The organism is Larkinella sp. C7, assembly GCF_006149005.1.
In the GTDB taxonomy this organism is placed as follows: Bacteria; Bacteroidota; Bacteroidia; order Cytophagales; family Spirosomataceae; genus Larkinella.
The window spans coordinates 346,028-403,698 of sequence record NZ_VBSL01000005.1 but is presented as its reverse complement, the minus strand read 5'-3'; the positions used below and the strand labels follow the sequence as shown (position 1 = coordinate 403,698).

At 52.4% G+C, this 57,671-nt stretch carries 45 protein-coding genes (2 of these 45 running past the window's edge); 18 read left to right on the top strand and 27 right to left on the bottom strand.

Going from position 1 to position 57,671, the window contains the following annotated elements; genetic code table 11:
- The 5 genes from FH871_RS15265 to FH871_RS15245 all read right to left on the bottom strand — a co-directional run.
- Nucleotides 1-1,913 carry the 5' portion of a PVC-type heme-binding CxxCH protein gene (locus tag FH871_RS15265; RefSeq protein ID WP_138992280.1) on the bottom strand. The gene continues 1,141 nt to the left of window position 1, outside the view, so 1,913 of the gene's 3,054 nt are visible here — the first part of the coding sequence; it begins with the start codon at nucleotides 1,911-1,913; its stop codon lies beyond the left edge, outside the window.
- Nucleotides 1,914-1,917: 4 nt separating this feature from the next.
- Nucleotides 1,918-3,564 carry a RagB/SusD family nutrient uptake outer membrane protein gene (locus tag FH871_RS15260; RefSeq protein ID WP_138992279.1) on the bottom strand — a complete coding sequence of 549 codons (1,647 nt, stop codon included), beginning with the start codon at nucleotides 3,562-3,564 and terminating at the stop codon, nucleotides 1,918-1,920.
- Between the two features lie 21 nt (nucleotides 3,565-3,585).
- A complete protein-coding gene (locus FH871_RS15255; protein WP_171062854.1) occupies nucleotides 3,586-7,035 on the bottom strand; it encodes a TonB-dependent receptor in 3,450 nt (1,149 codons plus the stop codon).
- A gap of 56 nt (nucleotides 7,036-7,091) precedes the next feature.
- Entirely contained in the window at nucleotides 7,092-8,096 is a 1,005-nt protein-coding gene (locus tag FH871_RS15250; RefSeq protein WP_138992277.1) for a FecR family protein, read from the bottom strand.
- 68 nt (nucleotides 8,097-8,164) lie between these two features.
- A complete protein-coding gene (locus FH871_RS15245; RefSeq protein WP_138992276.1) occupies nucleotides 8,165-8,860 on the bottom strand; it encodes an RNA polymerase sigma-70 factor in 696 nt (231 codons plus the stop codon).
- Nucleotides 8,861-9,064: 204 nt separating this feature from the next.
- Between FH871_RS15245 and FH871_RS15240 the strand changes: the two genes are divergently transcribed.
- From FH871_RS15240 to FH871_RS15200, 9 genes are all read left to right on the top strand, one after another.
- A complete protein-coding gene (locus FH871_RS15240; RefSeq protein WP_138992275.1) occupies nucleotides 9,065-10,558 on the top strand; it encodes an arabinose isomerase in 1,494 nt (497 codons plus the stop codon).
- 276 nt (nucleotides 10,559-10,834) lie between these two features.
- Nucleotides 10,835-11,353 carry an AraC family transcriptional regulator gene (locus FH871_RS15235; RefSeq protein ID WP_229317312.1) on the top strand — a complete coding sequence of 173 codons (519 nt, stop codon included), beginning with the start codon at nucleotides 10,835-10,837 and terminating at the stop codon, nucleotides 11,351-11,353.
- Nucleotides 11,354-11,450: 97 nt separating this feature from the next.
- The gene (locus FH871_RS15230; RefSeq protein ID WP_138992274.1) at nucleotides 11,451-12,677 is read left to right on the top strand and encodes an ice-binding family protein; all 1,227 of its coding nucleotides are present in this window, start codon (nucleotides 11,451-11,453) and stop codon (nucleotides 12,675-12,677) included.
- Between the two features lie 161 nt (nucleotides 12,678-12,838).
- Nucleotides 12,839-14,761 (top strand): nucleoside-diphosphate sugar epimerase/dehydratase, encoded by a 1,923-nt coding sequence (locus FH871_RS15225; protein ID WP_138992273.1) that lies wholly within the window; start codon nucleotides 12,839-12,841, stop codon nucleotides 14,759-14,761.
- A gap of 45 nt (nucleotides 14,762-14,806) precedes the next feature.
- Nucleotides 14,807-15,436, top strand: coding sequence for a response regulator transcription factor (locus FH871_RS15220; protein WP_138992272.1), 630 nt, complete (start codon nucleotides 14,807-14,809; stop codon nucleotides 15,434-15,436).
- A 157-nt stretch (nucleotides 15,437-15,593) separates the two neighbouring features.
- Nucleotides 15,594-16,034 carry a response regulator gene (locus FH871_RS15215; protein ID WP_229317310.1) on the top strand — a complete coding sequence of 147 codons (441 nt, stop codon included), beginning with the start codon at nucleotides 15,594-15,596 and terminating at the stop codon, nucleotides 16,032-16,034.
- Between the two features lie 162 nt (nucleotides 16,035-16,196).
- Nucleotides 16,197-16,877 carry an SGNH/GDSL hydrolase family protein gene (locus FH871_RS15210; RefSeq protein WP_138992271.1) on the top strand — a complete coding sequence of 227 codons (681 nt, stop codon included), beginning with the start codon at nucleotides 16,197-16,199 and terminating at the stop codon, nucleotides 16,875-16,877.
- A gap of 251 nt (nucleotides 16,878-17,128) precedes the next feature.
- Nucleotides 17,129-18,133 carry a porin family protein gene (locus FH871_RS15205; RefSeq protein ID WP_138992270.1) on the top strand — a complete coding sequence of 335 codons (1,005 nt, stop codon included), beginning with the start codon at nucleotides 17,129-17,131 and terminating at the stop codon, nucleotides 18,131-18,133.
- A 117-nt stretch (nucleotides 18,134-18,250) separates the two neighbouring features.
- A complete protein-coding gene (locus FH871_RS15200) occupies nucleotides 18,251-19,486 on the top strand; it encodes a multidrug effflux MFS transporter (RefSeq protein WP_138992269.1) in 1,236 nt (411 codons plus the stop codon).
- Between the two features lie 87 nt (nucleotides 19,487-19,573).
- Here FH871_RS15200 and FH871_RS15195 read toward each other — a convergent pair whose 3' ends face one another.
- On the bottom strand, nucleotides 19,574-20,005 hold the full coding sequence (locus FH871_RS15195; protein ID WP_138992268.1) for a VOC family protein: 432 nt from the start codon (nucleotides 20,003-20,005) through the stop codon (nucleotides 19,574-19,576).
- A 188-nt stretch (nucleotides 20,006-20,193) separates the two neighbouring features.
- On the opposite strand from FH871_RS15195, the gene FH871_RS15190 reads away from it, so the two are divergent.
- From FH871_RS15190 to FH871_RS15180, 3 genes are all read left to right on the top strand, one after another.
- Entirely contained in the window at nucleotides 20,194-20,721 is a 528-nt protein-coding gene (locus FH871_RS15190; RefSeq protein WP_138992267.1) for a YMGG-like glycine zipper-containing protein, read from the top strand.
- A gap of 43 nt (nucleotides 20,722-20,764) precedes the next feature.
- A complete protein-coding gene (locus FH871_RS15185; RefSeq protein ID WP_138992266.1) occupies nucleotides 20,765-21,217 on the top strand; it encodes a DUF4440 domain-containing protein in 453 nt (150 codons plus the stop codon).
- Nucleotides 21,218-21,473: 256 nt separating this feature from the next.
- Nucleotides 21,474-21,869, top strand: coding sequence for a T9SS type A sorting domain-containing protein (locus FH871_RS15180; RefSeq protein WP_138992265.1), 396 nt, complete (start codon nucleotides 21,474-21,476; stop codon nucleotides 21,867-21,869).
- Between the two features lie 215 nt (nucleotides 21,870-22,084).
- On the opposite strand, the gene FH871_RS15175 is transcribed toward FH871_RS15180, so the two are convergent.
- The 4 genes from FH871_RS15175 to FH871_RS15160 form a co-directional block, all read right to left on the bottom strand.
- Complete coding sequence (locus FH871_RS15175) at nucleotides 22,085-22,498, bottom strand: DUF6157 family protein (protein ID WP_138992264.1); 414 nt, start codon at nucleotides 22,496-22,498, stop codon at nucleotides 22,085-22,087.
- A gap of 22 nt (nucleotides 22,499-22,520) precedes the next feature.
- A complete protein-coding gene (locus tag FH871_RS15170) occupies nucleotides 22,521-22,880 on the bottom strand; it encodes an iron chaperone (protein WP_138992263.1) in 360 nt (119 codons plus the stop codon).
- Nucleotides 22,881-22,898: 18 nt separating this feature from the next.
- Nucleotides 22,899-23,402 (bottom strand): hypothetical protein, encoded by a 504-nt coding sequence (locus FH871_RS15165; RefSeq protein ID WP_138992262.1) that lies wholly within the window; start codon nucleotides 23,400-23,402, stop codon nucleotides 22,899-22,901.
- Between the two features lie 140 nt (nucleotides 23,403-23,542).
- On the bottom strand, nucleotides 23,543-25,243 hold the full coding sequence (locus FH871_RS15160) for a hypothetical protein (protein WP_138992261.1): 1,701 nt from the start codon (nucleotides 25,241-25,243) through the stop codon (nucleotides 23,543-23,545).
- Nucleotides 25,244-25,607: 364 nt separating this feature from the next.
- On the opposite strand from FH871_RS15160, the gene FH871_RS15155 reads away from it, so the two are divergent.
- Nucleotides 25,608-27,644 (top strand): M3 family metallopeptidase, encoded by a 2,037-nt coding sequence (locus FH871_RS15155; protein ID WP_171062860.1) that lies wholly within the window; start codon nucleotides 25,608-25,610, stop codon nucleotides 27,642-27,644.
- A 54-nt stretch (nucleotides 27,645-27,698) separates the two neighbouring features.
- Here FH871_RS15155 and FH871_RS15150 read toward each other — a convergent pair whose 3' ends face one another.
- Nucleotides 27,699-27,989: a hypothetical protein gene (locus FH871_RS15150; protein WP_138992260.1), complete on the bottom strand. Its 291-nt coding sequence runs from the start codon at nucleotides 27,987-27,989 to the stop codon at nucleotides 27,699-27,701.
- A 275-nt stretch (nucleotides 27,990-28,264) separates the two neighbouring features.
- On the opposite strand from FH871_RS15150, the gene FH871_RS15145 reads away from it, so the two are divergent.
- A complete protein-coding gene (locus tag FH871_RS15145; protein ID WP_138992259.1) occupies nucleotides 28,265-31,297 on the top strand; it encodes a DUF2723 domain-containing protein in 3,033 nt (1,010 codons plus the stop codon).
- 367 nt (nucleotides 31,298-31,664) lie between these two features.
- On the opposite strand, the gene FH871_RS15140 is transcribed toward FH871_RS15145, so the two are convergent.
- The 4 genes from FH871_RS15140 to FH871_RS15125 form a co-directional block, all read right to left on the bottom strand.
- Complete coding sequence (locus FH871_RS15140; protein WP_138992258.1) at nucleotides 31,665-33,128, bottom strand: tetratricopeptide repeat protein; 1,464 nt, start codon at nucleotides 33,126-33,128, stop codon at nucleotides 31,665-31,667.
- Between the two features lie 11 nt (nucleotides 33,129-33,139).
- Nucleotides 33,140-33,934 carry a hypothetical protein gene (locus FH871_RS15135; protein ID WP_138992257.1) on the bottom strand — a complete coding sequence of 265 codons (795 nt, stop codon included), beginning with the start codon at nucleotides 33,932-33,934 and terminating at the stop codon, nucleotides 33,140-33,142.
- A 600-nt stretch (nucleotides 33,935-34,534) separates the two neighbouring features.
- Nucleotides 34,535-35,677, bottom strand: coding sequence for a molecular chaperone DnaJ (gene dnaJ / locus FH871_RS15130; protein WP_138992256.1), 1,143 nt, complete (start codon nucleotides 35,675-35,677; stop codon nucleotides 34,535-34,537).
- Nucleotides 35,678-35,766: 89 nt separating this feature from the next.
- Entirely contained in the window at nucleotides 35,767-36,366 is a 600-nt protein-coding gene (locus FH871_RS15125; protein WP_138992255.1) for a nucleotide exchange factor GrpE, read from the bottom strand.
- Nucleotides 36,367-36,559: 193 nt separating this feature from the next.
- Between FH871_RS15125 and queG the strand changes: the two genes are divergently transcribed.
- Nucleotides 36,560-37,498, top strand: coding sequence for a tRNA epoxyqueuosine(34) reductase QueG (gene queG / locus FH871_RS15120; protein ID WP_138992254.1), 939 nt, complete (start codon nucleotides 36,560-36,562; stop codon nucleotides 37,496-37,498).
- Nucleotides 37,499-37,672: 174 nt separating this feature from the next.
- Here queG and FH871_RS15115 read toward each other — a convergent pair whose 3' ends face one another.
- The 5 genes from FH871_RS15115 to FH871_RS15095 form a co-directional block, all read right to left on the bottom strand.
- A complete protein-coding gene (locus tag FH871_RS15115; RefSeq protein ID WP_138992253.1) occupies nucleotides 37,673-40,012 on the bottom strand; it encodes a right-handed parallel beta-helix repeat-containing protein in 2,340 nt (779 codons plus the stop codon).
- A gap of 43 nt (nucleotides 40,013-40,055) precedes the next feature.
- Nucleotides 40,056-40,952 carry a sugar phosphate isomerase/epimerase gene (locus tag FH871_RS15110; RefSeq protein ID WP_138992252.1) on the bottom strand — a complete coding sequence of 299 codons (897 nt, stop codon included), beginning with the start codon at nucleotides 40,950-40,952 and terminating at the stop codon, nucleotides 40,056-40,058.
- A 95-nt stretch (nucleotides 40,953-41,047) separates the two neighbouring features.
- Nucleotides 41,048-41,824, bottom strand: a complete 777-nt coding sequence (locus FH871_RS15105; RefSeq protein ID WP_138992251.1) for an SDR family NAD(P)-dependent oxidoreductase — start codon at nucleotides 41,822-41,824, stop codon at nucleotides 41,048-41,050.
- A gap of 91 nt (nucleotides 41,825-41,915) precedes the next feature.
- The gene (locus FH871_RS15100) at nucleotides 41,916-42,941 is read right to left on the bottom strand and encodes a zinc-binding dehydrogenase (protein ID WP_138992250.1); all 1,026 of its coding nucleotides are present in this window, start codon (nucleotides 42,939-42,941) and stop codon (nucleotides 41,916-41,918) included.
- Nucleotides 42,942-43,322: 381 nt separating this feature from the next.
- Nucleotides 43,323-44,027 carry an orotidine 5'-phosphate decarboxylase / HUMPS family protein gene (locus tag FH871_RS15095; protein WP_114407856.1) on the bottom strand — a complete coding sequence of 235 codons (705 nt, stop codon included), beginning with the start codon at nucleotides 44,025-44,027 and terminating at the stop codon, nucleotides 43,323-43,325.
- A 207-nt stretch (nucleotides 44,028-44,234) separates the two neighbouring features.
- Between FH871_RS15095 and FH871_RS15090 the strand changes: the two genes are divergently transcribed.
- On the top strand, nucleotides 44,235-45,053 hold the full coding sequence (locus tag FH871_RS15090; protein WP_138992249.1) for an HpcH/HpaI aldolase/citrate lyase family protein: 819 nt from the start codon (nucleotides 44,235-44,237) through the stop codon (nucleotides 45,051-45,053).
- A gap of 52 nt (nucleotides 45,054-45,105) precedes the next feature.
- Nucleotides 45,106-46,086: a Gfo/Idh/MocA family protein gene (locus FH871_RS15085; protein ID WP_138992466.1), complete on the top strand. Its 981-nt coding sequence runs from the start codon at nucleotides 45,106-45,108 to the stop codon at nucleotides 46,084-46,086.
- On the opposite strand, the gene FH871_RS15080 is transcribed toward FH871_RS15085, so the two are convergent.
- The 7 genes from FH871_RS15080 to FH871_RS15050 all read right to left on the bottom strand — a co-directional run bounded on the left by FH871_RS15080 (nucleotide 46,087) and on the right by FH871_RS15050 (nucleotide 57,226).
- Entirely contained in the window at nucleotides 46,087-47,445 is a 1,359-nt protein-coding gene (locus FH871_RS15080) for an aminotransferase class III-fold pyridoxal phosphate-dependent enzyme (RefSeq protein WP_138992248.1), read from the bottom strand.
- A 32-nt stretch (nucleotides 47,446-47,477) separates the two neighbouring features.
- Nucleotides 47,478-48,950: a CoA-acylating methylmalonate-semialdehyde dehydrogenase gene (locus tag FH871_RS15075; RefSeq protein ID WP_138992247.1), complete on the bottom strand. Its 1,473-nt coding sequence runs from the start codon at nucleotides 48,948-48,950 to the stop codon at nucleotides 47,478-47,480.
- Between the two features lie 193 nt (nucleotides 48,951-49,143).
- Nucleotides 49,144-50,703 carry a calcineurin-like phosphoesterase family protein gene (locus tag FH871_RS15070; protein WP_138992246.1) on the bottom strand — a complete coding sequence of 520 codons (1,560 nt, stop codon included), beginning with the start codon at nucleotides 50,701-50,703 and terminating at the stop codon, nucleotides 49,144-49,146.
- A 52-nt stretch (nucleotides 50,704-50,755) separates the two neighbouring features.
- Nucleotides 50,756-53,185 carry a hypothetical protein gene (locus FH871_RS15065; RefSeq protein WP_229317308.1) on the bottom strand — a complete coding sequence of 810 codons (2,430 nt, stop codon included), beginning with the start codon at nucleotides 53,183-53,185 and terminating at the stop codon, nucleotides 50,756-50,758.
- Nucleotides 53,186-53,235: 50 nt separating this feature from the next.
- Nucleotides 53,236-55,113, bottom strand: a complete 1,878-nt coding sequence (locus FH871_RS15060; protein WP_138992245.1) for a hypothetical protein — start codon at nucleotides 55,111-55,113, stop codon at nucleotides 53,236-53,238.
- Nucleotides 55,114-55,115: 2 nt separating this feature from the next.
- Nucleotides 55,116-56,075: a metallophosphoesterase gene (locus FH871_RS15055; protein ID WP_138992244.1), complete on the bottom strand. Its 960-nt coding sequence runs from the start codon at nucleotides 56,073-56,075 to the stop codon at nucleotides 55,116-55,118.
- 11 nt (nucleotides 56,076-56,086) lie between these two features.
- Nucleotides 56,087-57,226: an acyltransferase family protein gene (locus tag FH871_RS15050; protein WP_138992243.1), complete on the bottom strand. Its 1,140-nt coding sequence runs from the start codon at nucleotides 57,224-57,226 to the stop codon at nucleotides 56,087-56,089.
- An 88-nt stretch (nucleotides 57,227-57,314) separates the two neighbouring features.
- Here FH871_RS15050 and FH871_RS15045 point away from each other — a divergent pair, with 88 nt between their 5' ends.
- A protein-coding gene (locus FH871_RS15045) for a family 20 glycosylhydrolase (RefSeq protein WP_138992242.1) crosses the window boundary here: on the top strand, nucleotides 57,315-57,671 show its start. 2,226 nt of this gene lie beyond the right edge of the window; only the first 357 of its 2,583 coding nucleotides appear in the window; it begins with the start codon at nucleotides 57,315-57,317; its stop codon lies off the right edge, out of view.

Here is a 57,671-nt window from a genome sequence, read left to right as displayed (position 1 = left end):
ATCGTTTTCGGCGGCTGACTCACCCCGGTCATGGCACTGAGCCGCTCGACCAGCGAACCATAAGCCGGTTGGTCGGACTTGTAACGCGTCAGAACCGCATTGAGCAAATCGCCTTTTTGCGACGCCGGTGCGGAAAGGGCCGCGATCTGAACCCACTGGTCGTCGATGTCGGTAAACAGCAGTTTCTGTCGGGCACTGGCTGCTTCGGGCGTTTCAACAAAACCGAGGGTGCAAAGCAACTGAAACCGTACTTTCGGATCGCTGTCGGACGGCATCGCCAGCAACGCCGGAACCAGGGCCGGGGCGGTTTCGAGATGCAATTCAGCCAGTTTGATCGCGTTGGTTCGGACGCCCGGAACCGGGTCTTTCAAAGCCGCCGTAATCAATTCCGGGCGAAGTTTTTTCAGCCCTTCGAGCGTCCAGAGGGCGTGCAGACGACCCAGGGGCGACGACGGATTTTTCGCCATGACTTCCAGTCCGGCCACATCCTGAGGTGTCGCACGGTCCAGCAAAAGCCGCTGGGCATTCCGGCGCCACCAGCCATTCCGATCAGCCAGTTTTTCGATCAACTGCGCATTGGTCGCCTTTCCCAGCAGGTCTTTGTTCAGGACGGCCGGTTGGGTTCCTTTGGGCGTGATGCGGTATATGCGGCCCTGATCTGTTCCATTGTATAAGGCCCCGGATTTGATAACGTCTTCGGCCATCCATTCGGGGTGTTCGACAATTTGCCGGTAATAATCAATGACATACAGCGCGCCATCGGGTCCGACGTACATATTGACGGGTCGAAACCAGGCGTCCGTCGAAGCCAGAAATTCTTTGCCGGTGTGGACGCGGCTGGCCGTAAAACTGGCTCCTTTTTCATGGATTTTATCGAAATGAATCAGATTGCTGACGGGTTCGGCCACAAACGTCACGCTGTCGTACAGGGCCGGAAACGCCCTGCCCAGATACGCCGTTATGCCACAGGCCGACGTGATCACGCCAATATCCGTGAGCAACTGCATTTGCGGATTTTTGGTGATCGGAAACACTTCGGCGGCATTGCCGTGATCCGAAATCGACTGGGTGACGTTGGAAACCAGCAAATCCGGATTGCGCTTCAGATACGGCGTCGTGATGACCTCGTGGTAGGCGTGGTTGGCGTTGCTCACCAGCAGGCGGTTTCCCCAGGCGTCAAAGGTATGGCCAAACTGCGTGTTTCCGGCCACCGGTTCGAGTTCGTAGCGGTCGGGCCGAAACCGGACGCTGCGGCCACTGGCGTTGTCGGGCAGGCGGATGCCGCCGGGCTTTTGGGGAAAGAAGACATCACTTCCCCGGTCGCCAAATTCTTCCTTGTAGACCTGCGCCGTCACTGCCGATTCGTGGGCAAGGTAAATCCAGTTGTCGAGACCCAGGAAGGGCGCGTTGACGTTGTGTTGCGGATTCGAGAGGGCAAAACCGGTCAAAACCGTGTCGCGGACGTCCGATTTTCCATCGCCGTCGGTATCTTCCAGGTAGTAGACATTCGGCGCATCGGTCACCAGCACGCCTTTTTTCCAGCGCATGATCCCGGTGGGCAACACGAGATTCTCGGCAAAAACCGTACTTTGGTCCATGCGCCCGTCGCCGTCGGAATCGGTGAGCAGCTTGATTTTTCCGGTACCGGTTTTGTCGAGCGGATAACCGTGCATTTCCACGACGTAAAACCGTCCATCCTCGTCGATTTCCATCGCGACCGGATCGGCCACCAGCGGTTCGCTGGCGACCAGTTCGATTTGAAAACCGGGTTCGAGTTCAAACGTTTTCAAAGCCTCTTCGGGCGAGGTTCCTGAAGAGGTAGATGACTTCTGACAACCCGGCACCATCACCAGGCTGGCAGCGATCAGACTGTAAAAAAGATACTGCTGTATTGTAGTCAATGAAATTACCATTGGGTCAGTAATTCGGGTTTTGGGTCAGCTTCGTATTCTGGTTCAGCGCCGATTGCGGAATCGGCAGCAAATAGTTTTTATTGGCAAAAAACGTTTTGCCGCCTTCCGGTGCAGGAATGACCGTGTATACCGGTTTTCCGCCCACCAGCTCAATTTTCATGGCGTGCAAGGTTCCGTTCAGGTTCTTTTCCGCCAGCTTCAACCGCATCAGATCGAACCAGCGCCGTTCTTCAAACGCCAGTTCCACCCGGCGTTCCCGCATGATGGCCACCCGCATCTCGGCCTGCGTCAGGCCGGTTTTCAGGTTCGGCAATTCCGACCGCGTCCGCACCTGGTTGATGGCGGCATACACCGACGCGTCCGGCCCAACGGCTTCGTTCTGGGCTTCGGCGTAACTGAGCAGCACCTCCGCATAGCGGTAAATGATAAAACTGCCGCTGTTCAACAGGTGGTTGCCGTTGATGGTGTATTTCGGGTTGAGTCCCTTCCGCAAATAGTAACCGGTATTGGTCGCTTCATTGGTATTACTCAAATCCGTCGCATTCCGACTACCGACACCTTGTTTCATCACCATTTCGGCCCCCACCCAAGTCGATCCGTCGTAGACAATGGACTGATAAAACCGCTTTTCCCGGTTCACATACGGGTTCTGCGGATCGTAGCCCGAAGCCGGATCTGAAATTGGTAAACCGTTGGCCATCGCGTATTCGTCCACCAGTTCCTGCGTCGGGTCGACGCCACCGTAGGCTTTTTGAACCCCGCCAACCATCCAGGGCCCCCAAAGGCCTTCTTTGCCACTGCCCAAGGCCGTTCCACCGAGGTATTGCTTGGCAAAAAGCACTTCCACATTGTTGTTGTTGTCCTCGTAAAATTGCGTTTCGTAATTGGAAAACAGGCTGTGTGAACCCAGATCGATGACACGCTTGTTGGTGGCGGCCGCCAATGCCCAGCGGGCTTTGTCGTTGGCGGTATTTTTCAACGGGCTGGCCCAGAACAGTTCGCACCAGCCTTTCAGCGTCAGCGCCGAGGCTTTGGAAACCCGGCCCGCTTCGGCCTTGAGCGGCAGATCATCGACAATGGCGGCACACTCGTCCACAATGAATTTGTAGGTTTCTTCGTCGGTATTCCGCGCCCGGAAAATGGCGTCGCCCTGCGTGTTCTGGTTCAGCGAATTGGTGATGATCGGAACCCCGCCGTGGGCGGTCCAGAGCAATTGGAAGTAATAGGCGCGCAAAAACCGGGCTTCCGCTAATTTGGGTTTTTTCCAGGTATCCGGAAAGGCCGACGCCGTAACTTTTTCGATAAATAAATTGGCCCGGCGGATGTTGGCATACTGCCCCCACCAGTTGGGCGCGTTGCTGGCTGTATAGACCGACGGCGAGTATAAAACCCGGCTGGGCAGCCCGTTGACGCCGTTCATCGCGTTGTCCGTAAAGTTTTCCCACGGGTCGAAGGTGTTGAACGGGCCCGGAATGCCCGAGTAGACGTTGTTCAGAAACAGATCGGCCGTGGCGGCATCCGTCCAGACGATGTCGTCCGAAATCTGGTCTTTGGGAGCCACGTCCAGAAAATCTTTGCAGGAGAAAACTCCCAGGATCAGGAACAGCAAAGCTACTTTGCCATTCAACTTCATAAGCCTAGACAGGTTCATCGTGGGTGTTTGTTTTCAGGATTAAAAGGTAACATTCAAGCCAACTGACATCACTTTCTGCTGCGGATAACTCCAGGCATTGGCCTGCGTAATTTCCGGGTCAAAATTCCGCAGTTTCGTCCACGTCAGGATGTTCTGCCCCGATACGTAGATCCGCGCATGCTGGATTTTTATTCGCTGCGTGATCACCGACGGAATCGCATACGACAGGGTCGCGCTTTTCAACCGCAGGTAGCTGGCATCGCCGATCCAGAACGACGACACCTGGGTGTTGTTGGTCGTCGGGGCGTTGGTGATGCGCGGGTAGGTAGCATCCGGATTTTCGGGCGTCCAGTAGTCCAGCGTTTCCCGGACCGCGCCCATGCCGTTGCTGAAGGCCCAGGCCGCACTGCCCGAATAATAGAAGTTGGTTTTGGCCGCTCCCTGAAAAAGAATATCGAGCGTAAAACCTTTGTACTGAATGTTCGGCGCAAGGCCGTAGATGATTCGGGGCGTGGCAACGGCGTCCCCGATCCGCGTGAGGTCATCGTCGTTGATTTTGCCGTCGTTGTTCATGTCCTGATACCGAATGTCGCCGGGTTGCACTTTGCCCCAGGGTTGGGTGGCAATACCGGTTTTCAGATTACCAGCCTCGTCGAAATCGGCCACCTGAAAAAGACCCAGTGATTGAAAGCCAAACTGCGTTCCGAGCGGTTTTCCGGTCAACCGGCGGTTGAGGTTGTTGTAAGTTGCCCCGGCTTCAAACACCTGCAACAGCTTATTTTTGGCGTAGGTGAAATTGCCGTTCAGCGAAACGCGCAGGCCGGACGGAAACCGGTGCGACGAGCCAATGGACAGGTCGATGCCCTGGTTTTGCATGATCCCGGCATTCACCTGACTCAGCCCGATGCCGTATTCGGACGGCACAATGACGTCGGGGTTGACCAGCATATTGGAGCGTTTTTCGTAGAAATAATCCATTTCCAGGTTCAGCAGGCCTTTCCAGAGCGTGGCTTCGATCCCGACATCGGTCTTTTTCGCGCGTTCCCAGGTGATGTTCGGGTTCGGTTCATTGCGTTCGCGGAGGGCCTGAACGGCGTTGCCACCAAGCACATAGGCCGGACCCACCACGCTGTAGGTACTCATGTACTGAAAGGCACTACCTGCCAGCGCACCCACTTCGCCGTACGATCCGCGCAGTCTCAGGTTATCAATCCAGCGAACGTTGTTCTTGATGAAATTCTCTTCCGACAACCGCCAGCCGAGCGAAAAGGCCGGGAAGAAACCGTAGCGGTTTTCGGGGGCAAAGTAATAACTGCCATCGTAGCGACCGCTGGCTTCGAAGAGGTATTTATCGGCGTAATCGTACGTGACCCGGTAAACCAGACCCATTTGACGTCCGTAGTTGGAGGTTCCGGTGGTCGTCATGTCGGCTTGACTCGAACTCCCCATGTCCAGTTCGTCGATGCCCAGGTTGTAGTTCCGGCGGGTGGCGCCCAGCAGCATTGCGTCGTTGGCTTTGGCTTCAAAAACCGCCAGGGCACCCACAGTGCTTTTGCCAAACGACCGCACGTAATTCAGGCTGGCCTGGTAAGTCAACTGCTGGGTCTGGTTATAGGTCTGGTTCAGCGACGATTTGGCCTGACCGAAAATACCGTCGGTGATCACTTTTGTCGCCGTATTGATCGTGGCCAGATGAACGGGGGTCGTCCAGATTTTATCCAGGATCATCGTCGGGTCGTAGGCAATCGTACCTTTGGCGACCAGTCCCGGAATGAACGGAATCTCCTGTTCCACCGACAGTTGCGAATACAAAGCAGTCGTGTTGGTTTTCTGGTAGCCGCTGTTGTAAATGCTGCCGGTGACGTAGGTGCCATTCATGCCGTTGCTGAAAAACAGCGGACCGTTCTGCAGGTGAGAATAGGCAATCAGTTCGAAAAGACGCGACGTTCCAATCGAGGGATACTGCGACTTTTGCACCCGACCGTTCAGGTTGAAGGAAATTTTGGTTGTTTTGGTCGCCTGTGCATCCAGGTTGATGGCCAGATTATAGCGTTTGTTACTGGTTGAGGGCCACATCCCGGCCTGGTACTGATACCCCAGGCTGGCGTAGTATTTGATCCGCTCGGCCCCGCCCGACAGTTCGATGTTGTGGGTGGTGATGACGGCGTTGCGATTGACTATTTCCTTGACGTAATTGTCAGCCGGGTATGAATCGTTGTCGGAACCGTCTCTGAATTTCTGTAACGCTTCCGCCGAATACGGTTCTGGCAACCCGGCGTATTTGGCGGCAGCGTTTTTCAGTGAGGCAAAATCGTAGCCGTATAGATAATCGGGCATAACGGTCGGATTCTGAAAGCCGACGTAGGCATTGTACGTCAGCGATGGCGTACCGGTTTTGCCGCGCTTGGTCGTTACCAGCACCACGCCATTGGCGCCTGCCACGCCGTAGGGTGCCACCGCTGCGGCATCTTTCAGGATCGTAAACGTTTCAATCGTGTTGGGATCAAGCTGCTGAAAACTGCGGGGGATATTGTCCACGATCAGCAGCGGCTGGTTGTTGCCCGTGGAGGAAATCCCGCGAATGTAGATATTGGAACCATCGCGACCGGGTTCGCCGGAAGCCTGTTTGACAATGACGCCCGGCAACCGGCCACCCAGACTGTTGCTCAGGTTGGTGACGGGAACAGAGGCAATTTCTTCGCCTTTCATGGCCGAAACAGCCGCCGTCACCGAGGTTTTCTTTTGAACGCCGTAGCCCACCACAACGACTTCACTCAACGCTTTGATGTCCGGTTTCAGGCTGACATTGATCTCGGTACGGCTCCCCACCAGTACTTCCTGCGGTTCGTAGCCCACAAAACTAAAAACCAGAACCGCTTCCGGGCCGGGGATGGCCAGCTTGTAGGTGCCGGTTCCGTCGGAGGTGGTTCCGCGCGTCGATCCTTTCAGGACAATGCTCACGCCGGGCAGGTCTTCGCCTTTTCCGGCGTCGGTCACCCGGCCCTGAATGGTGATGTCGGCGACAACCGGTTTTTCCACGACGCGGGCCGCCGGAACCTCTAGCGCTGCTGCTTCGGCGGTCGGTCGGCTTTCGGTCTGGCGGGCGAAAGGGGCTTCGGGAAATCGACTCGGATTGATTTCCGACCTCCGCTGCGGTTCTTTGGCGGTGATCACGTAGCCCCCGTTCTTTGATTTTTTATAGCTTAACCCAAACGGTTTCAACACCGTTTCCAGATTGGTTTCCAGCCGGTCGTCCCAGCGGATGGCGTCCGACGAAACCACGTAGCCCTCCACAATCCGGTCGAAAAACAGAATGTCTACTTTATAATGGTTTTTCAGTTCCCGCAGGGTTTCTTTCAACTGGCGGTTTTCGGGCCTCACAGACAGCGGCTGGCGGGCTGAGGTTTGGGCCTTCGCGAGCATTTGGGCAAAACCTGGCTGGATAACACCCAGCAGCAGAATCAGCAGTGGTGGTATTCTTTTTTTCATGGAGGTAAGTAAGAAGTAATGGGTTCGTAAGCAGAAATGAGAAGACGTACGGTGGGTTAATGAGCGGGATTCGGAATGACAATGTGGTTGCCGGTGCGTTTGTAGGTCAGGGCCGATCCTTCCATCAGCGACTCCAGGAGTTCTTCGGCGTTGCGGGCTGTAAACGAGCCGGAAACGGTCCATTTGGCCAGTTTGGGATCGGTGATTTCCAGCACCAGGCCGTAGTTTTCCCTGAACAGATGGGTAATTTCTTCGAGCGTCGTTTCTTCAAACACAAAGCGGTTTTCGCGCCAGGCCGAAGCGTTTTCGGGCTGACTCAGTTTCCGGAGTTGGACCTGCCCATCACGCCGGTTTAAGGTCACCAGATCGCCCGGTTTCATCATCAGTTGCCGGGGTGATTGACCCTCCTGATACCGGAGTTGCACCTTCCCTTTGTTCAAAACGACCTTGCCGCCCCGTTCCCGGTTGTACACCGAAAATTCAGTGCCGAGAACGACGACCTCGAAGTTGCGGTTTGTCTTGACCACAAACCGCTGATCGTCCGGCGTGTGGGTAACCGAAAACGTGGCCTCGCCCGACAGGGCCACATCCCGCGTCTGATAGCCAAACCCAAACCGGGGCACCTTCAGCGTCGAGTTGGCATTCAGCGTCACTTCACTGCCGTCGGCCAGCGTCAGTTGCCGGGTTTCACCGTAGGTTGTGCTGTATTTTTCGTTCAGGATGGCATCCCGATACACCCAGCCACACCCGACCAGCAGAGCCACCGAAGCCGCAGCAACCCACCGAAACCAGGGCTGATGGGTTATGGGAAGGGGCCGATCGACACCAGCCGGTTCGTCCTCCTGCGGGGCCTGAGTCATCCGCATCTGGTGACGGTTGAGGGCGGTTTGAACATCGGCCAGATACTGCGGATGCTGGCTTTCCCAGATTTCCAGCCAGTGGAAAAACTGTTCCCGGTTGTCTGTATCTTTGGCCCATTCGTCGATCAACTGCTTCTGGAAAGCCGTCGTGCGCCCCGCGAAGTAGTTGAACAAGAGTTCTTTCGTTACCTGTGTTTTCATAAGTCAGACCGGTTTCGGGCTGGCAAAAACCGCCACGCCAAAACCTATTTCAGGGGGTTGTTGTGGTTTTATTGCGGATACTGGCAGAAGCTGAGGAGCAAAATCAGCCATTTGTCTTTCAGGAAAGCCCGGACGTGGCGGATGGCCCGGTACATGTGGACTTCGACGGTTCGGAGGGAAAGGTTGAGTTCCTGGGCAATCTCGGTGTATTTCCGGCCTTCAAACCGGTGCATGACGTAGACCTGCCGCTGTTTCATCGGCATGGCGTCGATGGCTTTTTCCACGTCGTGATACAGTTCTTCAAACTGCGTAACGGAGTCGGGTTGCTGCTCGCTGGGAAATGAAAGCCGCTCGGCCTGGTCGAGTGAGGTGCTGCGTTTCATTTCGGCCCGGACGTAGTCGAAGGCCCGGTTTCGAACGGCGGTGAACAGGAAAGCGCGGTAAGACGTCGTTATGGTGAGGTAAATGTGGCCGACGTGGAATTCGTAGAAAATGTCCGAAACGATGTCTTCGGCAATTTCTTTGGATGATACAAACCGGACGACGTGGCTGCACAGCGACTGGTAATAGTGCTGAAACAGCAGCGCGATGCCCGAATCCGGGTTCTGTTCAAACGCCTTTTGAATCAGCCGTTCGGCATCCAGAGCCACCGCCGGTCGCTGAAAATGGGCCGGGGGATGAGTACTGAGCGGACGCTCCCCGAGTGAAAATGGGTTTGCCGGGTTGCCATTTGGGTCCGGTACTAAACGTCTAACCTCTCCCATGTTCGATAAATGGTGAAAATACTAGTCAGAAAGGCGAAATCACTGCTTCGATACAGGGAGACGATTGGGTGCGGGAAAAACACTTACCGTAATTTTATATTTATTTGGCAGATTTGAAAAATAGTTTGAAGAAAGTACCGATTGGCGGTTTACTTGCCAATACTATTTTAGAAAATGAGCCAATACGTCAATTATGAATGGTCTATGAAAGCGAATCAGAGAGTCGAAACCGGTCAATCCGTTGAAGGAACCGTAGCCACGTTCAACACTTCATCGTTTCCGTTTAAAGTCGGTTTATTCGGAATTGGTCTGGATACCTACTGGGCGCAATTCGACGGTCTGGAAGCCCGGTTGAAAGGCTATCTGCAGCGCGTCGAGTCGCGGTTCCGTCGCCCGGGTGTCGATGTGGTTAATCTGGGCCTGGTCGATTCGCCGGAAAAAGCCCTGGCGGCCGGTCACCAGTTCCGGCAGGCCGACATCGATCTGTTGTTTATTTACGTGACGACCTACGCGCTGTCGGCGACGGTGTTGCCGGTGGTGCAGCGGGCCAAAGTGCCGGTGATCGTCCTGAATTTAGCCCCCGAACCGGCCATCAACTACGGGTGGTTCAATCAGTTGAATGACCGAACCCGGATGACCGGCGAATGGCTGGCCTACTGCTCGGCCTGCCCCGTTCCCGAAATGGCCAACGTGTTCCGGCGGGCTGGTATTCCGTTTCACCAGGTTACTGGTATGCTCGAAAACGACCCCGAGGGCTGGCAGGAAATCGATGAGTGGATCGAAGCCGGGCGGGTGGCCCATGTCATGGCGCACAACTGCCTGGGTTTGATGGGCAATTATTACAGCGGCATGCTCGACATTTATTCCGATCTGACGCTGCAAAACGCAACCTTCGGCGGCCACATGAAAATTGTGGAAGTTGATGAGTTGTCTGCCCTGCGGGAAGCGGTTTCGACGGAACAGATTGCCGGGCGAACGGCGGTTTTTGCCGAAACCTTCGACGTTCAGGCCGATTGTTTACCTGAGGAACTCGATCGGGCTGCCCGAACCTCCGTGGCGCTGGATCAGTTGGTGGAAACCCACGGATTGGGTTCGCTGGCGTATTACCACAAAGGCAGCGGCAATCCGGCGAATGAAGACACGATGAGTTCGGTGATTCTCGGTAATTCACTGCTGACGGCGCGGGGCATTCCGGTGGCGGGTGAATATGAAGTCAAGAATGCCCAGGCCATGAAGATCATGGACAGCTTCGGCGTTGGCGGTTCGTTTACGGAATATTACGCCATGGACTTTGCCGCCGATGTGGTGCTGATGGGCCACGATGGTCCCGGTCACATCCGCATCGCCGAGGGCAAAACCAAGGTTCGCCCGCTCTACGTGTATCATGGCAAAGTGGGTCGGGGCCTTTCGGTGGAAATGTCGGTGAAAAACGGGCCGGTAACACTCCTGTCGGTGGTGGAGAACGGAAACGGGAAAATCAGCCTGCTGGTCGCGGAAGGCGAATCTGTGCCGGGACCGATTCTGCACATTGGCAACACCAACAGCCGCTACCGGTTTTCGCCGGGTGCGCGGAACTTCGTACAGACCTGGAACAGCCACGGCCCGGCGCACCACTGCGCGGTGGGGGTAGGGCATATTGCATCCAAACTGGCCAAACTGGGGGCGTTGCTGAAGGTGGAGGTGATTCAGGTGTGTTAGCGGGTCAAGATTACAACGGCACCGGCCGCCCGGTCTTGGCTAACCCGATTATTAAATCTTCTTTGTCTGATAAATTGGAATTTCTGGATCGATTTTTGCATATACAAAACCAAGGACCGTTTAGTAAAGATTCCCTCTTTTTTCCCTTCTGCTGCTTCTTCTCTTGTCACCGAACTGGTGACCCGGCCCCCTCTCTTAGTGAGTTTTCTTCATACGCTGTTCAGCAAAAACAAGGTGAAAGTCTTTATCCGGTATATGGTTAGTGTTCGTTGCAAAATGATTGTACAGGCAATTTTTAAAACGACCGGCCTGGATTGTGAAGTGGTCGATCTCGGTGAAGTAGAGGTTCGGGGGACAATTTCTGTCGGACAAATGGATCAGTTGCGAACCGGTTTATTGGAAGCCGGGCTCGAACTGATTGACGATAAAAAAGAAGTGCTCATCGAAAAAGTGAAAAACGTCATTGTGGAGCTGGTTCACTACACCGATGAGCTTCCCAAAATGAAGAATTCGGACTACATCAGTTCGAAACTGAAGTATGATTATACCTACCTCGCCAACCTGTTCTCGGAAGCGGAAGGTACGACTATTGAAAAATACATCATTGCTCATAAGATAGAACGGGCAAAAGAATTGCTGCGGTACGACGAACTCAATCTCACCCAAATCTCCTACAAACTCAATTACAGCAGTGTCGCCCATTTGTCCAACCAGTTCAAAAAGGTGACCGGAGTAACGCCTTCCAATTACAAGCAACTCAAACAAAATGGACGCAATACGCTTGAAAATGTGTGAATAATGTAACCTTTCTGAGGAATTGTGTAACATATACGAGTTTGCGAAAGCCCATCTTAGCACTGCAAAACAAAACCAGTCTGATCATTCAACGACTATGAAACGAAAACTACTTAACAGCCTGGCCTACAGTGCCTTGTTCGCCTTACCGTTCATCGGTTTCGGACAGAGCGCCCCTCCCCTCGGAACCACGTCTACCTTTGCTTTATTTACCGCCAACGGTGCGCTTTTGAACGACGGAGCTTCCCAGATTACGGGTGACATCGGAACCAATGTCGGATCCATCAGCGGTTTTGAAACGGCCACTGTTACGGGCAGTACACGCACGCAAGGAAGCCCGGAATCGATCCAGGCAGCGACTGATGTCGCGTTGGCCTACAGTTCTCTGCTTGCCGCTCCCTGTAATCCGACGGCTATCGGGGTGGAACTGGGAGGACAGACGTTGAATCCGGGTGTTTCCTGCCAGACTTCCGCATCACCGACTACCCTGAACGGTACGCTGACTTTGAGCGGAGCCGGTATTTTTATCATCAAGTTAAACAGTGCTCTGGTAACCGGCACCAATTCAAATATTGTGCTGACGAACGGAGCTACCGTTGAAAACGTGTTTTTTCAAATCAACGGAGCCGCCACCCTGGGAACCGGCTCGACGTTTAGAGGAACCATCGTCGCGCTGGACGCCATCGTGCTGAATACCACCCTGCTGGAAGGGCGAGCGCTTTCAACAGCGGGAGCCATTACCATCAATGCCAGCACGGTTATCGTTCCGGCGGCAGCCCCGTTGCCAGTAACGTTGGTCAGCTTCACGGCGAAAGCACAAGCCAATCGCACGGTCGAACTAGCCTTGACGACATCGCTGGAAACCAACAACAAAGGGTTTTTAATTGAGCGGAGCAAGGATTTGCAACGGTTTGATAACGTGGGTGAAGTAAGCGATGTCTCGGCCAACAGCACAACCTTAAAAACCTACCGGCTGACCGACCAGACGCCCTTCTCCGGCACCAGTTATTACCGCCTGACGCAGACGGATTTAAACGGTCGATCGACCGTTTACCGGGCGGTTTCGATGGTGTTGCGGGATGATGCCTACGGGGTGTATCCCAATCCGGTGGCTCGTGGGGAACGCTTTGTGCTGCGGCTGGATGAGCCGGAAACCGCCATTCTGGGGTTTTACAGTGCCGATGGACGTTTGCAGTCGCTCCAGAAAACCGGCATTCAGTCGGGGAATCTGCTGCTGAAATCGACAGGTCTATCGTCCGGTGCCTACATCCTCAAGGTGCAGGAACGGGGGCAGGTACGCCAGCACCGTTTTATTGTGGAGTAACCGGTTGTTTACCTGATTGGCTGGTTATCGTCTTTATGGCGGGCTGGCCTTCGATTCTCAATAGTCCATTCTGGAGCAATTCAACGGTGATTTCGGTTCACCCTGGCACAGCTTTGTGCGGTCATTCCGACTTTTTCGGCTCCCTTATCTGCGTATCACGAATGATCGAGAACTACCTCCGAACGCATACCAACCGTTTTCTGTCCAGCTACCTGATTCTGCTGACTGATACGATCATAACCGGTATTGCTTTTGCCCTTGCTTATGGTCTGCGGTTTAATTTTGATTTCAGCGTCATGAACGGGGATAATCTGCTGGCTGGTTTGTTGATCACCACGCTCTGTCGGTTAATCTGCTTCGTTCTGGTGGGATCTTACCGCGGCATTATCCGGCACACCAGCCTGGAAGACCTGCGGCTGCTGGGGCTGGCGGTTTCGATGAGCACGGCACTAACGGCGCTGGTTTCCGGCCTGCTGGCTTTGGGAAGTGGGCCGTGGACGCTGTATGTGCCGGTTTCCATTCTGCTCATCGACTATTGCTGCTGTCTGGTTATTCTGGCCGCCAGCCGGTTTGGTGCGAAGGCACTTTACTGGCATTTGCTGCTGGTGGGGGGCGGGCGTCGCCAGCCCGTCCTGATTTATGGCGCGGGCCAAACCGGACTGCTCACCCGCAAGGCCCTGGAACAGGATGCGGATCACTGGTATCAGATGCTGGCATTTGTGGATGATGATCCCGCCAAACGGGGTAAAGTCCTGGAAGGGGTCGAGGTGCTATCCCGTCAGCAGGCTTACCAGCGGTTTATCAAGGGCCAGACCGTTCTGCCCCAGGTTATTCTGGCGATGGAATCCATTACCCCCCACCAGCGGACGCAGATTACCGACTTTTTTCTCCAATACGATATTCCGGTCAAAACCGTCCCCGGGGTCCGGCAGTGGATGGACGGCCGTTTCGATGCACTGCAAATTCGTGACATTTGCATTGAAGATTTGCTCGAAAGAGCCCCGATTCAGCTTTTCAATGACACTCTGCGGGCACAGCTCGATGACCAGGTGGTGATGGTGACGGGCGCAGCCGGTTCCATTGGGAGTGAACTGGTGCGTCAGTTGCTGAGCCATCATCCGCGTACGATTGTGCTGGTCGATCAGGCCGAATCGGCCCTGTTCGACCTGGAGTTTCAACTCCGCCAGCACTTTAAAACCGCCCTGAACGAGATCCGACTGGTCATTAAAATCGCCGATGTGTCCAACCAGACGCGAATGCAGCACGTGTTTCGGGATACCCGGCCGACGCTGGTTTTTCATGCCGCAGCCTACAAACACGTTCCGCTGATGGAAGAGCATCCGTTCGAGGCTGTGCGGGTCAATGTGCTCGGCACACAGGTCATGGCCGATCTGGCGCTGGAATACGGCGTACAGCGGTTTGTGATGATCTCGACCGACAAAGCCGTCAATCCGACCAATGTGATGGGAGCGACCAAGCGGCTGGCCGAGCTGTATGTCCAGAGCCTGAACCATTCGGATTCGCTGCTGCGCCGGACGCGTTTTATGATCACCCGGTTTGGCAACGTGCTGGGTTCCAACGGCTCGGTGGTAACGGTTTTTCGGCAGCAGATTCAGGCGGGTGGCCCGGTGACGGTAACCCATCCCGAGGTTCGGCGGTATTTCATGACCATACCGGAATCCTGCCAGCTGGTGCTCGAAGCCGGGGCGATGGGGCAGGGTGGAGAGGTCTTTGTCTTCGATATGGGTGAACCGGTCCGGATTGTGGATCTGGCCCGGAAGATGATCCGGCTTTCGCGCGAGCCGGGCGGGCAGGACATCAAGATTGTTTTTACCGGTTTGCGACCGGGTGAGAAACTCTATGAAGAACTGCTGCATACGAACGAACGCACACTGCCCACCCACCATCCCAAAATTATGATTGCCCGGGTGGCGGCCCTGCATGCGGAGGAAATCCGGTTTTGTCTGGAACAACTTCGTCACCAACTCGCCGATGGCAATGACCGGGCTTTGGTGAGCAGCATCAAACGAATCATTCCGGAATTTATCAGCAACAACTCCGAATTCAGCACGCTGGATTATTAAGACCGGCCGAAGGGCGGTCGATCCGGAACAAACACCAACCGAATCATGCATAAATTAGTAGTTGTCGATGGCCATTCTATTGTGCGCTCGGGCATCCGTCTGTTGTTGAAAGACTACTACGGCACGATCCAGATCGACGAGGCTCAGAATGGCGGGGTGGCTTTCCGGAAAATCATGGACATGGACTATGATCTGGTGATCATGGAACTGAACCTGCCGAATACCGATACGTTCAGTTTTCTGGAAAATCTCCGCAAAATGGTGCCTGATCTACCCATCCTTCTCTTCACGACCGTCACCAAATATGCGTTCCTGAAGCGGTATCTGCAAATGGGGGTAAAGGGGTATTTGAGCAAAGAAGCGGGCGACCCGGAAATCCTGATGGCGGTGCGGAGTATCCTGGCGGGCCGAAAATACATGGATCCCTCGTTGCTGGACCAGACGCAGGAAGACCGGCATCAGGCGGACGAACTGGATCCTTTTCAACTGCTGTCGAACCGGGAGTTTGAAATTGCCCAACATCTGTTCAAAGGCACATCGGTGAGCACCATTGCCGATTATTTAAATATTCATACTTCCACGGTTGGGACGCACAAAGCCCGGATTTATGACAAACTGCGGGTCGATAACGTCATCATGCTCAAGGATTTGGCCGAATTATACCGCTTGATTTAACAAAGGCCCCCGGGCTTTTCAACGCTGGTTTTGAAAAAAATACCCGCCGTGTCCGGAAGTCTGAGCACGGTGCTTCCGGCAGTTGGTCGGCCCTGTTTACAAAAATCGTACAAATGTTGATGTATATTTGTAAACAACCGTAGGCAACTGACCCCGTATGGCTCAAAGTAACCTGTCATTGAAAGGTCCCATTATTTCTATCGAGGATGATGATGACGACCAATTTCTGCTGGCGCAAATTATAAAGCAGTTGGACATTTCCAACGAAATCCGTTTTTTCTCCAATGGCCAACTGGCTTTGCAGTATCTGGAAGCGACCGACGAACAGCCTTTCCTGATTTTGTGTGACATCAACATGCCCATCATGAACGGGCTGGAACTGCGCCGGCGGATCAACAAGAGTGACTATCTGCGCCAGAAATCCATTCCGTTTGTGTATTTGACAACTGCCGCCAACCCCGACATCATCCGTGAAGCCTATGAACAGGAAGTTCAGGGCTTTTTCCAGAAAGCGTCGGACTATGCCGGTTTTCAACAGCAAATGAAACTTCTCGTTGCCTACTGGCAGAACTGTCTGCATCCCAACAGCACGTTGTAACCGCTCTGTTTGGTCAATTAGAAGAGCCATACAATTTCGGGATTGAATCAGCCGTTTACTATTCGACCGAAAACACCGTGTCGCAGCCGATGAAGTCGGTTGGGTTCGACAGGGGGCGGCTCCTGAATCTCGTATTTTTTCCAGCCTTGGTTTCCGCATTCTATGGCCATTCTGTTTCGTATTTTTTCCCGGCTGAGCTTTTTTTTAGTCGTTTACACGGTTTTAGGTTGTACCCTTTTTGATGGATTATCGCCCAAAGACAAAGGCTCGAATGTCATTGTAGGGTGGGGGGATAGCATGACGGAGGGCAGCAATGGCAGCTCGTATCTGATTGAGCTACAGAAACTGGCCCCGCAGTACACGTTTGTGAACGAGGGAATCTCCGGAGAAAAAAGCTACCAGATTGCCAAGCGAATGCTGGCTGCAACGGACAAACATTCGTACAATACGATCATTTGGGCGGGTCGCAATAATTACCTCGAACCCGAACAAATCAAAGCCGACATCGCGTCGATGGTGAAGGCGTTAGGGCACGATCGGTATCTGGTACTGAGCATTGTAAATGGTAGCTTTGGCCAGAACGAAGACGTTTTTGGGGCAGGCCACGACGCCATCATGAAACTGAATGGCGAATTGTTTACGATCTATGGCGATCATTATGTCAATATTCACGCGTATTTACTGTCACAATATGACCGGTCGAGCTACCTGGATATTGTCGATCATACGGATGATGTGGTGCCGAGATCATTGCGGTTCGATCCCTTACACCTCAACGAGAAGGGAAATCAGAAAGTGGCCGAGCGAATTTTCCAGAGTATGAACGTCCTGACCAACCAATAAATCTTTCCGTTGGTGTGAGCGCGTTCGTTCATTTAGATGCAGGGACGACACCGCTTGTGAGTGGTTCCATTGCAGGAAGACCGGCAAATGGGTCTGTTTTTTAGTGCTCATTTTCGCTTTTTAAGTTTTACTATTTCAAGAATTTATTAAATAATATTAATCCGAAAAACCGTCTTCTGTTCCTGAAAGTGACTTTTTGATCCGAAATCCTTCCAATAGGAAATGATTTCTCACTTTTACGACCAAGACCGATGAATCGGATTCTCTTTGTAGCTACCCTTGCATTTGTCACTCAAGCTCCTTCGTGGGCGCAACAGCCGACAGTTTCATCCGAAAAAACCGACCTGCGAACCGAAGCGCCGGTGATCGAACGCACCGAGTCTGTCATTTATGAAAAACGGGTAACGGAAAAACGCCTGACCCATTCGTTTTCGATCCCGGCACCCGTTTCCGGATCGACGGCATCACTTTCTGTTGATTCACCCGTCTATGAATCACAATCGTCGGTCAGTCTGCCCCGCGACGGCCAGGTAACCACAGGTTCTGCGGTTTTTTCGACAGCGAACGTGGCATCGAACCCGGATGAAATTCGGGCTTTGCGCAAGATGATCGAGGCTCAGAACACCAAAATTGACAGCATGCAAACGGATCTTGGGCAATTGAAAGAGGCTACAACAGCCACTTCGCCGAACCGCCTGTCGAAACCGGAAAAAGTGCTCAAACGCGACAACGTTTCGATTGGGGTTTACGCCGGACCCAATTTTTCGAAGTATTCGACGGATCAGGATAGCCTGGAATCCAAAGCCCGGGTGGGCTACCAACTCGGCGTTTACGTTCGCGGAGGAGGACGGCTGTTTGGGCAATTGGGTGTTGAATACGTGGGCGTTTCGTCGAAACTCTACAGCAAGGACGATAAAGGAACCTCGCTGGACGACATCAACAGCACCATCAATACCCATTACGTTCAGATTCCGCTCCAGATCGGGTTTCGGCCGGCCATGACCCAGACCAAGCGGACGGGAATCCGGATTCAGGCGGGGGCCGAATTGTCGTATTTACTGAATGCCGATAAAAATGATTTCAACCTGACCGACGACGATTACAACAAAACCGTCGTCAATGTACTGGGCGGTGTGGGCTTCGATCTGGGGCCGGTTACCCTCGATGTGTCCTACCATCATGGCATCAAAGACGTGTATAAGGCCGAGAATGCCAAGCTTCGAATGGTCAGCGCCAGCCTTGGTTTTAAGTTCTAAGACACAGGAAGTACACAGAATAGGAGATGTTTTTGGACCGTTTTCTAAAAAAAATACAATATCGGGAACAATCGGTGGTCGTTGCGCGTACTTTTGCAAGAACCTCTTCCGCAGTTCATGACGCGCCGACAGCATTTTATTGTGATCCTGATTTTAGGAACGCTCACTACGATCAGTCCATTTTCCATTGACATGTATCTGCCGGGTTTTCCGGCCATTGCGAAAAGCCTCAACACCACCATCGAACAGGTGCAGCTTTCACTGACCGCTTACCTGATCGGTATTTCGGTGGGGCAACTCCTGTATGGACCGCTGTTGGATCGCTATGGTCGGAAACGCCCGTTGTATGCGGGGCTGGTGCTGTATCTACTGGCCTCGATTGGCTGTGCGCAAACGACGTCGATCGAAACCCTGATTTTGATGCGGCTTTTGCAGGCTGTCGGGGGCTGTGTCGGGTTGGTGGCGGCTCAGGCACTGGTGCGCGATTTATTTCCGGTTTCAAAGATTGCCCAGGTTTTTTCGCTGCTGACGCTGGTGCTGGCCATTTCGCCGATGATTGCGCCCACGGTAGGCGGTTATGCCACGGTGGCCTTGGGCTGGCATTCGATATTCCTGATTCTGGCGGGTATAACCGCGCTCATTCTGGTGGCTATTTATTTTGTTTTGCCCGATGGTAAAAAAGCCGATCCCTCGTTGTCCCTCCGGCCCAAAGCCGTTCTGAGTAGCTTTCTGACGGTGGCAAAACATCCACAGTTTTTGACCTATACGCTGGTGGGCGGGATTGCCACATCGGCTCCTTTCGCCTATATTTCCGGTTCACCCGATGTCTTTATGAACATCTACCGGATCAGTGAGCAGCAATATGGCTGGGTGTTTGCCTTTTTAGCCATTAGCATGATTGCGCCAACGCAATTGAATCACATTCTGTTGAAGCGGTTTCGGAGCGAGCAGATCATTTATGCCACGTTGACCTACCAATCCATAGTCGGCTTGCTGATGGTTTGGGGAACCTGGGCGGGCTGGTTTGGCCCCTACGGTTTGATCGCCATGCTGTTTTTGTTTCTCGCCGGTCAGGGACTGACCGGCCCGAATGCCTCGGCACTTTCACTTTCTCCCTTCTCCCGTCATGCGGGTAGCGCGGCCGCACTGATGGGCAGCTTCCGGATGGGCTTTGGTGCGTTGGTTTCCGCAGTCGTCAGCATTTTCCACAACCACACCGCCATACCGATGGTAGGTACGATGCTGATCTGCGTGGTGAGTGGTCTGGCTATTTTTGTGACAGGACAACGGGTGATTCATTACCGGGCGAAGAAAGCCGGTTTTGAAGAATCACTTTCGGAAGTGGCGTTGTAAGAGATGGTTGTATCAAACGCATAAAAAAACCGTAGCGAGCCTCGCTACGGTTTTTTTATGCGTTACAAATTGAAGTCTTTCCGGTGTTTACTTACTGGCTTCGGCTGCTGGTTGTTCCTGTTCGATGGCGCTGGGGTCCATCCACATTACTTCCCACAGGTGTCCGTCCAGGTCCTCAAAACCGTGTCCGTACATAAAGCCCTGATCCTGTTTTTCATTCGGTGTTTTTCCACCGGCTGCCACCGCTTTGCTGACCAGCTCATCGACAGCCTCCCGGCTTTCGGCAGAAAGGCAGATGATCGATTCGGTGGTTTGGGTCGAATCGGCAATCGCTTTTTTGGTGAATGACTGGAAGAACGGTTCCACCAGCAGCATGACAAAAATATCCTCGCTGATGATCATACAGGTGGCTTTTTCGTCCGTAAACTGGGGGTTAAAGCGGTAACCAAGCTTTGTAAAAAAATCGACAGATCTGTTCAGGTCTTTAACGGGCAGGTTTACAAAAATTTGAGTGGCCATGTGTATTTGTGGTTTAAAGTTTACCTGACAAAAGTACGGCCGAACCCGGTTTTTCGGGGTGTATGACTGCGACATTGACCGGGTCGATTGCGACTTTTTGCGCATCAAACATTTCTTTAATGTTACCGTTTTTTAAACTATTGGCACATAAGCGTGTCTATAGGGCATTCAACTTAACGTAGAACGCTATGAAAACGAATCATAATGGTTTTATCCTGATGCTGCTGGTGGCACTGCTGGCGGGTCATTCAATGGAGGCTCAAATTCTGAAAAGCTGGAGCCCTCAGGCCAAAGGAACCGCCATTGGGGCCGGAACCGGAGCAGCCGCCGGTGCCATCATCCATAAACGGAATCGCGTGGTGGGTGGAGTCGTCGGTGGAGTAGTCGGCGGTGCCGCCGGGTACGCTGTCGGGAAACACATCGACAACAAACGCAAGAAAGCGGCCTGGCAGGAAGCCGGTCGCCGGGCGGCAGAACGGCCGCTGGCCACCAGCACGGGAGCGGCTCCTTCCATTACGAAGCGTACCGCCGTGGCCGCCAGACCTGCCGTGTCGACAACAAAACCGGCCTTCAGTGCCGTTCAACCAGTGTCAGTCCCGGAAACCGAGAGCAATCCGGCCTTGTATATCCTGAACCAGGGCTATCTGCCCAATCCGTATTACGGGGATCAGGCAGCGCCGTATGGAGCGACCGAATACCGCCAGAAAAGCTGGTAACGTCATTCCGTCTTGTTCATCACACCTTAAAATTGCAAACACCATGAAAGCATTCATCGCCATACTGATGCTGGCAACGCTGACTACGGCCTGCTCGCCAGCCAATGAAACAGTCAATGTGCAGGAACTGAATAAGCAGTTTATCACCGCCTGGAATACGAAAGAAGCCGATAAAATTGTCGGGTTTCTGGCCGACGATGTTCAGTTTGTACAGGGCAGCAGCCACTGGCAGGGCAAGTCCGAAGTCGCCACTAAATGGGTTCGGGCCACCTTGCCGACGCTGGACGATTTGAAAACGTTCGCGGTCAGTTCATCAACCGATCAGCAAACCGCCTATGAAGCCGGGACGTTCTCTGTGGATGTGTTGCCCGCCAACCCGGATGAACCGCACGGGACCGGTGAAGGGAACTATATGCTGCTCTGGAAAAAAGGAGCTGACAACACCTGGAAGCTCAGCTATGCTCAACTGGAAGACCTTCCCGTTCGGGTCAAGTAAGAACCCGTATTTTTAAGAGTTTCTTCAGATCTCATCGCCCGTTCTGACAACCTGCCGGTTGTTGGTGCGGGCGATTCCTTTTGTTTATCCATTCCACCAACCATTCATCCCGGTATTTATACCGCCAAAGTACTATGTATAGCAAGGTACCTTATGAAATGGCTACCTTTGAATCATCAAAACGGCGGCAACGTCGCAGCAGCCGGAAAACGGCAGTAACAACAAACGCTAACAACATCCTTAAACAACCAATACAATGAAAACCTTATTCGCTTCCGCTCTGCTTGCTTTGGCCCTGAGTACCTCTTCTGCTTCGTTTGCCGCTGACAACAAAGAAAACGCCGAGCCCAAATCCACGTTTCAATCGGCGGTTTATCCGGTGATTAACAGCATGAAGGTGAGTGTGAACGTCAGCAAACCGAAAGACAGCAAAGTCGATATCCGGTTGGTCGATGAAGCCGGGCAAACCTTAACGGTTTTGAAACTGGGCAAAGACAACGAGTCGTCGATCATCCGGTTTGACCTGAACAACCTGGAAGATGGAATTTACAAAGTGGAAGTTTCCGACGGGGTCAAAACCGACGTCAAAACGGTGAAAGTGCAAACCAGCACCCCCGTTGAAGTTGCGCACCGTGAAGTGAGTTTGAAGTAAGCAGCGGAAATCCTTCACGATTTGATAACCCACCCGCAGTGGAATTCGAGGTAGCTTTGCAATTCTTTCGTATTCTCATGTTCATTGGGTAATCCAAACAGGCTGGGGATTTCCGACAGATTCTGTTTCAACGATTTAGATTTAACGCCACAAATCCCGACTGCTTGCCGGGATTTGTTTTTTCGTTCGCATCAGGTGGCTGGAAGTCGCAACGTTTATCGGCTTGATTTCATGGCTTTGACGACTTGAAGTGTAACATCGTTGGCCAATTTTTCATACGCTTCCGTTTCGCAACCCAGCAGGGCAATCCGCCCGTTTTCGTCGCTGTGAATACCCCAGCCGTAGCGTTTGGTCAGGGGAGAAGCCCGAAAACACGGCTGTCCCTTGGAAAAGAACTGCTGCCGGGCGGCTGGCCGTTCACTTTCCGTGAGGTCGTTCCGGTCGGCATACACCTGAAACAAAACATCATCCGAGGTGTATTGATACGGTTTTTGGCTCAGCATCTCAAACTGCCGGGCGGCCACCGATTTGGCGTCGCCTTTCTGCGGTGGAATTTCTCCCCGACTGGCGGGGCAGTCGTCGGCAATGGCGATGAGCGTGTTGGTATAGTTGGTGGTGTGAATTTTCATGGTAAACGTCGATTGGAAATTTCTACTGTAACACCTTTCCGCCGGTTTCGGCCATTCTGAATTGGATGAGATCGGTGATCAGGGCCAGCGGCAGTGGTTTGCCATACGCAAATTGAACCGTGCTTTTCGATCCTTTGTAGGGTGAGAGCGCTTCCCGAAAAGCGTCGTTGCCTTTGGGGGCGGGGTACATCCCGATGTGGTTTTTATGGGCCGCAAAATGAATCAGATAACCGTTCAGCCTGAACGTCGGCATGTTGTAGCTAATGGTTTCTTCCGCATCGGGGGCCGCTTTCTGAACGGTTTCCCGAATTTGTTGCAACCGTTCCTGTATTTGGGGCGGAAAACCGGCGATGTATTCGTCGATGCTGGCTGGTTTGTTCATACGCGGAAAAGGGTTTCTTTATTCATGAAGTCTTTTATAGACCAAGAAGGCGTGTGAGAGATGAAACAGGAGAAAAAGTACTGAAACCGCTCCGAAAATCCAAGGCCGATAGGGCAGATTGAAAGAAAACGAGCGGCCAATCAATCCGATCCCCATTAACCAGACAAAGGGTGTATAGGCGGGAGCCAGAAAGCCCCACAGGCTGTGGCTCCACGGACTATCGGGTGCATAGAGCAGAACGAGCCACGAGGAAAAGTAGAGGACCAGGCCGGCCCCATACACAATAAACCCGGCTTTCTGGGTTCTCAACGCCAGCGAAAGCGGCATCAGGTAAGCCAATCCAAAGACCAGCCATCTCAGGCCATTTTCGCCAAAAGCTAAAAGTGGAGGGATGTCCTTCCAAAATACCGCAGGTTGAAAAACGGGCGGCAGTTGGTTCGAAAAGGCCAGATTCCAGACCAGAATGGGGATGAGCAGAAGAAAACAGGTTAAGAAATAGGTTTGGAAGGGATTGGGTTTCATTTCTTCCTGTTATTTCGTTTAACTAAGTATTCGCTTAAAGCTGTTTTCGTTTTGGGATAGGAACGCGGATGAAACGGATTGAACGGATGATCACAGATGAAAATCCGTTTAAATCGGTTCAATCCGTTTCATCCGCGTTCCTACCCCAAAATTTTCTCCAAACACTTCATTGTAATCAAATACGTCGGTTTTACGCCTAGGGTACCCAAACTTCCGGAGGCCAGTGTCGCACCCGTGAGCAGGGGGTTGTCCGACGCGTAATAGGCATACCGAACCTTCATGCTGGGCTGTACGCTGCCCCGGATTTTGGCGTGTGACTGAATCGCTTTCTGGTAATGCGCGCCTTCCATTTCGAGTCCGACGGCTTTCCACGACGAGTTTTTGAAATACGACAGAATGTCTTTGTTCTGCAATGACGTTCCCAACACCGTGATCATCGCGCCCTCGTAGGCATCGATGCCAAAACCGGCAAAATCGGCAATGGAAAAGTCGTTTTCCAGCGGGTAATTGTCGGCGGTTCCCTCAAAAATGTGCGAAGTTGGAATCATGAGGTCGCCCTTATCGCCGGTTAGAATACCGGCTTTGCCCATGATTGAGATGGAGGCTACATTCAGCGCAAACGACTCGTCGCCGTGGTCATACGGTTTCAGTAATTCGTCCATTGTTTCAAAGGCCTGTTCGCCAAACGCGTAGTCCATCACCAGCAGCAGCGGTTGGGTTTCCTGAATCAAAACCGGGTCGTGGGCGATTTCGGGCGACAGTTTCGTGGCATCGAGTTGGGCGGTATCGATCACCTGCACCAGCAGATTCGTGCCGCCCAGATCCTCCAGCTCGTGCAAACCGTGGGCTTCGGCAAATTCGGTCACCTGCTGGCGGAGTTCCTGTTGCGCGGGTTGGCTGAGTTTGTAAGCCAGGTCGTAGAGGTTGTCCCAGGACGTTACCTCGGCCAGCGCGGCCGGGGCATACAGGCAGTTGACAACGCTGTGCGGATTGGCGCTGATGACGTGAATCGGGCGGTTTTGCCAGCCGTTGCTCTGAATATAGTGTTTGATGCGGGTGGCCCAGCGTTCGCCATACAGATGTTGCCCGACGCGTTCCCGCAGCATGGGGGTAAAGTTGATTTCGCGGTCGACTTTTTTCTCCTGAATTTCCCGTACCGACACGCAGCCCAGGCCATAGACAATCTGGAATAAACCGTTGTTGGTTCCGGCATTTTCCGCAAACCGGTGGTAAGCCTGCTGCGTTTCTTCAAACGTCCGGCCCAGAATCGAACTCAGGTACATCAGGGCCAGTTCCTGTTCTTCCTCCTTGACCGTGCCGCCTGATTTAATGATGGCTTCCAGTTTTTCCCATTCGCGGAGTTTGTTGCCCCGTTCGATGAACACATTCCGCCGGATTTTGTCGGCTTCCATGAACAGGAAGGTGAGGTGGGTCAGAATGTCGTAGATCTCGCTGCGGCCGTTCGTGACCTCGATCACCATTTGCTCATTGTCGACGCGGTAACAGTTCCGACGGCGTTTGGCCGGCACCAGCACCGGAAACCGCGAATGCTCAAACCCTTCGCGCGACACCAGCGTAATGACCCGGCACGCTTCGATGCCCTTCGGCAAGCGGTCCATGACATACACAAGGCCGTCTAATTCAACCCGTTGCGGATCGTTGACCGAGCCGTAGATTTCGGGGCGGAGGGTCAGCAGGGCCTGCCGGATTTCTTCACCCGATACACCGGACGGTTTATAAAATCCCCGGTTGAACAGGTGACGCATCGTGATATAAAGTTTTTCAATGGCCAGACGGGATTCCTGAGCGCGGGTGAGGGGGGGCGAATACTCGGTGTTCATCGTGAAGTAGATAAGTGGTTGCAAGATAAATGTTTGAAGTTGACTTGTCTTTCATTCCACTTTTGAATAATTCATTTTATTTACCGAATTGGGAGAAGGCAAGCGACAGAGCAGCGGTATCAAAACCATCGGCCGGGGCGTCGTTTAATTCCTACACCAGAGCGTGACTCCCTGATTGCCACTGCTCAAACACAAATCCCGCTCGTCCGGAATTCCTTTTCTAAATTTCCGTACTTTTGTATACTGCGAGAAACTCCATCAGCAAATCAAAATGTTTACACTTCGAAAAATGACCCAAACGGCGGTGCTGCTGGCGGCTTTAACCCCGGCCCTTCAAGCACAGCCTTCTCCCGTAAAAGCCAAAATGAGTGAAAATCCGCTATTGCAACCGTTCAAAACACCGCATGAGACGGTGCCGTTTGATCTGATTAAAAATGACCATTACCTGCCCGCTCTGAAAGAAGCCATGACGATGGGCCAGAAGGAAATCGACGCCATTGTGGCGAATCCGGCCGCGCCGACGTTTGAAAATACCGTGGTCGCGCTCGAAAATGCCGGTCATATGGTGAACCGGGTGTCGTCGGTGCTGTTTAACCTCAACAGCGCGGAAACCAGCCCCGAATTGCAGAAAATTGTGCGGGAAGCCTCGCCCTTGCTGACGGAATACGGCAACGATATTTCCCTGAATGAGAAACTGTTCAAGCGCATCAAAACCGTTTACGATCAACGCGATCAGTTGAAACTGGAAGGCGAAGACCGGATGCTGCTCGAAAAATCATACAAAGGTTTTGCCCGCAACGGTGCCAATCTGAAAGCCGCCGATAAGGACAAATTCCGGGCCATCAACAAAGACCTGTCGCAGTTGTCGTTGCAGTTTGGCGAAAACGTGCTGAACGAAACGAATGAGTATGTGATGGAAGTGACGGACGAGAAGGACCTGGCGGGTTTGCCGGACTTTGCGCGGGAAGCCGCCAAAGCCACGGCCGTGCAGAAGGGAAAAACCGGCTGGGTATTTACCTTACAGGCTCCTAGTTACCAGCCATTTATGCAGTATGCCGATAACCGGGAGTTGAGAAAGAAGCTCTTTATCGCCTATAACTCACGCGGTTTCCACAGCGACAAAAACGACAACCAGCAGATTATCGGCAAACTGGTCCAGCTTCGCTACGACCGCGCCAAATTGCTGGGCTACCAGACACACGCCGATTTCATTCTGGAAGAAAGCATGGCGGGATCGCCGGAAAAAGTGAAACAGTTTCTGAGCGAACTGGCCGGTTATGCCAAACCCGTGGCCGAAAAGCAAATGGTCGAACTGACCACCTACGCGAAGCAGAACGGTTTTAAGGACGAACGACTGGAACGCTGGGATTACAACTACTATTCCGAAAAACTGAAAAAGGAAAAATACGCCCTCGACGACGAAATCCTGAAACCGTATTTCAAACTGGAAAACGTCATCGAAGGTGCTTTCACGATTGCCAACAAGCTGTATGGCCTGACGTTCAAGGAACGGAAAGACGTGCCGACCTACAACCCGGAAGTGAAAACCTACGACGTGTTTGATCAGGACGGCAAGTTTCTGGCGGTTTTCTATGGCGATTATTTCCCGCGGGCGGGCAAACGCAGCGGGGCCTGGATGAATGACATTCAGGGGCAGAAAGTGGAAAACGGCGTGAACATTCGCCCGCACATTGTCAACGTCTGTAACTTTACGCGTCCTACCGAAACCAAACCGTCGCTGTTAAATTTCAACGAAGTAACCACGCTTTTCCACGAATTTGGGCACGGTTTGCACGGCATGCTGGCCAACAGCCAGTACGAAAGCCTGTCGGGAACGAGCGTGTACCGCGATTTTGTGGAACTGCCTTCGCAGGTGATGGAAAACTGGTGTTACGACCCGGAAGCGCTGAAACTGTTTGCCAAACACTACCAGACGGGCGAAGTGATTCCGAACGATTTGATCAAAAAAATCCGGGCGAGCCAGAACTTTATGGCCGGCATGGCCAACCTGACGCAATTGCGCTACGGGCTGGTCGACATGTACTGGCACGGCGGTGCGCCGAAAGGAGAGACCGTCGAGCAGGTCGAATCCCACATCGACTCACTGGTGAATCTGTTTCCGAAAGTACCGGGAACGGCTTTCAGTCCGGCATTCTCACACATCTTTGCCGGTGGGTATTCAGCCGGTTATTACAGCTACAAATGGTCGGAAGTACTGGATGCCGATGCGTTTGAGTTCTTCAAGGAAAAAGGATTGTCGAACCGGGAAGTGGCCGACAAATTCCGTAAGAACGTTCTGGAAAAAGGCGGTACGGAAAAACCAATGGAGCTTTACAAGAAATTCCGGGGCCGTGAACCATCTCCGCAAGCCATGCTCCGACGCAGTGGACTGACGCTTTAAAAAAAGGGTTCTTTCGCAGCGTTTTTCTCTGCGAAAGAACCCTTTTCTCTTACTCTACTTTCCTCCGGCACTCAGCCGGTTGGAAGCCGCAATCAGCAACATCATCAGACCGAAGCCCAGGAGTGGAAAAGCCGGAAGCCGGGCCGTGACTGTAGACAGCGAAACCTGGTCACGGGTTTTTACATAAATCGCCAGGGCAACGAAGGTGCCACAGAGAGCAATCGCCAGTAACCCTTTGCCGGCGTACAGTTCCGGCCACAAAAAAGTGCCCGCCAATGCATCATACATGCCATAGAGAACGGCCATGCAGTCAATGGCAACGCCAAGTCTGAAAAGAGATTTCATAGGAATAATTGGGTTGGTTGGTGAACGGGCCGACAACCGCCGGAATGAACCACCAATTGTCTTCACGGTCGTTGAATAGCGGATTGAAATACCGGATTTGGTTACACTTTTGCTACCCGAAACCAATAACTGGCGGCTTTGAGTCCATAAGTTGCAGGAACCGGGAATAGCTGGTAGAAGACCTCCCAAACGGCTTTAACAAACTTTAACGGGCCTAACCGGCGTCAAGCGGGGTTTATTTTGTTAATTTTGGGGAAAATATACCGCTTACCCCAATGCAGACCATCAGAGGAACAGAATCTACAGTGCGTTCAGGGACGCCCCCGCAAGCATCCGGTTTTTCGTATAAGCGCATCAACAACATAACCGGCTGGGTGCTTTTCGCCATCGCGCTGTTTACGTATGCGTCGACGGTCGAACGGACGGCCAGCTTCTGGGATTGTGGCGAATTCATTGCCTGTGCCTATAAACTTCAGGTGCCTCACCCGCCGGGAGCGCCGTTTTTCCTGCTGACAGGCCGCGTTTTCTCGATGCTGGCCCTCGGCGATGTCACCCAGGTGGCCTACTGGATCAACATGATGTCGGTCCTCGCCAGTGCGTTCTCCATTCTGTTTCTGTTCTGGACGATTACGATGCTGGGTCGCAAGCTCATCAACAAGCAATTCAATGAACTGACTCAGACCGAAATCTGGACGGTGATCGGTTCCGGTGCTGTTGGTGCCCTGGTCTATACGTTTTCGGATACCTTCTGGTTTTCGGCCGTAGAAGCCGAGGTATATGGGGTGTCGTCGTTTTTTACGGCCATTGTCGTCTGGGCGGCTTTCCGCTGGGAACTGATCGAAGACGAGGCTGCTGCCAACCGCTGGCTGATTTTCATCGCCTACCTGATCGGCCTTTCCATTGGCGTCCACTTGCTGAACCTGGTGACGCTGCCCGCCATGGCGTTGATTTACTATTTCAAAAAGAACCCGAAAACTACGCTCTGGGGTGGCATTATTTCCTTCGGTGTCGGGATGGTCATTCTGGGTATCATCAACTCGGGCATTATTCCGGGGCTTCCCACGGCGGCTTTTGCCGTTGAACGGTTTTTCGTCAATACGTTTGGAATGCCCTTTACAACCGGTATCATCATCTTCACGATCGTTTTTATCGGGGCACTGATCTACGGCATTATCTGGTCGGCGCGCAAAAACCGGCCGATTCTGAACACGGCTTTGCTGGGTCTGGCGTTCGTTTTGATTGGCTACGCGTCCTACATTCAGGTGCTGATCCGGTCGGATTTCAATACGCCGATCAACGAAAACAACCCGAGCGATGTGGTCAATTTCGTGTCCTACCTGAAACGGGAGCAATACGGGAATCGCTCGCTCAGCTACGGCCCGCTGTTTTTCTCACGCCCCGTCGACCAGAAAAAAGGCGCTCCACAATATGAGAAGCGCGACGGCCAGTATAAAATCTTCGATTATGCGCCGGAATACATCTACGACAGCGACAAGCAAATGCTGTTTCCGCGGATTTACAGCAACCAGAATAACCACCCGCAACTGTATTCGCGCATGCTGAACATTCCGCTCGACGCACAGGGGCAACCCACGCGGAAAGTGACGATGGGAGATAACCTGCAATTCTTCTTTCAGTACCAGTTGGGGCATATGTACTGGCGGTATCTGATGTGGAATTTTGCCGGACGCGCCGGTGATCAGGAAGGTTCGGGTTATCTGCTGCCCTGGTCAAGCGACGATGGCGTTCCGGATCTGATCAAGGACAACAAAGCCCGTGATAACTTCTACATGCTGCCGTTTTTGCTGGGCTTGTTCGGGATGGTCATTCAGTATTTCCGCCGGCCGAAAGATCTGCTGATTGTGGGGATGTTGTTTTTCTTTACCGGGATTGCCTTGCAGATCTTCCTGAACTCACCGCCTTCCGAACCGCGTGAACGGGATTACATTTACGTAGGCTCGTTCTACTTCTTTGCCATCTGGATCGGTCTGGGTGTGGTCGCACTGGTAGACGGTCTGGCTGCGTATTTGAAGAATGAAAAGATGCGTGTGGGGCTCGTCGCTGGCCTGTGTTTGCTGGTTCCGGTGATGATGGCGGCCAAAAGCTGGGATAACCACGACCGGTCGAACCGCTACCATTCGGTTGATTTTGCCAAAAATCTCCTGAATTCCTGCGCCCCGAACGCCATTCTGTTTGTGGGGGGGGATAATGACACGTTCCCCCTGTGGTATGCCCAGGAAGTCGAAGGCTTCCGGACCGACGTACGGGTTTGTAACCTGAGTCTGCTCGGCACCGAGTGGTACATTCAGCAAATGAAACGCAAAACGTACGAGTCTGAAGCGTTACCGATTTCGCTCGAATTTGCCCAGTTCAACAAAGGGAAAAACGACGTGATTCCGTTTTACGAAATCCCGGCGGTGAAAAATGGCATCAACCTGAAAGAATACATCGGGCTGGTGAAACAGAACAACCAGGCGATACAGGTGCCGCTGACAACCGGCGAAATGACCAACATTCTGCCGTCGCCAACCTTCTTCCTGCCGGTTGACAAGGCGGAGGTTCAGAAGCTCGGTTTTGTGCCGGCTAATCTGCTGCCGATGGTGAAAGATACGGTAGTCTGGAATTATGGCAAACAGGACATCTACAAACCGGATCTGGTCATGCTCGACATCATCGCGACCAATAACTGGAAGCGGCCGATCTATTTCTCTACTACGCTGGGACAATCGAATTACCTGAATCTGAAGGATCACATGCAGTTGGAAGGGTATGCATTCCGGTTGATGCCGGTGCAGGTGCCGAGTGCAACGGACGGTTTTGTGAATTCCGACGTGATGTACACCAACATGATGAAGAAAACCTTCTGGCGGGAAATGGACAACCCGAATTCGTATTACGACGATACGTACCGTGGTTCACCGGTTATTTCGGCCCGGATTGCGTTCCTGCGACTGGCCGATCAGTTGATGCGCGAGGGGAAAAATGCCCAGGCAAAAGAAGTGCTCAACCACTCTTTGCAGGTCATTCCCGACAAAAGCATTCCGTACGACCAGATTTCGACCAACTACATCCGGATTCTGCTGGAAGTGGGCGATCTGAAAACCGCCCAGTCCATTGCCGACGTGGTAGCAAACCGGGCCGACCAGAGTCTGACCTACATCAAGAAAACCGGTGGTGGCAGCGATGATGCCAACTTTGATCTATACAACCTGCAAACCATCGTGAACGCATTCCGGGAAACGAAAAACGAAGCGCTGGCGAAAAAATACGACGCATTGTTTCAGAAGCATTTGAACGCGTTAGGATAAGCATTGCGGCAAAATTAACGACTTTCGGGGCTGGAATTGAAAATTTGGTTTTCAATTCCAGCCCCGAAAGTCGTTTTTATGAGTTATATCAATCAGAACGGTATAGAATATACGAAACGAGCCGAAGAGATGGATGATCTTATGACACGGATTCTTGAAAAGTATTTTGATGCTTCTAAAACCGGTATACCAATCAGGAAATAAACCGTGCGTGTAAAAAATTGATAATCAGGAAATACTTACTGTCTAGACAGTAAGTATTTCCTGATGGTAATTACAGGGTTAATATATGAAATATTGAACTCAATGATGTTGATGATATGCTCTAGGTAACCCTATTACACAGTATTCGGGGCGATAATGATTGTTATAAATTAAACCCTTTTACTTGTAAAGCATTTTTAGCTAAAATATTTCCACTTTCTGCCGCTTTAACATACAGTTCGTGAGCTTTTTGAATGTTAACGCTTAAGCCTAGTAATCCTAAATAATAAGCTTCCGCTAATTCGAAAATAGCGTCAGGATGTTGCTGGTTTACGGCTGTTGTTAAATATTTAAAAGCATTTTTCGTATCTGTAAGGCAATAATAATATACTTTATAAGCTTGATACGACCCTTCTGAATTATCTTTTTCTGCTGCTAATAAAAACCATTTCAAGGCCTGGTAACAATCCTTTTCCGTGCCGTTTCCTTCTCCATAGAGAAGGCCCAATCCCAGTGCGCCTTCAGGGTTATCTTGTTTAACGGCCAATCGATACCATTTCATGGCCTCTACATAATCCACAGTAAGCCCCCTTCCGTAGTAATAGCAGTTGCCAAGGTGATATTGTCCTGAAGCAGAACCTTTATCGGCTGCCAGCCGGTACCATTTTATGGCTTCACCATAATTGGGTATGCCATCCAGACCCTTTTCATAAACCTTACCTATTTGAACAGAGGCATTTAATTCTCCTCGTTCATACGCTTCTTTATACCATTTTAAGGCCTCAGTGTAACTGCTGGCTACGCCGTAGCCATATTCGTGCATAAGCCCTAATTGAAGCATTCCTCTGGCATTTCCGCTTTTTGCCGACTTCTTATACCAAGTTAAGGCTTCAACGTAATTTTTATTGACACCCAAGCCATCTTTAAACAAATCGCCCAGGTAGGAATAGATAGGAACATAGAATTGATTTGCGGCCAATTGATACCACTTTAGTGCTTCTTTGTAATCGGGTTTTACGCCCAACCCGGCTGCATACAGCTGACCTATAGAGCCCTGTGCGGTGGCGTTTCCTTGTTGAGCCGCCAACAGATACCATTTTCGTGCTTCTTCATAATTAGGATCGACACCCAGCCCGTATTGATACAAATAACCAATTGAACCCTGTGCTTCTACATGACCCATTTCGGCCGCTTTACTGAAATATTTTAACGCTTTTAGGTAATCTTTTTCGAGGCCCACACCTGCCTGGTATACATAGCCGAGATGGTTTTGGGCATCAGCGTTTCCCTGGTTAGCAGCTAATAAAATCCATTTAATCGCTTCGTTTAGATCTTTCTTTTCGCCTTTTCCATACCAGAAACACAATGATAAACTATACTGTCCCCAGCTATATCCCAGGTTGGCTGATTTTTTGAAGTTCTCAGCGGCTTTCCCGTAGTTGCCCTTCTTCCAGTATTGAATCCCGGTTTCATTAAATGAAGCTGCCAGACGCTTCCGGGGGCCTGTCAATAAACTATCACCTGAATATTGAAAGTATACTTTGCTAATTACCTCACGATGGCTCCGGCATTCAGTAGTGAACAACAAGGTAAATGGTAAAAGCAGTAGTAGATACTTGCTCTTCATAACGTTTCCCTTTAATTATATTGAACAATAACTTTATCCATGTAACTAAACAACCGGTTCTCTGCTTTCGACTCTTCTTTGCTGTCTTCAACCTCAATTGTGTCACTGCCTTTAATTTTTCGAATAACAGTCCGCAGTTTTACCAAGGTTTTTGTGTCATTAACGGGATTCGGATTGAAGGTTAAAAGGTATGTCGCCTGGAGGTTAACTGTCTTATTGAGAAATAAAAATACCTTTTTCTTTTCAGTGTATTTTTCCAAAAGGGTCATTCCCTGTTCTGAATTTCTCTTTACTTCATAAGGTGATGGACTTTTTGAAAAGGATTCCAGAAGGATTTTTAAAACCCTGGAATAAGGCTGCCGGTATTCGCGTGGAGCAAGTGAAAGTGTTGATATATAACTTTTTATTATTTCTAAATCGTTTTTGACAACTTTGTACGTACTGAGTGTATCGTGAAGAGCCTGTAATTCGCCCGACATGCCTTTCACACGAGCTTCATAGGATTGAATCAGCTTTTGATTGTTGGTAAGGGCTTCTGTTAATTTTGCAGACAGTTGCATACTGTCTACCTGTAATTTTTCGACCCGAATTACAAGCTTTCTATTTAAGGTGGAAACTGAGGAAACTCTGTATTTTATTTTTTTCGAATACCTCGATAAGCGTTGGTTTTCTTTTTGAAAATGGTCAAGCTTTTTGGCAAGTACTCCGATTTCGGACGAATTATCGCTGCTGGTAGAAGGTGCTTGTGCCCGGGAGGTATACGAGATCAAAAAAAATACAGAAAGGAGTAGAGAAAGTTTATTCATAAACTGGAGGTGCAAACAGTTGCTTTTAATAGTTGGAGGAATTTCGTTTGTTTAAACAGGGTAGAGCGTTATATCAATACAAAACGCAGAACCATAATTCATCATCAGGTTTTTCATAAACCCCGTCGGTCATCTGGTAAAATAATAGCAAGCAGGTTTTTAAACCCAGCCCAATAGAATTGATAATTAACAGACAAAAAAATATGTATTAACAGATTTCGAAATTGACCTCTGCTGGAAAGACTATTTAACTTTTAATGATTTATTAAGAATTTTTTGTAAATAGTCATACTTAATATTAACAATGTACAACTATTGAGAACTTTTTTGCCTTGTACTCAGGTGTAAATTACTCATGGTGCAATGATAATATTTTTTTTAAATTTATTCCAACCTGTTTAACAGACAAATTTAGAAAAATTGCCAGTATTTTTTCTGAGTACTACTACTAAGTATGGATCGTTCAGATTGTTTCAGCCATTTTAGACTTTATAAATCAATTTAGGTGATTGTTATAAAAAATTGTTTGGCTAACCAATAATTTGGTCATAAACAAAAAAGCCCGGTCTTTTGGCCGGGCTTTTTCATGATCAATCCATATCAGTGGAAGAAGTCTTTCATTTTATCGAAGAACCCTTTTTCGTTCTTTCCCGGTTTGGGATGGAAGTTCGGCGAGTTTCGCAGTCGTTCCAGAATGCTGCGTTCTTCGGAGCTGAGCGTTTTTGGCGTCCAGATGTTGATGTGGATGAGTTGATCACCACGTCCGTAGCCATTCAGTTCCTTGATGCCTTTGCCTTTCAGACGGAGGATTTTACCGCCCTGCGTACCCGGTTCGAGTGTAATCCGGGCGCGACCGTCGATCGTTGGTACTTCCACGGACGTTCCTAACGTGGCATCGACGAAGTTGACGTGCAAATCGAAAACCACGTTGTTGCCGTCGCGTTTCAGGTTGTCGTCTTCTTCTTCTTCCACCACAATCAGCAAATCCCCGGCCACGCCCCCGCGCGGAGGAACGTTTCCTTTGCCGGTTACCGAAAGCTGAATGCCTTCGGCCACGCCCGCCGGAATTTTAATGGGAATAACGTCTTCCTGCAACAGACGGCCTTCGCCAAAACAGGTGTCGCAACGATCGGTGACCATTTTACCTTCGCCATTACAGGTCGGGCAGGTGCTGGTCGAAACCATCTGACCCAGCATCGTATTGACCACTTTCCGGACCTGACCGGAGCCGTTACAGGTGTTACAGGTCGTGACAGCAGTGCCGTTTTTGGAACCGTTACCACCACAGGTCGTACAGGAAACGTGGCGTTTTACCTTTATTTTTTTCTCGACACCGTTGGCGATTTCCTGCAGGTTCAGCTTCAGTTTAATCCGCAAATCCGAACCGCGCCGGACGCGCCGGCCCTGCTGCTGACCACCCCGGCCGAAGAAACTGCCAAAGGGGCTGTCGTCGCCGAAAATATCGCCGAACTGCGAGAAAATATCGTCCATCGACTGGCCACCACCACCCGCGCCATTCATGCCGGCGTGTCCAAACTGATCGTAGCGCGCTTTTTTCTGCGGATCGCTCAACACATCGTAGGCTTCGGCGGCTTCCTTGAATTTGTCTTCGGCGGTAGGATCGTCCGGATTTTTGTCGGGGTGGTGTTTGATCGCCATCTTCCGGTAGGCTTTTTTGACTTCTTCCGGCGAAGCGTTTTTGTCGACCCCTAATACTTCGTAATAATCTCGTTTCGTAGCCATGTATCGTTCGTTGAAAAACGAGTAGACTGAACGGGGAGGGGCGGGTAGCCGTCCTGTTCAGTCTACTCGTTCTAGCTTATCGTTATCGTTCAGGAGCCTAAAATCACTTTTGCAAACCGGATCACTTTGTCATTCAGAAGATATCCTTTTTCCGTTTCATCCATGATTTTTCCTTTCAGATCGTCGCTGGGAGCCGGAAACTGGGTAATGGCCTCGTGCAGATCCGGGTTGAAAACCTGGCCCAGCGAGTCCATCGGCTTTACGCCTTTGGATTCCAGAACTTTATAAAATTTATTGAAGATCAGTTTCACCCCGGCTTTCAGCGCTTCGACATCCGATGTGCTTTCAGCCGATTTCAACGCCCGTTCGAAATCGTCGAGAACCGGCAGTAAGGCCACCAGCAACCCCTCATTGGCGTTGGAGATCAGGTCGATTTTTTCTTTGGCCGTGCGCCGACGGAAATTTTCAAAATCGGCATACAGGCGGAGGTATTTATCCTTTAAATCAGTCAGTTCAACACTAACTTTATCGAATTCGGTAATTACCTGCTCGCCTGTTGCACCAGATTCGATGTCGTCCGACGTATTGTCAGTCGGAGCTTCCGAAACGACACTGGCTTCATGGGCGGTATTGTCAGGTTGCTGCGTCGTTTCCTGCTCTTCGGTATTAAAAGTTTCTTTATTTTCCATACGCTTGGTTGTATTTCGTCGCCACCACATAGTACCCGAGAAAGTCGCAAATTAGTTGCCAATTTTCAGAATACTGACAAGATGGCATTTTTATTCGTGGGCCGGGCCTGTTAAATTTGACAGGAAACCCGGTAAGGTGTCAGTTTCGGTATGAATAAAACCCCGGAATTGCTGCCTGGGGTTCAACCCGACTATGATTTCAGTGATCCAAAAACATACCCGCTTGCTCAAAGCCAAAGCCGCCGAACTGGGCTTCGATTTCTGCGGAGTTTCCAGGGCCGAATTTCTGGAAGAAGAAGCCCCGCGGCTGGAAGCGTGGCTCAACCGGCAGATGCACGGCAAGATGGGTTATATGGCCAACCACTTCGACAAACGGCTCGATCCCCGGCTTTTGGTGGACGGGGCCAAGTCGGTGGTGACGGTTTTGCTGAACTACTACCCCGAAAAAACCGTAGCGCAGGAAGAAGGCGGGTACAAAATCTCTAAATATGCATACGGCACGGATTATCACTTTGTTATCAAGGATAAGTTGAAGGAATTACTGGGTTTTGTGCATGAAGAAATCGGCGATGTCAACGGACGGTTTTTTGTCGATTCGGCCCCGGTGATGGACAAAGTCTGGGCCAAACGCAGCGGCCTGGGCTGGGTCGGTAAACACACCAATCTGATTACCCGGGATACGGGTAGTTTTGTCTTCATCGGTGAACTGATTCTGGATCTGGAACTGGTAGCCGACGGCCCCATCGCCGATTATTGTGGCACCTGCACCCGCTGCATCGACGCCTGCCCAACCGACGCCATTACCGATCCATATGTCGTGGACGGCAGCAAGTGCATTTCCTATTTCACCATCGAACTGAAAGACGCCATCCCGGACGAGGTAGAAGGGAAATTTGAAAACTGGATTTTCGGCTGCGACATTTGTCAGGATGTTTGTCCCTGGAACCGGTTTTCCCGCCCCCACACGACCCCGGCGTTTGACCCAAATCCGGCTTTGGCGGAATTTACAAGGAGCGATTGGGAGGAAATCACGCAGGACATTTTTCAGGAGATTTTCCGCCGGTCGGCCGTCAAACGAACGAAACTGGAAGGATTAAAACGGAATATTTCGTTTGTGAAAACGGGTGAATAGTACATAGCCCGAAGGGCTTTCATACACTAGCCCCGCACACCGTGCGGGGTTTATCCACGCACACCCATAATTGTTGATTGTTCCAACCGCGTATCACCATTGATTGTGATTGGTCCAATGGGGATACCGCCCCCCCGCACGGTGTGCGGGGCTAGTGTATGGAAGCCCTTCGGGCTATTTCAGGGGTATCGCCAGCGTCACCGTTTGCTGGTTTCGAATAACCGTAATATCGAGACGGCCCGTCCAGTTGACCTGTTGCTGAATCGCGATCAGCCGACCGAGGTTGGGCGTCTCTTCCTGATTCGCCGTTCTGATCACGTCACCGGGTTTCAGCCCCGAGGTTTCGAGCAGACTACCTGTAGGAATAACCACCACAATAACGCCTTTTTCGTCCGGCAAACCAAAGGCTGAACGGTCGCCTAAACCGCGCACGTTGCGGAGGGAAGCCCCCAGCCAGGTCATTTCCTGCACCGATTCTTCAAACCGGCTGTCCAGCAAAACCGGCAGCCTGGGTGAGCGGGCTAAGGCACGCAAAGCCGGTTTTTGAACCCCAAACTGGTTCATCGGAAAATTCTGAAAGCCGGTTTTTAAAGCCGGACTCGTGGCGCTGACCTGATAATTCCCTTTATCAGGCTGAACAAAAAACGGGTCACCATAAGCGCTGTGAAGGTCAGTTCCGTCCTTTTGCGCTTTTTGCAAGGCCGTCTGATCCAGAAAAAGATTCGCATCCACTTCCTGGCCCCACTCTTTGATGCCAATGGGCGCATAGGGCCGCATGGCGATGTTTTTTCGGAAGACGTCACCACTGTTGGCGAACCAGACGTGCGGGTGAAACGAGTTGTTAATCAAGATGTTATTTTCGGCGATGCGGTAAAAACCTTCCCGGAATTTCAGACCGCCATTCAGCAGAACGTTGTTGTAAATGTGGTAATTGCTGCTGCCGTCGTCCAGGTCGATGTCCCAGCCGTGGTCGCAGCGAAACCGGTTGTTGCGGATGATGGTGGTTTTCTGGGCATCCAGCCGAATGAGTTCCGGGTGAACGGCCACCAGACTGTCCATGGTCTGCCGATTAGGGTGCCAGAACCGGTCGCGGCCCCAGGAGTTGAACGCACCGTGATCGCCCGTTTCCAGAACCGTATCGAAGACATCGTTAAACTCCAAAAGGTGGCCGCCCCAGGTGCCGTCGCCGATGTTGATCCCGGCGCGAGGCACCTGATAAATCGTGTTGTGCCGAACAATAATCCCGGACGCCATTGCAATTTCCACGCCCGCCGACTGTTTTTCGATCTGCCCAATGTCGTGAATCAGGTTATCGGCAGCCACACATGCGGACGGAAACCGGTTATTTTTCGGCCCCGGTGTCAAATCCATCTGGCCGTACGGAACAAACTTTTCATACCGAAAAGCCGGAGAACGCACGGCCGATGAATCGCCCACGAAGCTGATGGCACTCGCTCCGATGTGGTGAAAATGACAACCTGCAACGGCCGATTTCTGGTTGTAACGACTGAACATCAGTGCATTGCCACCCAGATCAGCAAACGCGCAGTCTTCGATCCGGCAGTTTTCGGTATTCTCCAGATACACCGCGGCACCCCGGTACAGCATCCAGTCGCTCCGCAGCAGCGGCTCATACGGTTCCATGAACGTCCGTTCCGCATTCACAAATCGGATGCCCTGAATGCGAACCTGTTTCACCGGTTTTTCCAGTGTTCCTCTTAATTCGATCAGGCTTTTCAGGTGAGAAACCGCCACGGTGGCGGTTCCGGGATTAACACCCGGGAGCGGAATCAGGTGCAGGAGTTGGGTCTTTTTGTCGTAAAACCATTCGCCCGGCGCGTCCAGTTCTTCGAAAATATTCTCGACAAACCGCTCGGTTTTGTGCAGCGGAGCGGGGCGGTTATTCTGCCAGCCGCCTTCTTGTTGCAGTTGCCCGCCCGATTTTCCGGTTATCCGGTAATGAAAATCGCCCCATTCGCCCTGGTGCAGCGCATGAATAAAACCGCCTTCGGGCGACTTCCACCGGCTGATCCGTTGTTGGCTCAGGGCGTCGGCCGCTGTGCCGTTGAAGACCCGTGCTTTGGCGTCATCATTCGGATATCGCGCCAGAATCTGCTTTTTCCCGTTGAGAAACAATTGTTCGAAAGCCGGGCCGTCAACGCGCGCGGTCCAGGTCGTTGCACCGGTTTTCTGCCAGCGTAGCGCCAATTTCCGACCACCACTGATTTGAACCGTTTCATTCGGATAAGCACTGATTGTCAGAATTTTTCCGTTCACGGTTTCCGGCCTGATGACCACGGTTTCGGCTAAATAATAAGAGCCTTTCCGCAGAAAAATCTGAACAGAATTGTGGGGAGCGGTTTTTACTTTTTCCAACGCTTTCGACACCGTGGCCAACGGCAACGCCATCGTTCCGGGATTGGAATCTTTTCCCGACGGAGCGATGTAAAACCGGGTTTGCGCCCGGACGGTCATCACCTGAAAGCAGAGAAAAAGCCCAATCCATCTGGTCATAAGGAGTTGATATATAGTAAAAACCGCCTGATTTTCAAGAGCGTTAATCCACTGATTCCGGCCAGTATTGCGCCATTTTCCGGCGGAGAAACGCCACACTGCGCTCCAGTTGCGCCATGCCGTCGACTCCGTCTTCGATGCTGATCCAGCCGTCGAAGCCAACGCCCTTCAAGATCGTAAAAATAGCATCATAATCATTCAGTCCCTTGCCGATTTCGCCGTGACTCAGGCGCTTGGCGTAGCCCACGGCACCGCCCTCTTCGTTGCGCAGGTCTTCGATGGTACCGGAAAGCAAAAACCGGTCGCTGGCGTGCATCGTCACCACGCGGTCCGCCACGCGGGTCAGCAACTCCAGGGGTTCTTCACCCGCCAGAAAGGTATTACTCGGATCGTAGTTCACGCCAAAGTTCGGGTCGTGGATGGCGTCGACCAACTGGCAGAACACGTCCATTTTCTGCGCAAATTCCGGGTATTCCCAGAAATCATCTTTGTAGTGGTTCTCAATGATGAGCGTAATGCCACGTTCGCGGGCGTAGGGCAAACAGGCTTCGATGCACTCAGCCGCCAGTCTCACGCCCTCATCGATCGTGAGCTCAGGCCGACGCTGGCCGGAAAGAACGCGGCAATAGGAACCGCCCAGGGCGTAGGTCATATCGATCCAGCGTTTCTGTTTGGCAATTTCGTTGGCACGGAAAGCCGGGTCGGGATGTGTAAAATCCGGGGAGCAGCACATCATCGGAATCACCTTGCCGTGTGATTCGACCTGCTGGCGAAACCGCGACCAATTGGCTTCGTCGGCCATTTCGAGAAAACCGGCGTACCACTCCAGACCGTCGATGTCGAGCTGGACGGCAAGTTCAATCCATTCAGAAACCGTCATGGTGCCGTCTTTGCAGAGGGCTTGCATAAAAGCTTTGGGAAAAGCGGCTAGTTTGGGCATTTTAATAGTGGTTTAGCGTTTTCGGTAGTCGGTTACGGTAGCTGACACGAGCTAAAACAATGCGTCAGCTACCGTAAACCAAATACCGAAAACGGTTAATTCTTTGGTGGATTTCGTCCAATGAGCGGATGTTGTTCTAAATCAACGATTTGTCCGCTGATGGGGCCGCTCTCATCGGCCAGCCAATAGACAGCCGCAGCGGCAATTTCGGCGGGCCACAAAATCCGGCCGGAGGGTGCAAAAACCGGGAGAACGTCCTTGTACCAGTCGACGGGCAGGCCTTGTTCGTGTTTGCGCCGGGCTTCATTTTCGGTTAGCACCCAGCCGGGGTTGATCTGGTTCACCCGAACGCCGTCTTCCCGGTGGAGGGTGTCGCCGAGGTTGCGGGTCAGCGTCATCAACGCGCCTTTCGACACGCTGTAGGCCATCAGATCCGGTTCTCCGCTCCAGCCGTTGACCGAGCCAATGTTCAGCACACAGCCTTTAGCTTGTTTCAGATGCGGTAAAGCTGCCTGGATCAGGGCAAACGGAGCGAGCGTGTTTACTTCCAGAATTTGCCGGAAAAACGCCAGATCGGTGGTGTGAATATTGGAAGAAGCGACCAAAGCCGCATTGTTGACCACGGCATCCAGCCGACCGAACGTCTGCACGGCAAGGGCAACCAGCCGCTCCGCAACGCCTTCAACGCTCAGGTTTTCAATGTGCAAAACGGCATTTTCGGCACCCAGTTCACGCACCACTTCCTGACCCAATTCGGACTCCAGACCGTGAATGACGACCCGGGCCCCTTCTTCGACGCAGCGTTTCGCAATGGCTTTCCCGATGCCCGTACAACTGCCGGTAACGATGATGACTTTCTCTTGTAAGCGCATGAGCTTTGCTCAGAGTATAGAGGTGAGACAAGAGAAAAAACACGACGCCGGTTTTAGTCTCACTGCTCTTGTCTCACCTCTATACTCTATTTTATACCGGTTTCAAAACGCTTTTGATCACTTCGCCGTGGTGCATTTTTTCAAAGGCTTCGTGCCATTCGGTGATGGGCCAAACGCCCCCGATGATCGGTTTGACGTCGAGCTGACCACTCGCCAGCAGCGCCAGAACGCGTTCCCAGATCGGCCAGTTGTGGCTGAAACTGCCCTGAAGCGTCACGTTTTTCTGCACCAGCGCATCCAGCGAAAAACCGAGTGGTTGGGGACCCCATCCCACTTTGGTGATGTGGCCGTTGGGGCGCACCAGTTGCAGCGCGATTTTGAGGGTAATACTGGCTCCGGCGGCATCGATGATGCAATCGGCTCCCAAACCGTCGCGTTTTTTAGCCCATTCGGTCGCATCGCCGATGATGGCTTCGCAGCCGTATTGCTGGGCGATTGCCAGACGATGACGGTCTGCTTCCAGACCAACAACCGCCACTTCGGCTCCGCAAAGCCGCGCCATGGCGGCACACAAAATACCGATGGTGCCCGGACCCAGCACGATGACGCGGTCGCCGGGTTTGATCCGCGAATTTTCAACCACGGCATTGAAGGCCACGCAACAGGGTTCGGTCAGGCAGGCTTCTTCAAACGCCAGCGAGTCTGGCACGTGGTGAAGAATGCGCATCGGTACGCGAACAAATTTGGTCATGGCACCATTAACGCCGTAGCCAAAGCCTTTGCGGGTGGGGTCCAGATTGTACAGGCCCTGCCGCGTCATGGGGTTGTTGGGATCAATGATGGCGGCCGTTTCGCTCACGACGCGGTCGCCTTCTTTCCAGCCCACCACCCGGCTTCCTACCTCGACGATGTGACCGCCAAATTCGTGACCAAGCACAACGGGGTAATTGACCGGCCAGCTATGGTCGGCGGTCCACTGGTGGAGGTCGCTGCCACAGACGCCGACGTTGGCGACTTCCAGTAACACATCGTCGTCACCAATGGTCGGTTTCGGAATTTCACGAATTTCAACCGAGCCTTTCTCGGGAGCAAAATTGACAACAGCAGCAGACTTCATTGATTTTGTGTGGTTCAAAGACCGTATAAATTATTTCTAAAACTGATTTTAAATAAGCCCCAATCAAATCGTAGGCCCGGTCCCTGAAGGGGGCTTTAATCGGCTTGCTAAAGTCGTTTGTTGATTAAAATTTAACATGAACTATGAGATTATTGACCCCAGAGGGGTCGAATGTTGATAGCAAATGGGTATTCTGAGCACTCCAGGCGTGCCGGAGGGACGCAACTAAGCCTATATTGCGTACCTCCGGCACGCCTGGAGTGCTCAGAATACCCATTTGCTATTAACATTACGTGCCGCTGGCACTTAAACAACTGAAGGCAAGGGCATAAACTCATAGTTCATGTTAAATTTTAATCAATAAGGGGCTGGAGGCATTTTTTATCTTCCAACCACCACATCGCCATAGGCGTGGATCTTTTCGCAAATTAGCCGCAACGAGCTTTCCAGATCGCCATCGGCGGTTTTGAACGAATCGGCGTCGATGGTCAGGGGCGCACCCAACACCACCAGCGGAGCGCCAAATTCCGGACAGCGAATGGCCTGTTCGAGCGAGAGTCCACCGACGGCCTGTACCGGAATCTTCACCGCCTGAACCACCTCGCGCAACTGGTCGAGCGGGCTGGGCATCCGGTGTCCCTGGGCGGCAATGCCCCGGCGTTCGTCGTAGCCGATGTGGTGAATGATGAAGTCGCAACCCAGGTCTTCGAGCCAGCGCGCTCCTTCGATCATGTCCGGACAAACCATGTTGTCACCCATTACCTGCGCACCAAAATCACGGCCAGCTTTCACAACGCATTTGATGGTTTCGGCATGCGCACGGGCCATGACCACCACGTGCGTGGCTCCGGCTTTCGCCATCATCTCGACCTCCAGGTAGCCGCCGTCCATCGTTTTCAGATCGGCAACAATCGGAACATTCGGGAACGCTTCCCGTAATTTTCGGACACCGTGCAAGCCTTCCGCCAGAATGAGCGGGGTGCCGGCTTCGAGCCAGTCGACCCCGGCGCGCATGGCCAGCGCTGCGGTTTCGAGGGCTTCATCGATGTTGGTGAGGTCGAGGGAAATTTGAACAATGGGTTTCATTAACGGGATTGAATGAAGGTTGTGTAAAAGGGGCGCTACGTACCAATAGCATTTTTTTCTCCATGACTACTCATTTTTTTGCAAAAAAGGCCACTATTCTATAAATAATTCCCTGCAAAATAGTCGGAATTGCAGACTGTGTCGTAGTATACGTGTGCGGTCAGTTGAGTAGGATCGGTTCACACCACATTTTGGAAAAAGAGCATCATGGCGTCACATTCAACGTTACTTCAAAAATTAAAAAACGGGCATAACGTCTACGGTACCTGCATCACCTCCACGGCACCCATGTGGCCGGTTACGTTGCAACGCGCCGGACTCGACTTCGTTTTTCTGGACACCGAACACATTCCACTCGACCGGGCCGAACTGGCCCGTCTGTGCCAGATTTTCCGGGCCTATCACATTACGCCCATCGTCCGCATTCCGAAACCTGATCCGTACCTGGCCTGTCAGGTGATCGATGGCGGGGCGGTGGGGGTGATTGCGCCGTATCTCGAATCGGTCGATCAGATCATCGATCTGGTGGGCGCTACAAAATACCGGCCCCTCAAAGGCGAACGACTGGCCCGGTTTCTGAGCGGAAAAGAGCAAATGCCCGATGATTTGAAGCAATACATCGACGCCCACAACGCCGGAAACATCTGCATCGCCAACATCGAAAGTGTTCCGGCGCTGGAACGGCTGGACAGCCTGCTGTCGGTGCCGGGGCTGGATGCGGTTTTCATCGGTCCCCACGATTTGTCGGTCAGTCTGGGCATTCCCGAGCAGTATGATCACCCCGATTTTGAAGCGGCTGTGCTGAAAATTATCCGAACAACGCGAAACAAGGGCCTTTCCATTGGTATTCACTTTTCGCAGTCGCCGGAACGCCAGGTGCATTGGGTGAAGCAGGGCGTCAATATCATCGTGCATAGTTTCGACGTCGCGCTGTTCGGGCAGCGGTTGCGCCACGACATCGGAAGCATCAAAAAAGCCGTCGGCGACGATGCAACGACGGATGACAGTTCTTCGCTCGTCATATAAAAGCGGGCGTCTTTTCAGTAAATTCCGGGTTTACGAACCTTCTTAACGTATGATGGATCAGATCAAATGGGGAATCATCGGTTGCGGCAATGTGACCGAAGTCAAAAGCGGCCCGGCTTTTAATAAAGTGCCCAATTCGTCGCTGGTGGCGGTGATGCGGAGAGATGGCGAACTGGCCGCCGATTATGCCATGCGCCACGGCGTGCCGCGCTGGTACGACGATGTGGACGACCTGATCAACGACCCGGAGGTCAACGCCATTTACATTGCCACGCCCCCGGATGTGCACACCGATTATGCCATTCGCGCCATGCGGACGGGAAAACCGGTTTACATCGAAAAACCAATGGCCCGGAACTGGGAAGAATGCGACGCCATCAACCAGATGGGGCAGGAGACCGGTTTACCGGTTTTTGTCGCCTTTTACCGCCGGTCGTTGCCCTACTTTCTGAAGGTGAAAGAACTGATCGATCAGAAGGTGATTGGCGACATCCGGCTGGTTAACATTCAGTTGCACTGGCAGCCCTATGCGGAAGAAGTGGGGCCGGATGCGAAACCCCGCTGGCGGGTTTTTCCGGAAATCTCCGGCGGTGGTCATTTCCACGATTTGGCATCACACCAGTTCGATTTTCTGGAATTTGCGCTGGGACCAGTCAAAACCGCCCGTGGAATGGCCCGAAATCAGGCCGGACTCTACAACGCCGACGACATCGTGATCGCCAACTTTGAGTTCGAATCGGGTGTTCTCGGCACCGGAAGCTGGTGTTATACCGTGAACAAAGAACAGCGCATCGACGAAGCGCAACTGATTGGCTCTGAGGGAAAAATTACGTTCCATTTCTTCGAGAAATTTACCATCAAAGTCGAAACGGCCGCCGGGGTGGAGGAATATAATCTGCCCTATCCGCCCCACGTTCAACAGCCCCTGATCGAGACCATTGTTCAGCAATTGCGGGGTGAAGGCCAGTCGCCGAGCTCGGGCGAAACCGGAGCGCGGGCCAACTTGATCATGGATTGGATTACAGCGAAGTGATCAGCCTATACACTCGGCATCGGCAATTTTCAGGGCTTCGGAAATGATCGCCAATCCGTCGTCGATCTGCTCGCGGGTCACACAAAGGGGAGGAGCCAGGAAGACGAGATTCCACCGCACGAAGGTGTAGAGGCCCAGTTCGCGCAATTTGGCGGCTACGTTGTTCATGACGACCATTTCAGACGGTCTGGCGTTAAACGGAGCCATCGGTTCTTTGGTCGAGCGGTTTTTGACCAGTTCCAGGCAACCCAGCAAGCCGGTATTCCGGAAGTCGCCAATGGAAACGTGTTTCGTCTTGAGTTCTTCTACGCGCTCCTCCATGTATTTCCCCATCGTCACGGTGTTCTCGATGAGGTGATCGTCTTCATAAATTTTGATCACCTCCAGTGCAGCCGCGCACGGAACCGGATGGGCAGAGTAGGTGAGTCCCAGGGGCAGCATCGCATCGTCGTAGCGGGCGGCAATTTTATCGGAAACCATCAGCACACCCAGCGGCAAATAACCGGCGGTCACGCCTTTGGCCAGCGCCATCAGATCCGGAACGATGCCGGCATGATCGACGCCAAACCATTTTCCGGTGCGGCCAAAACCGCTCATGACTTCGTCGATAATCAATAGGATACCGTATTGATCGCAGATTTTCCGGACTTCGACCAGATAACCGTCCGGGTATTTCAGACAGCCGGACGTGCCTGATTCACCTTCCAGCATGATCGCGGCAATGTTGTCGGGGCCTTCGTAGCCAATGATGCGTTCCAGTTGCGCCACCGATTCGGGCAGCAGCGTTTCCGGCGCGTGGGGCCAGCGGTAGGCATTCGGAATGTCGATGTGAACAAAATTCGGGGCCTGCTGCGAGTCGACCGGTAGTTTGCGGGGATCACCACCCGCCGAAAAGACGCCATAGGAAGCCCCGTGAAAGGATTGATAGCGGGTCAGAATCTTATGCCGACCGGTATACAACCGGGCCAGTTTGATGGCATTTTCATTAGCCGTGGCTCCGCAAACCGTAAAAAAAGCCTTGTTCAAATCGCCGGGACAAATTTCAGCCAGTTTTTTGCCCAGTTCCCCGCGCACTTTGGTTACGCAACTGGGCGTAACGTAACTCACCTGTTGCATCTGGCGAACTACGGCTTCCGTAACCCGCTGATTCCCATGGCCGATGTTGACGTTCATCAGGCCCGATGAAAAATCAAGATACCGGGTGCCGTCGTAATCATAAAGATAAACCCCCTCGCCCCGCTCGATGCTCAGGGGGCTGAGTCCTTTCTGTTTTGACCACGAAAAGAGGGTGTAATCAAAGTTATTCCGGAGAATTTCGTCTCTTTCTTCCTGCGAAACGGTGGCGAAATCAGCGATCATGAGGGGTATGGATATACATGGGAAATGATCGGTTAACTCATCCAGTTGACGCCCGCTTCGGCGTTCCACTTGGTGGTGATTTTTTTGAGTTTGGTCCAGAATTCGATCGAGCTTTTGCCGGTAATGTCCAGCGCCCCAAACTTCGATTCATTCCAGCCGCCGAACGAAAACGGCTCGCGCGGAACCGGCACCCCGATGTTGATGCCCACCATGCCGGTGCTGGCTCTTTCGGCTACGTAACTGGCGGCACTGCCGTTTTGGGTAAAGACACCGGTGGCATTGCCGTAGGGATTGCTGTTTTCAATGGCCAGGGCTTCCGATACGGTTTGGGTGCGAACAATCGCCAGAACCGGCCCGAACACCTCTTCCCGGGCAATGGCCATATCCGCCGTTACGTTGTCGATGATCGTGGGGCCGACATAATAACCGGCTTCTTTCCCGGAAACAACGGTATTTCTACCGTCGACCCGTATACGAGCACCCAGATTTTCGGCTTCCGTGATGTAGTTTTCGATCCGCTCTCTGGCCTGCTGGCTGATGACGGCGCCCAGGTTCTGGCCCGGAACCACCTTCTGTGCTTCTTGGCAAATCTGGTCGACAATGTGGTCGACTTCGCCAACGCCGAGCATGATGGAGGCCGCCATACACCGCTGTCCGCAGCAACCCGTGACGGAAGCCACAATATTGGATGCTGTCATATCCGGAACGGCATCGGGCAACACGATCAGGTGGTTTTTGGCTCCCCCCAGCGCCAGCACGCGTTTCAGACTGGCCGTGCCGCGGGTGTAAACCAGTTTGGCTACTTTGGTCGAACCGACAAACGAAATGGCCGCAATGTCCGGGTGATCGCAAATCGCTTCCACGATCGTTTTATCGCCGTTGACAACGTTGAAAACGCCATCGGGCAAACCGGCTTCTTTCAGCAGGGCGGCAATGCGCATGACACTCAGCGGCACCTGCTCCGACGGTTTGATCACCATTGTATTCCCCAATACCAGCGCGTTCGGAATCGTCCAGTGGGGCACCATGCTCGGGAAATTGAACGGAACGATGCTGGCGACGACACCCAGCGGATACCGTTCGCTGCGGCACTCGACACCCCGGCTGACTTCCAGCACTTCGCCACCGATCATCTGGGGCAATGAACAGGCAAACTCGGTCAGTTCGATGCTCTTGTCAATTTCGGCCCGGGCTTCGATCAACGTTTTTCCACCTTCTTCACAGATCAGTTCGGAAAGCGCACGGCTGTTTTTCTTCAGCAAATTCATGTATTCGTAAAACACCTGAACGCGCTCCTTGATCGGGATGGCCGACCAAAGCGGAAAGGCAGTTTTGGCCGCCTGCACGGCCTGATCCAGGGTTTCGGCGGTACTCAGCGGAACCGTGGAGAGCAGCGAGCCATCCAACGGTGAAATCACTTCCAGATACGGATCATCAGGGAAATCGACAAAATGTCCATTGATGAATTGCTGCACTTTCGGATATTTTAACGTGAGCGTATCCATGCTTTCCAGAACGGTTAAAGGGCAGAAAAGTCTACAACAGTAAATATTACAACTAATTGAAGAATAAAGCAAAATTTCGGCCAGATATGACGAGAGAGGTAAGAGCATAGAAATGAGCGGTGAGAAGAAAGAGCTTAACAATCGACTCCTTATTCTCAACGGTCCGCCGTCGCGGTTCTCCATTCTATTTGCTTTATTTTACCCTGAAAATCCGGTGGGCTACGTAGGTTTGCCCAAACTGATCGGTCGTTCGGACCGTGATTCGGTGGGTTCCCGGCAGCAGGTTTTTCGGCATAGCGCCCCGCCAGATGTGATTGGATAGCTCCGGCTCGTCCATTTTCCAGCCCAAAATCTTTTCGACTTTGGTACCGTCAACGGTGGCGTCGAGGTAAGGGTCTAACTGATGCATGGCTGCAACGGCAGGGTCGCGCGAGGGGGTAAATGTGAGCGGAATCCAGTTGGTTTGCCCGGCAAGTTGCATCTCCACCTTTGAGCGGGCCGAACCGGCAAACACGTTGACGACAAGGTGGGTCGTGTCCCAGGCGGTTTGGGCTTGCTCATCCGGCAGGTAGATATTCATCTGGTAATCAGCCGGTCGGCGGGCGGCTTTGAAACGGATGGCATACTGATTGCCGTCAAAGTTCAGCAGGGAATAGCCGTTGGGTGCGCCGTCGTTCATGGTCGCGTGTGGGATTCCCGTTTCGTCTTTTACTCCCGCCCACCAGCTTCCGCAAACCGTTGCGTTGATGAAATGGTGGTGCGGTTTGGCGCCCGTCCAACCCCATTTCTCGTCCACGAAAAGGTGCGCCATCGTGTGCGTATGGCCGGAAATGGAAAAGAGATGGGGGCGGTTTTCGATGATCTTGAATAACTCCTTCCGGTTGTCGCAAATCACAATTGGCGCGTGCATCACCAGTACGACCAGCTTGTTTTCCGGTACATGGGAAAGGTAATTGCGGACAAAATCGAACTGCGATTCGACAAAGTGCGCTTTGTACTTTCCGTCCGGGTTGAAATAAATATTTTTCAGCACGATAAACGCCACCTGACTGTACTCGAAGGCATATGAACTCGGGCCATAAAACCGCTCGAACGTTTCGTCACTAAACCGGTCGTCGGTGGCACCCCGGTTAAAATCGTGGTTGCCGAAGGTCGTATACCAGGGGATGCCAATGTGGGCAATACCGGCGTTGATCGGGGCAAACAGATTCGGATCATCGGCGACGATATCACCGAGGGAAAGGCCAAATTTAGCCGACGTTCCGATGCACTCTTCCACCACATCGTGCAGGACGTAGTTCACTTCGGTCATGCCCCGGGCCTGCGGATCACCGAACAACAGGGCCGAAAACTGCTTTTCCTCTTTCTGCGGCCAGAGCGGAAAATCGATGGATTCCGGCAAGGGCCCGGTGGGTGCAACGCCTTCCGTCCGGGTGGTCGGCGAACCCTTGGGTTTGTGCAGGTAAGCATGCTGCGGAATCTGGTCGCCGTTGACCGGAACGCCAAAACCGGCGGGTTTGATGACGAAAAAACCGGTATCGTCACCCGCCGGAAGGCGCCAGTTGCCAGACTTGTCGGTTGTCGTTACTTCCCGACCATTCGATACGCAGACGTTGGCCAGTCCGGGTTCGTTTTTGTCGCGGATGCGGTTTTTGTTGAGGTCGTTGTACACCGTTCCGGTGGCGGTGGTTTGGGCGTTGACAAATGGCGTCAGCAGTAGCAAAAGGGCGGAAACCGTCAGGATAGAGTTCATCGCATTAAGGTAATTAATGGGCTGTCAAAAACCGCTAACAGGTTTTGTGTCATCACTTCCGGATGAGCCAGATTTCCGTCACCTGTGAACCGCGCTCACCTTCACCACAGGTCCAGATAAACGTTACTTTTCCGTCTGACAAAGCCGCTTGCGGCAGGTCAAATTCGTAGATCGGTTGCTCGCCGGTTTGAATAAAGTCGTGGATCACCGATCCGTCGTCCGTCGTCAGTTTCATGCGGGAGCGAAACCGGCCGGTGTAGGCAATCCGCATTCGGTAAGAAGCCGTCGGATCGAGTTCGTCATAAGCGATTTTCAGCGGCTGGTCATACAACGTCTTGGCTTGTTTCATCCAGACCCGGGGTGTAATTTGTCCTTTAAAACCCGTCGCCTTGATTTCATCCACCCATTCGACACCAACCAATCCCACGCCGAACCCAATCCGGGGTGATTTCAAACTGCCGGGGTCGGCTTCCCAGCTCAGGCCTGAGACCACCCGGTGCCAGCTTTCCGGTGCCCCCAAATGGTCGTAAAAACCGCCGGGGCCGGGATCGGTTCGGTGAAGGATTTCCTTGATTTTCAGGAGTCTTGCTTTCTCGTCGGACAGTTTCTCAATTTTCGCCATCTGATCCAGCAGCCAGGGGGAGTCGTTGAGCGGAATGTCGATGTTGTCCATAAAATTCCCGCGCCCCGACATCGCGCCGTGTTTTTCCATCGTCAACTGGGCACCGATCGACTTGAAAAGGGAGTCGGCCAGGGCAAAGCATTTTGTCCGGTATTCCGGTAGAAGGCGGTTTTTCCAGGCTTTTTCCAGAATCTCGTTTGCCCGCTTGATGGCGGGTAAAGAACCGCTGGTTTCAGCATGAGCCAGGGCATCCCGCGCCTGTTGTTCCAGTTCCGTTTCGTACAAAAGCCGTCGTTTCGTGTAAGCATCGTAGTAGGCCCGAATCTGGCCCATCTGAAACCGGGGGTTCTGCAGGACGTTAAGTGGCGCCTGTTTTTCCAACGCCTGCCACTGCATCAGTGTCTGGTAAACGGCCTGGTTGGTGAGCAAATTGCCGCGCCAGTTTTGTTCCAGCGAAAGCAGCCCCTGCGTGACAGTTTCGGTAAAATCCGGACCAATAAACAGACGGGCGTAATCACGCAGGGTTTCGATCACCGGCGTTTCGGGGTTCCAGTCCTGATCGCTCCAGACAAACTTATTGACGTCGTCGTTGGTGCCTTCCGAGTAGCTGATGCTGCCCGCGCCAAATTCGTCGAGCGCATTGTGAATGGCCTTTTCGTCGTGCGGTCGCGGGTTGATGCTTTCGCGGCCACTGGTCATCGACCACGCCAGATCCCAGTGTGGCACCGGGTATTGCGAACTGTAGTTGTGGGTGATGTCGGGGTAATGCCGGATCGGAATCGACGGTTTTACCACCTTTCGGATTTCCTGCACGGTCATCTTCACCCACGGCCCAAAAACCACCCCGCCGAACCAGGGATAGTCTTTGTTGACGTGCTTGAAAAAAGCGTCGAACCAGGCTTGGGTAGGCCGGAACACCTGCGGAGAAACCCAGATTTTGGCTTTCTTGTGGTACTTAGTCAATACGGCCGCTTCTTTTTCGAGCCAGGCAAACAGCACGTCCGGTTCGAGATCGCCGGGATCACCGCCCGGCACAAACACCGCATCAAGCTTCGGAACGGTGGCGAAAATTTCATGCCGTTCGTTCAGTTCCTTCTGAATGGAGTCGGGATGGACGTAATCTTTGCCCAGATTCGGGTACCACATCCAGACGTCCAGACCGTATTCCCGGCAAATCCGGGACTGTTCGGCGATCATTTTAATGGCTGGCAATTTCATGTGCCGACTCGTAAAATCGTCGTCCGTTCGCGGGGGCAGAATTTCGATGCTGTTGGCTCCAAACAACGCCAGATCCCGGATGTACTGATCGAATTGGGCCACCGAAAAGGCATCGTAGGCATTTGTTTTCGGACGATACCCGAGTTGATGCCCCCGAATCGGATACGTCGGACTGGTCGCAATCGACGCTTCACCGGAGATCGTGATTTTGCCGGGCCGCATGTCCAGTTTGCGCAACAGCCGCCCCACACCATACAGCAATCCCCGCGCATCGTGTCCCACAATCAAAACCGTATTCGTGTTTTCCTCAATCACCAATTTAAAACCCTCGCTTCGGGTAGCGGGCATCCTGTTTGCCGCCGAACGAAGCGGTTCCGGAAGTGCGGCCAGCTCTTTTTCGGTGGTTAAAAAAACGGCAGCTTGTCCAGGTTTGGGGATTTTCTTTGCGATGGACCACTGAGTTTGACTCCTTTTTCCCACTTCCTGTTGCAGGACTTCCAGGCTTCGGAGCAGCACTTTGGTATCTTTTACCGGACAGTAGATCTGCGCTTTGGAAAGGTCGATGGGGTTTGCTTTCGCCGGAATGGATAGCAGGCCGGAAACCGTGATCAGTAGAGAAAATAATAAGATCCAAGTACGCATGTGATTCATTCAAAGGGTTAGGAAATAAGCATTGTAGGGCTGGCTTTGCTTTATTTGATGGATTTAATCAGTACATCGTCCAGGTAATACACGGCTGGGGTCACGGGGTCGTCGGCACCCGGCAGGGGAGGCCCCGGCTCCTCGTTGGGTGTTTTCCGGTTGGGTAAATCACGGTAGGGCCCCGTCCGGATCGAGAGTCGTTCTATGGACTTGACGGCTTCGGCCAAAGCTGCTTTTTCCAACACGGTTTTGCCATCGATTGCGAGGTCATAACTTCCGTTCAGGCTGGCATTTACGCGGAAGGTGAGGTCATACCATTGCCCCGCTTTGTACGCTTGCAGGCGTTTTTCGGTGCTGCCGTCCGTGGCTATTATACTCCCTGTTTCATCGAATCGCAGCCGGACAGGGCGGTTTCCGTAGCGGTCGGTGAAGTCGATTTCCAGCGTGCCGGTTGTATTTTGAGAAGCCCGGATTCTCAGCTTCGTTTCAATGCGGTTTCCTTCTTCAAAAACCCGGATCGCCCGGGCGTAATCGTAAGGATCTTTGTCGGCTAATTCCAGGCATTTGCCGGTTGAACCCGGCGTGTTGACCACCGAAACCGGAGCCCATTTCGGCGCGTAAATATTCCAGTCGGGAACACCAGCGTTGAGTGATAAACCATCGAAATGATCCGCAACCGGACCGCTTACTGCATACCGCACCGGTGTCGGAACCCGGCTGATCCAGATGTCTTCCTTGTTCATGCTGTAGGTCAGCCACAGGTCGTTGCCCGGCGGGTTGCCGTTGCCTTCTTCAATGCCGCGCACGTAGCAGGGGCCAAAGTCTTTCCAGCGACCGAAAAAACGGCGGGGCGGCACTTCGCCCTGAACAATCAGCAGGTTATCAAACAGGATGCCGTCATCGCCGGTGATCAGGGCCAGCGGAAACCGGTGTTCATCCATCTCGATGGGGTTGTAACAAATGGCATACCGGCCATCGTCCGTGCGTTGTCCCCACTGTTTGCCACCCGCCATGATGAGCGTCGGCACCTTGACCGGATCGGAAAAGGTAAGGCCATTGTCGGACGACAGAGCGCTGTGCGATCGTTTCCACAAGGCCACCACTTTGCCGTCTTTCCGGTGGTAATACGACAGGGCTTCCCGGGCTTTTTTGCCGCCGTAAAAACCGTCGAGTCCCCGGTCTTCATCCCACCATTGAAACGTCATGAGTTTGTCGGCTAACAGCGCGTTGCAGGCGTCCAGAAAACCGCTATCCGTGGCTTTTTTATAGAAGGGATAACTGGTGTTGGTTTCGTTCCACCGGATGCCGTTGAGGGTCGGGTGACTGCTGTAGCGGATGAAGTAGATGGGGCCGTAGGTGCCGTCTTTGTAAGCTTCCCGAACCACCCGCCCGATGCCGCCCTGCCCGAAGGGATCTTCCGTGTGGCCGTAGAACGCCAGTACGAGCAGCCGACCGTTGGGAGCGACGTAAAATCCCATGCGCTGGTGCATCATGTACCCGTTGGAACTGTCGGGAATGGTAACGCCGGTTGGCGGCACGTAAGGTGGAAAAACCACCTCCGGTTTACCCCATTGCCGCCCGTCTTTGGAGGTGATCACCAGCGTTTGGCCGGGCGCAATGTGCTCATCGACCGGATTGCTCAGGTATTGCTGGTAAAAGGTATTGTTCCAGTAACACAGATTGGAAGCGTGGTTATAGGTCCAGCCGTGCTGGTCGGCCAGTTCGGGATGGGTGCGATTGACGCGCAACGTCTGGCGGCTTTCCACGCCAATGGCATACCGGAGACGCCCCTCGTGGACACTCGGATCGACGGTTTCGCCACCAATGTATCGCACCGGTTCGGCAGAGCTACCGGTTTGTGAATAAGCCTGTAAGCTGCCCAATAAGATGGGTAGTACAAAAAAATAAGGGTTCAGGAAGGTTTTCATTTTTACAGTTTCACGGGCGAAAAGCGCAGCTTTCTGGCCCGGATTTCGGGTCGGTCATACGCCTTGTTTTTGTCGGGAAAGCCCACATCCCAGGGCGACGGACCAACCCACTCCGATTTTTTACCCGCGATGTTGATTAGGCCATCGGTCGAAATTTCGACGACGGTATAGAGCGGATCTTTGTAAGGCGCCGTGTATTTGATCCACTTGAACTGCTTATCGATTGCGTCGCTGTACCGCATGTGACCGTATTCTTCGCCCAGCCATTTATAAGACATCGAGTTGATGCAGATGTACCAGATGCCGTTCACTTCCTCGGCCCGGTCATAGTGAATGTGACCGTAGAAATTGGCGATGATTTTCGCCTTCTTCGTTTTGGCATTGTGCGCTTCCAGCATCCCCCGGATTTCGGCGGCATTATCGACCCCGTCGAGCCCAAGTCCCTGGTGGGAGAAGATGACGATGGGGGAGGTGGCCTTCTCCAGCTCTTCTTTCAGCCAGGCCAGTTGAACGATTCCGATGTGCTCCTGATAGCCTTTCAGTTCCGGTGATTTTTTGTCGTTGCCATCCAGTACGATGAAACGAAAGCCCTGTTGATCAAAGGCATAATACGAAGACGTCATTTTTCGGTAGGCCAGGGCCTGCGCGAGTGAGGTGCCGCCGTCCATTTCATGGTTGCCAATGAGGTGGTATTTGGGGCCGGGATAAGCATCCCAAATCGCAAAAGCCGGAGCGTACTTTTCGGCGGGAATCCCAAAATCGCCGAGTTCGATGATGAAGTCGGGTTTGGCGGTTTTCATGCTGTCCATAAAGGCCGTCAGCCGGGCTTCTCCGTCGTGCATGGTGGGAATGTGCACATCGGAGAACATCCCGATTTTTACCTTTTTAACGCCTTTCTTTTGCGCATATGAAAGGAAGGTAATCAGACAAAGAATTGACAAGATAGCCAGAAAACGTTTCATGTCGAATACTTTCAAAGTTTGATAAAGATCTTTTTCCGGTAGAGGACGTACGCCGGTATGAAATTGACACAAACAAAGAACAGAGCATAGAGCATACTCGCCAGTCGCGGATCGAATCCCAGACCCGTTAAGGCCGTCACGCCGTGTTCGTTCAAGGAGCGACCGCCAACCTTCAGGTAGTAGAAAAGGATGGAAAGAACATCCGCCAGCACAAAAACCGTGATGGCGTTGGCACCAAAAATTATACCGGGTTTTGTGCCCTTCGTATTCCCCAGAATATCCACCAGAAAATAGACCGCACCGAGCAACAAGGCGGCAAACCCGGAAGTGATCAAGACGAACGAACTCGTCCAGAGGTTTTCGTTGGAAGGGAACGTCAGGTTCCAGAGAAAACCGAGTGCGGCTGTGAATAAACCGGCCGTCATCAGGTAATTAACTTTTTCATTTCGAGTTAATGAGCTGATCATCAGGCGGCCCGCCAGCATACCGGTAATTCCGGAAACCGCCGAAGGGAAGGTGCTCAGAATGCTTTCGGGGTCCCAGGTGCCCTGCCACATGCGGCCCGGCAGAAACTGATTGTCGAACCAGGCCACGAGGTTTACCCCCGGTTCCAGCATGACTTTTCCAATGCCGGGTGTGGGGATTTGCGTCAGAGCGAGCCAATAAACAACAAGGGTAATGGCACCAATCCAGGCCTGCTGTTTCCAGTTGGTATTCAGGAAAAGAACAGAACAAATTAGAAAGACAAAGGCAATTCGCTGCAGTGTACCGGTCCAGCGGATGTCTGAGAAGTTGAACGTTGGTAGCAGGTTGAGGAACATCCCAACGGCGAAAATCTTCAGCGAACGAACCACAATTTTCTGGTACATTTCTCCTTTGGGGTCGCCCCGTTCCAGCCGTTTTGCATATGCCAGTGTAATGGAAACGCCGATGATGAACAGGAAAACCGGTGCAATCAGGTCGGTGAACGACAAACCGTTCCATTTGGTATGCTGCAACTGGAAGTAAACCTGGTCGCCATCGCCCGGAAAATTCACCAGAATCATGGCCGCAATCGTAAAACCGCGCAGGGCATCGAGCGAGATCAACCGGTTGGGTGATGATTCCAGGGAATGGGCAGGCTGGGGCAACTGGTTCGTTGGAGAGGTCATCGAAACGGAAGTTGAAAAAGTCTTTGAAAGCCAGTGGTATTTTTAATACGCTATTCCGTATTATTAAGGCTACTTAACTACCCCTTCCATGCGTAACTTTTTTTGCCTCACGGCTTTTTTCGCCGTATTACTCCTGCTGAACGGATGCAAATCATCCGAAAAAGAAGCGGGGAAAATTGCCGTTTCCTGGGAATTGGTGAGCAATTTTACCGATGTCGAAGGCGGTTTTGAAGCCCGGTTTATTCTGAAAAATCACGGCGAATCGGCCCTTACGGACAAAAACTGGGCCCTATTTTTTAACATGTCGCCCCGGCCCATCCTGGCATCAAAAACACCGCAACCGGCTACCGTTCAGCATATTAACGGCGATTGGTACAAGATGACCCCGAATACCGGATTTGCACTGGCAGCCGGCGATTCGACCGAAGTCCGGTATGCCGGAACG

Coding starts and splice junctions, on each gene's coding strand:
- FH871_RS15105 (WP_138992251.1), bottom strand. CDS start 41,824: ATGCGCTTACAAGAGAAAGTCATCATCGTTACCGGCAGTTGTACGGGC.
- FH871_RS15160 (WP_138992261.1), bottom strand. CDS start 25,243: ATGAACACCGAGTATTCGCCCCCCCTCACCCGCGCTCAGGAATCCCGT.
- FH871_RS15145 (WP_138992259.1), top strand. CDS start 28,265: ATGCAGACCATCAGAGGAACAGAATCTACAGTGCGTTCAGGGACGCCC.
- FH871_RS15190 (WP_138992267.1), top strand. CDS start 20,194: ATGAAAACGAATCATAATGGTTTTATCCTGATGCTGCTGGTGGCACTG.
- FH871_RS15260 (WP_138992279.1), bottom strand. CDS start 3,564: ATGAACCTGTCTAGGCTTATGAAGTTGAATGGCAAAGTAGCTTTGCTG.
- FH871_RS15055 (WP_138992244.1), bottom strand. CDS start 56,075: ATGAAACGTTTTCTGGCTATCTTGTCAATTCTTTGTCTGATTACCTTC.
- FH871_RS15230 (WP_138992274.1), top strand. CDS start 11,451: ATGAAACGAAAACTACTTAACAGCCTGGCCTACAGTGCCTTGTTCGCC.
- FH871_RS15165 (WP_138992262.1), bottom strand. CDS start 23,402: ATGAAACCCAATCCCTTCCAAACCTATTTCTTAACCTGTTTTCTTCTG.
- FH871_RS15150 (WP_138992260.1), bottom strand. CDS start 27,989: ATGAAATCTCTTTTCAGACTTGGCGTTGCCATTGACTGCATGGCCGTT.
- FH871_RS15245 (WP_138992276.1), bottom strand. CDS start 8,860: ATGGGAGAGGTTAGACGTTTAGTACCGGACCCAAATGGCAACCCGGCA.
- FH871_RS15050 (WP_138992243.1), bottom strand. CDS start 57,226: ATGACCTCTCCAACGAACCAGTTGCCCCAGCCTGCCCATTCCCTGGAA.
- FH871_RS15125 (WP_138992255.1), bottom strand. CDS start 36,366: ATGGAAAATAAAGAAACTTTTAATACCGAAGAGCAGGAAACGACGCAG.
- FH871_RS15235 (WP_229317312.1), top strand. CDS start 10,835: ATGATTGTACAGGCAATTTTTAAAACGACCGGCCTGGATTGTGAAGTG.
- FH871_RS15070 (WP_138992246.1), bottom strand. CDS start 50,703: ATGAACTCTATCCTGACGGTTTCCGCCCTTTTGCTACTGCTGACGCCA.
- FH871_RS15220 (WP_138992272.1), top strand. CDS start 14,807: ATGCATAAATTAGTAGTTGTCGATGGCCATTCTATTGTGCGCTCGGGC.
- FH871_RS15200 (WP_138992269.1), top strand. CDS start 18,251: ATGACGCGCCGACAGCATTTTATTGTGATCCTGATTTTAGGAACGCTC.
- FH871_RS15080 (WP_138992248.1), bottom strand. CDS start 47,445: ATGATCGCTGATTTCGCCACCGTTTCGCAGGAAGAAAGAGACGAAATT.
- FH871_RS15195 (WP_138992268.1), bottom strand. CDS start 20,005: ATGGCCACTCAAATTTTTGTAAACCTGCCCGTTAAAGACCTGAACAGA.
- FH871_RS15065 (WP_229317308.1), bottom strand. CDS start 53,185: ATGCGTACTTGGATCTTATTATTTTCTCTACTGATCACGGTTTCCGGC.
- FH871_RS15090 (WP_138992249.1), top strand. CDS start 44,235: ATGGCGTCACATTCAACGTTACTTCAAAAATTAAAAAACGGGCATAAC.
- FH871_RS15205 (WP_138992270.1), top strand. CDS start 17,129: ATGAATCGGATTCTCTTTGTAGCTACCCTTGCATTTGTCACTCAAGCT.
- FH871_RS15185 (WP_138992266.1), top strand. CDS start 20,765: ATGAAAGCATTCATCGCCATACTGATGCTGGCAACGCTGACTACGGCC.
- FH871_RS15255 (WP_171062854.1), bottom strand. CDS start 7,035: ATGAAAAAAAGAATACCACCACTGCTGATTCTGCTGCTGGGTGTTATC.
- FH871_RS15170 (WP_138992263.1), bottom strand. CDS start 22,880: ATGAACAAACCAGCCAGCATCGACGAATACATCGCCGGTTTTCCGCCC.
- FH871_RS15210 (WP_138992271.1), top strand. CDS start 16,197: ATGGCCATTCTGTTTCGTATTTTTTCCCGGCTGAGCTTTTTTTTAGTC.
- FH871_RS15155 (WP_171062860.1), top strand. CDS start 25,608: ATGAGTGAAAATCCGCTATTGCAACCGTTCAAAACACCGCATGAGACG.
- FH871_RS15250 (WP_138992277.1), bottom strand. CDS start 8,096: ATGAAAACACAGGTAACGAAAGAACTCTTGTTCAACTACTTCGCGGGG.
- FH871_RS15135 (WP_138992257.1), bottom strand. CDS start 33,934: ATGAATAAACTTTCTCTACTCCTTTCTGTATTTTTTTTGATCTCGTAT.
- queG (WP_138992254.1), top strand. CDS start 36,560: ATGATTTCAGTGATCCAAAAACATACCCGCTTGCTCAAAGCCAAAGCC.
- FH871_RS15095 (WP_114407856.1), bottom strand. CDS start 44,027: ATGAAACCCATTGTTCAAATTTCCCTCGACCTCACCAACATCGATGAA.
- FH871_RS15140 (WP_138992258.1), bottom strand. CDS start 33,128: ATGAAGAGCAAGTATCTACTACTGCTTTTACCATTTACCTTGTTGTTC.
- FH871_RS15110 (WP_138992252.1), bottom strand. CDS start 40,952: ATGCCCAAACTAGCCGCTTTTCCCAAAGCTTTTATGCAAGCCCTCTGC.
- FH871_RS15060 (WP_138992245.1), bottom strand. CDS start 55,113: ATGAAAACCTTCCTGAACCCTTATTTTTTTGTACTACCCATCTTATTG.
- FH871_RS15240 (WP_138992275.1), top strand. CDS start 9,065: ATGAAAGCGAATCAGAGAGTCGAAACCGGTCAATCCGTTGAAGGAACC.
- FH871_RS15085 (WP_138992466.1), top strand. CDS start 45,106: ATGGATCAGATCAAATGGGGAATCATCGGTTGCGGCAATGTGACCGAA.
- FH871_RS15115 (WP_138992253.1), bottom strand. CDS start 40,012: ATGACCAGATGGATTGGGCTTTTTCTCTGCTTTCAGGTGATGACCGTC.
- FH871_RS15180 (WP_138992265.1), top strand. CDS start 21,474: ATGAAAACCTTATTCGCTTCCGCTCTGCTTGCTTTGGCCCTGAGTACC.
- FH871_RS15075 (WP_138992247.1), bottom strand. CDS start 48,950: ATGGATACGCTCACGTTAAAATATCCGAAAGTGCAGCAATTCATCAAT.
- FH871_RS15225 (WP_138992273.1), top strand. CDS start 12,839: ATGATCGAGAACTACCTCCGAACGCATACCAACCGTTTTCTGTCCAGC.
- FH871_RS15100 (WP_138992250.1), bottom strand. CDS start 42,941: ATGAAGTCTGCTGCTGTTGTCAATTTTGCTCCCGAGAAAGGCTCGGTT.
- dnaJ (WP_138992256.1), bottom strand. CDS start 35,677: ATGGCTACGAAACGAGATTATTACGAAGTATTAGGGGTCGACAAAAAC.
- FH871_RS15175 (WP_138992264.1), bottom strand. CDS start 22,498: ATGAAAATTCACACCACCAACTATACCAACACGCTCATCGCCATTGCC.
- FH871_RS15215 (WP_229317310.1), top strand. CDS start 15,594: ATGGCTCAAAGTAACCTGTCATTGAAAGGTCCCATTATTTCTATCGAG.